The sequence below is a fragment of the Streptomyces specialis genome (assembly GCF_001493375.1).
Classification (GTDB): domain Bacteria; phylum Actinomycetota; class Actinomycetes; order Streptomycetales; family Streptomycetaceae; genus Streptomyces; species Streptomyces specialis.
In genome coordinates, this window is sequence record NZ_LN929760.1 from 1 (window position 1) to 51,255 (window position 51,255).

Sequence of the window (51,255 nt, forward strand, 5' to 3'; positions counted from 1 at the left end):
TGGTGTCTGTCTTGGCGAGTCACTCATGAGGGCGTCTTGTTACGTCAGTGTAGGCAGTCTGGCTCATGGCCTCACTATCCTCTGCGTCGTCGGCGTCATAGTTGTATAAGAGGCAGTGGTCCAGTCGGTCAACCAGGCGCGGGTGCTGGGCGAGGCCGCGACGGACCGCAGCAGCGCCAACACGGTCTTCATCGGCGCCACGTTCCTCGGCGGCTCCTTCGGCGCGGCCGTCGGCCAGGCCGCCTACGACCACGCGGACTGGGCGGGCTTCGTGACGTTCGGCATGGTGATGATCTGCCTGGCGATCCTCCGCTTCGCGGCGGCGGCCCGGCGTCGACCCCGGCGGTCCCGGCGCGCGGCGGACGGCGGGACGGACCGCGCGGCGGTGAACGCGCGGCCGTCGCTCTAGGCTGGGACGCACGCGGACGGACCCGCACCGACCCGGCAGGGAGGGCCCCATGCCCGGCACATCCGCTCATGACCCCGGTCATGGCTCCGGTCAGGACGGCGAGCTGCTCGACCGTTTCACCGCGCTCGCCGGGCCAGGCTCCCGGGGCGTCGGGGAGGAGTTGCTCGCGCGGTGGGGCGAGCCGCACCGGCGGTACCACACGGTGGCGCACCTGCGAGCGGTGCTCGCGCGGCTCGACGAGCTGGCGGGCTGCGCCGCCGACGAGACGGCGGTCGGGCTGGCGGCCTGGTTCCACGACGCGGTCTACGACCCGTCCGCCCCGGACAACGAGGAGCGGTCCGCCCGCCTCGCCGAACGGCTGCTGCCACCGGGCCCGCGCCGCGACGAGGTGGCGCGGCTGGTCCGGCTGACCACCACGCACGACCCGGCCGACGACGACGCCAACGGCGCGGCCCTGTGCGACGCCGACCTCGCCGTCCTGGCCGCCCCGCCCGCCCGGTACGCGGCCTACGCGGCCGAGATCCGGCAGGAGTACGGCTTCGTGTCCGACGAGGACTTCCGCACCGGACGCGCCGCCGTGCTGCGCCGCCTCCTGGCCCTGCCCCACCTGTTCCGCACCCCGCACGGCCGCGCGCACTGGGAGGCCACCGCCCGTTTCAACCTGAACGGCGAACTGCTGCTCCTGACCGCCGGACCGCCCTACGCGCGAGGGTTCCCGGCGCCCGTGAGCGCCCTGGTCCGCAGGGCCAGCATCGCTTCCATGCGGAACTGCGGGTCGGTCAGGCGAGGACCGAAGATCTCCTCCAGTTGCCGGATCCGGTAGCGGGCGGTCTGGGGGTGGATGCGCAGGGTCTCGGCCACCTCGGGCGCGGTGCGGCGCCAGGACATCAGCAGGGCGTCGAGGGTGTCCGCCAGGCGGGCCGCCTTGCCGGGCGTCAGGTGCCGCAGCGCCTGGAGCGCCCGCTCCGCGAGCAGGTCGCCGACGGGCGCGCCGCTGAGCAGGTGGATGGCGGCCAGGTGCTCGGCCGCGTCGATCACGCCCCGGGGCCCGCCGCGCGGGGTGCCCGGCAGCAGCCGCAGCGCCAGCCGGGCGCAGCGCAGCGAGACCATGGCGTCCTCGGGCGCCACGGCGGGCCCGATGGCGGCCGTGCCGGCGCGGACCGCCCGCCGCAGCCGCTCACCCGGGCCGTCACCGCCCGGGGCGGGCACCACGAGGCACAGGGTGGTGCCGCGCCACAGGCTCAGGGTCTGTTCGTCCAGGTCGTCCGGGAGGCTCGCGGCGGCCGGGGCGACGACGCAGACGACGCGGCGGGGCCAGGGCCAGCGGGCGCGGGTGGCGAGGAGTTCGAGGGACTCCTCGGCGGCCGGTCCCGGCGCGGGGGGAACCGGGTCCAGCAGCCGCTTGGCCAGCACCAGGCGGGCGCGCGCCACGTCGCTGTCGCTGTCGCCCATCGCCGCCGCGCAGCCGCGGACCGCGTCGTTCGACAGGGCGCTGATGTGGACGAGCACGGCGTCGTTGAGGGTGAACGTGACATCCGCGGGGAAGCCGCCGGAGCGGGCCACCGACGTGTACCAGCGGGCGGCCACCCGGGCGCCCGCGCGGTAGGCGGCCTGGAGGCTGTCGGCGCCGCGCCCGTTGCGGTACTCGATCCGGCCCAGGCGCTGGAAGTACGCCGCGTACTCCTCCTGCGGGCGGTCGGGGTCCTCGACCAGCTCCGCGAACTGCTCCAGCGACCGGCGCCCGGCCAGCTCGACGTCGCGGCCGACCGCCGAGTCCGGCGGCTGCCGGTAGGCGGGCACCTCGCGCCGGACCGAGGCGGTCAGCTCGGCGTTGATCTCGGCGAGCCGCGGGCGCAGCCGCCCGACCAGGGCGGGCGGCAGGTCCCGCCACGGGGCACGCGAGAACATCGCGTCGGTCGTCGGCATCGTCGCCCTCTCCCTCCGGCTGCTCGGGGTGGGGCCACGGTAAGCGCTGACCAGGCACCTGGGAAGGGCCGGGGCGCGCTCCACCGCGATCGCCCGGTTCGTGGACGACTCGTGATGATCACTTGTCCGTCGTGCGCCCATCGGCGCGAACGGCTACGCTCGGAGCGATCCCACCCCGTAGCGCGTCGCACGAGACGTTTATCAGGAGTTGACCGGGTGTGTACCCGGAGGGAGTTGGCTGAGGGCATGGCCGAACGCACCTTCCGCAGTGACGATCTGCCCCGCGATGCCCGTTTCGACTACTGCCACGGCCGTTACAAGGGTCTCTTCGAGCTGACCAGTGAGGACCCCGACCAGTTCCTCGCCTGTGAACGCTTCCTGGCCCTGGGCGCCGTGCAGTTGAGCACCAAGACCTACTCCCCGATGGACCTCGCCCGGGTGCCCGGCTCCGAACCGGCGTTCGGCCCCGACACCTACGAACTGGCCTTCCCGCTCCAGGGACTGGTGCACACCGCCTTCGGCCACGGCGACTTCTCCTCGCGCCCCGGCGGGTTGTACGTGCACGACGTCTCCCGTGTGCGGGCGGTGTCGTTCCGCACGGCGGACGAGACGCGGCCGTACCAGGAGGTCGGGCTGAGCGTCCCGAAGTCGCTGCTGACGCTGCCGGCCGGACAGGTGGACCGGCTGCTGGGCCAACGGCTGCCCGTCGAGGGCGGCTTCGGCGCGATGCTCACCATGTTCATGCGACAACTGGCCACCGACAGCGCCTCGTTCAGACCGGACGACGGTCCCAGGCTCGGCACGGTCGTGGTCGATCTGGTGGCCGCGCTCTTCGGGAACCTGCTGGCGGCCGAGTCCGGGCTGCCGCCCGAGACCAGATCGCGGGCGCTGGCCCTGCGCATCCAGACTTTTGTGCGACGGCACCTGGGCCGCCCGGACCTGACGCCCCAGGCCATCGCGGAGGCGCATCACATCTCGGTGAGCTACCTGCACAAGCTGTTCCGGGCCGAGGGCACCACGGTCTCGGCGTTCATCCGCCGCGAGCGCCTGGAACGGGCGCGCCGCGCGCTGTCCGACGCGGCGTTGTGCGGGATGCCCATCCACGCCATCGCCGCGCGCTGGGGGTTCGCCAACTCGGCTGACTTCAGCCGCGCGTTCAGGGCCGCGTACGGGGTCCCGCCGCGCGACTACCGACGTCGCGCGCTGGAGTGCGATGGGTGAGAACACCCCGGTGGCGGGCCGCCCGGTACCGGGTCGCATGTACGGCCGACGCATCGCCCCCGTTGTCCGCGACGCGTCGGCCCGTCCATGCGCATCGCCCGGCCCACGAGGAGAGGCCGGCCCCGGGAACTCCGTACGGGGCCGAAGTGCTGCCAACACGCCACTCTCTCGCCGGGTTTCACGCTGCTCCGCGGTGGTCGCGGCGGAGCTGGTGCCACCTCCCGGCGGCACGTCCCCAGCATGGCCGGGCGGCGCGGCGGAGTCATTGGCAGCGCGTCGACTGTTTCTTGACCAGGAGTGCACTGGCGGCGCGGCCGGAAGCCCCGCACACCGCCGGGGTGTTGCCTTCGTGTGCGGCCGGCCCGTGCCGGGCGCGCGTCCAGCCGAGAGGGGTGCGCACCAGAGATGATCGAGACCGCGTTCCGCAGCGACGAGCTACCTCGTGAGGAGCGCTTCGAGCGCTTCCGGGGCATGGTGCGGGAGTTCTACGACGCGCGAAGCGAACACGCCGACGACTACTGGGCGCACGAGCGGTATCTCCAGTTGGGCTCCGTGCAGGTGGCCCACAAACGGTTCCTGCCGATGGAGGTGCACCGGGCGCCGACCACGCCGTTCGCCAGCGGCTCGGACATCTACCAGATCTCCCTCGTCCAGAACGGCATCGTCCGCACCGAGTGGACCGAGCGGAACAGCGTCTCCGCGCTGGCCCCGGCCGGCGGCCTGTACGTGCACGACCCGGCGCGCGTCGAGAAGTCCGCGTTCCACGCGCCGGGCGGCTCGGGCCCGTACCAGTCGTTGTGCGTCGTGCTGCCCAAGTCGGCGCTGGCGCTGCCACCCGCGCGGGTCGAGCGCCTCTTCGGGCAACGCGTCGCCGTGGACGAGGGATTCGGCGCGCTGCTGGAACGGTTCCTGACCGGGCTGACGGCGGACACCGCGTCGTTCGGGCCGGCCGACGGGCCCCGGCTGGGCACCGTGACGGTGGATCTGGTGGCCGCCCTGTTCGGGAACCTGCTGGCCGCCGAGGCGGCGGTGACGCCGGAGAGCCGGGCCAGGACGCTGATCCTGCGCGCCCGGGCCTTCATCCAGGAGCACCTGGCCGATCCCGCCCTCTCGCCCCGGACCGTCGCGGACGCACACCACATCTCGGTGAGCTATCTGCACAAGCTGTTCCAGCCGGAGGGCACCACGGTCGCGGCGCTGATCCGGCGCCAGCGGCTGGAGCACATCCGCCGCGCGCTGTCGGACGCCACGCTGCGCGGCACGCCCATCCACGCCATCGCCGCCCGCTGGGGCTTCCCCAACGCGGCCGACTTCAGCCGCGCGTTCCGCTCGGCGTACGGGATGACGCCCCGGGACTTCCGGCAGCAGGCGCTGGGCGACGCGCGGCGCCGCTGAGCGCGGGCGGGAAGCCGTCGGGACAGGCGGAGAGAGCGGAAGCGGCCGTGTCCGCCGCTTCCGCTCCCTTCCCCCTACAGGGCCGGCGCGTCGCCCCCGTGCGTTCGACGCGCCGGCCAGTCGGCCGAGCCGCGGCCGCCGGGGATGGTCAGTCCCCGGTGGCCCGGGACGGTGGGCCCGGACGGCGCCTCGGCGCCGCTTCGCCCGTCCGTCCTGTGGTCGGCGGCTCATCTCCGATCATGCCGCGACGGCGGGGCCGCGTCGTTAGCTGAGGGGCGACACTTTCTTGTGCGGGAGTGCACCGCCGTGTGCGGGAGCGCACCCGCGAAGGAACGGCGGGCCGCGCGGGGGGACGGGAAAACGCGCTCGCACCCCGTCGTGTCGCCGTGCGAAGCTCGCCCCCATGCGGATCACCATCGAGACCGGCACCCCGGACGAGGCCCTGGAGTCGTCTCCGGACGGTGACTGGGAGAGGGTCGCCGCGCTGCACGCGGCAAGCTGGCGGACGGCGTACGCGGGCATCCTGCCGGACAGCTTCCTGGCCGGGCCGCTGGAGGCCGAGCGGCGGGCGGAATGGCACCGGCGGCTGACCCGGCCGCCCGCCGGATCGGCCCTGATCCTGGCGACCGGCGAGCAGGTGGCCGACGGGCTGTACGGCTTCGCGTACCTGATGCCGGGCGAGGGCGGCCGGATACTGCTGGACAACCTGCACGTCCGGCCCGGCCACCTCGGCTCGGGGATCGGCGGCGTGCTGCTGCGGGAGGCGCTGTCCTGGGCGGCCCGGGCGCATCCGGGCCGGGACGTCTACCTGGAGGTGCTGCGGGACAACACCCGCGCCATCGCCTTCTACGAGCGGCAGGGCGGGGTCCGCACCGGCGAGGACGTGGCCCGTTTCGGCGCGGGGATCGAGGTCCCGCAGTACCTCTACACCTGGCCCTGGCCCCGGCCCTCCAAGCCCGCGCCCGCGTCGGCCGGGGATGCCGCGGAGCCGGAGTCGGAGCCGGGGCCGGGGTCGAGGAGGGACGGCAGCTCGTCCATCCAGGCCAGCACCGCCCGCTCGTAACGGATGCCGAAGGCGAGAGTGGCCCGCAGATGACGGTCCAGCCCGCCGGCCTCCACCTTCGACAGGTAGTCGGCGAGCCGCCGTTCGTGCGCGACGCGATGCCCCGCGACGAACTCCCGTATCCGGCCCGGCCGCAGGGCCGCGCCGAAGGATACGGTCAGCAGCAGCGGGTAGCGGATCTGCTCGGGTTCCGGGGCACGGTCGAGCCAGCGCGTGAACGCGGCGCGGCCCGCGTCGGTGATCGTGTACGGCCGGCGGGCCCTGCGCCCGGCCGGTCCGGCGGTGACCAGCCCCCGACCGGCGAGGGCGGACAGCTCGCGGTAGACCTGACTGCGGGTCAGCGACCAGAAGTCCCCGATGGACTGCTGGGCGATGCCGACGAGTTCGTAGCCGCTGGCTTCCCCGGCCTGGAGGAAGCCGAGCAACGAGGCGGCGGTCGCGTTGAGTTCCGGCTCGGGGACCGGGCCTGGCACCGGCGCGGGATCTGGCATGGAGAGTCCTTGACGTTCCACAGTGGACGGTGTTTCGCTGGCGGAGAAGCCTTGACCGTCCACTGTGTCATGTGAGGTCTCATGCCGAAGTCAGAGGGGCTCACCTCCGGGTTACCCGGCCCGGCCGGCGAGACGGCCGCCGAAAGCCTGCCCGTGACGGGCGATCTGCCGCGGTGGCTGCACGGCAGCCTGCTCCGCAACGGACCGGCCGGATTCGCGACCGGCGAGGGCGCGTTACGGCACTGGTTCGACGGGCCGGCGATCCGGCACCGCTTCACCATCGGCGAGGACACGGTGGCCTATGCCCAACGCCCCCTGCCCGCGCCCTCGGCGCACGCGGTCCGCGACGAACACCGCATCGGTTTCCCCGAGTTCGCCACCGACCCGTGCCGCTCACTCTTCGCCCGCCTCCTCACCGTCTTCTGCGGCGACGGCCCGGCCGCCGGCAGCGGCGGCGTCACCGTCACCTGCTTCGGGGAGCGTTACGTCCCGCTGGGCGAGACACCACTGCCCGTGGAGTTCGCGCCCGGGACGCTGCGGACGGCCGGCGTGGTGGCGTACGAGGACCAGCTCGCCGGCCAGGTCACCACCGCCCACCCTCATCTCGCCCCCGGCACCGGCGACTTGATCAACCACGTGACGCAGTTCGCGCGCCGCAGCGCCTACCGGCTCTACCGGCGGCGGCCGGGCGGCGCCGAACGGGAGCTGATCGGCGGCCACCGGGTGGCCAGGCCCGGGTACACGCACAGCTTCGGCATCACGGACCGGTACGCGGTGCTGGCCGAATTCCCGCTGGTGGTCAACCCGTTCGCGCCGCTGCTCAGCGGCCGGCCGTTCATCGAGAACTTCCGCTGGGAACCGGCGCGCGGCACCCGTTTCATCGTCTTCGACCTGCGCGAGGGCGGGGTGCGCGGCGTGTACGAGACGGCCGCGTACTTCTCGTTCCACCACATCAACGCCTGGGAGGACCGCGCCGGCGAGCTGATCCTCGACCTGTGCGCGTACGACGACCCGGCGATCGTCCGGGTGATGTCCCTCGACCGCCTCCGGCCCGGCCACCGCCTGCCCGGCGCGGTCCCCACCCGGTTCCGGATCGGCCTGGCCGACGGCCGGGTGACGGCGGAGCGCCTGACCGACGAAACCCTCGAACTGCCGCGCGTCCACTACGTCCGCCACAACGGCCGTCCCTACCGCTTCGTCTACGGCATCGGCGCCGCCCGCACCGGCACCGGCTTCGCCGACCGGCTCGTGAAGCTGGACGTGACGACGGGCGCCACGCGCGAGTGGCGCGAGGACGGCTGCCACCCCGGCGAGCCGGTCTTCGTCCCCGCCCCGCGCGGGGCGGCCGAGGACGCGGGCGTCGTGCTGTCGGTGGTCCTCGACACGACCGACCCGGCGGCCCCCGGCTCCTTCCTGCTGGCGCTGGACGCCGGGACGTTCACCGAACGGGCCCGCGCCCGGGCGCCCCGCACGATCCCGTCCGCCGGCCACGGCCTGTTCACCACCACGCGCGGCTGACCAACCGTCCCGGAACGGTGGTACGCGCCACCGGCTCGCGGTCAGGTGTTCCGGCCCCGAACGCGTCTTCTGTGGCGTGAACGAATTTCACGCCCCATGAGCCCGAGCAGCGGACACAGACCACGGATCGTCGCCCCACCGGAACGGGAGACCCTTTGATGACTGACGACGCCCACGGACCCGAAGCCCCGGCCGAGCCCGGCACGGTCCGCCCCGGAGGCCGTACCGCCCGCGTGCGCGCGGCCGTTCTCGGAGCGGCCCGGGACGCCCTGACCGAGCGCGGTTTCGCCCACCTCGACCTCGCGGACGTCGCGCGCCGCGCCGGGGTGGGCAAAACGACGGTCTACCGCCGGTGGGGCACGGTGACCGGGCTCGTCGCGGACCTGCTCCTCGACATGGCCGAGCAGGCGCCGCCCCGCGTCACGACCGGCTCGCTGGCGGACGACCTGCGGGCCAACGCCCACCGCGTGCGGCGGGGGCTGGCCGACCCGCGCCCGGGCGCGCTGTTCCGGGGCATCATCGCCGCCGCCGCCTGCGACGAGCGCACCGCCGAGGCGCTGCGCCACTTCTACGCCGTGCGCGTCGACGAGTGGGCGCCCTGCGTCGAGGAGGCCGTGGAGCGCGGCGAGCTGCCGAAGGGCACGGACGCCCGCGAGGTGATCAGAGCCGTGGCGGCGCCGCTGCACCACCGGTTACTCACCGGCGACGGCCCCCTGGACGAGGACTGCGCCGACCGCGCCGCCGAGGCCGCGACCGAGGCCGCCCGCGCGGGGGTCTATGTCCGCTGACCGCCGTGCTTCCTGCGCCGCAGCCCGGCCGCCCGCAGCCGGGCGACCACCTCGCGGCTGTCCACCTCGACGGCGCCGAGGGCGACCGCCTGGGCGTACCGCTCGGCGGGCAGGTCGTAGTGGTCGCGGTCGAAGGCACGCCGGGGGGCGCCGAGCCGGGCGGCGAAGTCGTGCAACTCGGCGAACGACACGTCGCTGACCAGGTGCGACCAGAGCCGGCCGTGCCCGGGCCAGATGGGGGGATCGATGTACACGGTCACGGCTCAGCGTCCCGCCCCCGCCAGCGCGCCCACGGGGGCCACCACCCGGCCGGTCGCCTCGCACACCCAGTGCGGGTCCTCGCCCAGCTCCGGCTCGACCTGAAGCGCGTGCGGCTCGTCGCGCGGACCGCCCCCGGCGCACAGCGGGCACAGCGGCCAGCGCCCCCGCCGGGCGAGCAGCGCGTCCTGCACGTCCTGCGCGAGGAGCCCGGTCACGAACGCCGCCCCGGCGGGCCACTGCTCGCACCACCAGCGCCGGTGGGACACCGCCTCCTCCAGCAGGGAGACCTCCTCGGGACCGGCCACCTCCCCACCGGCCGCCAGATCCGCCAGCACCAGGGCCCTGCCGCGGTGCAGGGCGTCTTCCGGGGTCGGCTGTTCCATACCGACCATTGCACCAGAACTCCGGCGCACCCCCCCGCCGAGGGCCTTGACGGCCCCCAGGGGCGAAAATAAGTTTCGGGCACAAGGAGGCTTCCCTGCCGGAGGCGGCGGTGACCCCACGGCCCTGGGGGCGCGAGCCGTCGCCCGCCGGGCTCGCCTACCTGCCACGGCTTCTCCCCCCGCCACCGCAAGTCGCTCCGTCTGCTCGCCTCCTGCCCCTCGCGTCGTCAGCGTCAGATGTTTATAAGGCACACCGGGCCCGGACTTCGAATCGCTGACGACCGAGGCGTACCGTCCCGAGCTGGCCGACATCGACCGCCGTCCGACGCTCGACATCGCCCGCGCCATGAACGCCGAGGACGCCCTCGTCCCCGGCGCCGTCGCCGCCCAGTTGCCGCGCATCGCCGCCGCCATCGACGCGGCGGCGGAACGGATGGCGCGCGGCGGGCGGCTGTTCTACCTGGGCGCCGGCACGGCGGGACGCCTCGGCGTGCTGGACGCCAGCGAGTGCCCGCCGACGTTCGACACCACGCCGGACCAGGTCATCGGCATCGTCGCGGGCGGCCCGAGCGCCGTGGTGTCGGCCGTGGAGGGCGCCGAGGACAACGGCGCCCTGGCCGCGTCCGACCTGGACGCGCACCGCGTCGCGCCGGACGACGTGGTGGTCGGCGTCTCCGCCTCGGGACGCACCCCGTACGCGGTCGGCGCGGTGGAGCACGCCCGGGCGCGCGGCGCGCTGACGATCGGCCTGTCGTGCAACCCGGGCTCCCCGCTGGCCGCCGCCGCCGAGCACGGCATCGAGGTCGTCGTCGGCCCCGAGCTGCTCACCGGCTCGACGCGCCTGAAAGCGGGCACCGCGCAGAAGCTCGTGCTCAACATGATCTCGACCATCAGCATGATCCGGCTCGGCAAGACCTACGGGAACCTGATGGTGGACGTGCGCGCCTCGAACGAGAAGCTCCGCGCCCGCTCGCGCCGCATCGTCCACCTCGCGACGGGCGCGCCGGACGAGGAGATCGACTCCGCCCTGTCCGCGACGGGCGGCGAGGTGAAGCACGCCATCCTGACCATCCTCGGCGGTGTGGACGCCCCGACCGCGGGCCGCCTGCTCACCGAATCCCGCGGCCACCTCCGCGCGGCCCTCTCCGCCGCGACCCGGAACTGAGCACCGCCTTTGCGCCACATGGCTGATACGTCAGCATCATTAGACCCGTATCCCTCGAATGGGTGGTTTGCGGCTGCGACTATGGCTCATTTCATCCGCTGGTAACACGAACGGACAATCGTTCCAGGTGTCTCTTCCAACCCCCACAGTGAAAGGGAGACACCTTGCGTACCATGCGTCACTTCGGAGTCAAGGCCGCCGCCACCGTCGGAATTCTGACCGGAATCGCCCTCCTGGGTTCCGCGGGTTCGGCCTCGGCGGTCGAGGTGGACCTCGGCGTCGAGCCGACCGTGAAGGCTCTCGTCCACCTCCTGGCGAGCCTGGGCATCTACCTCTGATCTCCGGCCCCCACACGACGACGAGGGCGGCACCCCCCTTCCGGGGGGTGCCGCCCTCCTCACCTGTCCGGCGGTGCCGGCGAGGCGTGGCGCGGACTCAGAAGTCCATGCCGCCGCCCATGCCGCCGGCCGCGTCGCCCGCACCGGCAGCGGCCTTCTCGGGCTTGTCGGCGATGACGGCCTCGGTCGTCAGGAACAGGGCCGCGATGGAGGCGGCGTTCTGGAGCGCGGAGCGCGTGACCTTGGCCGGGTCGATGATGCCCGAGGCCAGCATGTCCACGTACTCACCGGTCGCGGCGTTCAGGCCGTGGCCCGGGGTCAGGTTGCGCACCTTCTCCACCACGACGCCGCCCTCAAGGCCGGCGTTGACGGCGATCTGCTTCAGCGGGGCCTCGAGCGCCAGCTTGACGGCGGCGGCACCCGTGGCCTCGTCGCCCTCCAGCTCCAGCTTCTCGAAGACGCTGGACGCCTGGAGCAGAGCCACGCCACCACCGGCGACGATGCCCTCCTCGACGGCGGCCTTGGCGTTGCGCACCGCGTCCTCGATGCGGTGCTTGCGCTCCTTCAGCTCCACCTCGGTGGCGGCACCGGCCTTGATGACGGCCACGCCGCCGGCCAGCTTCGCCAGGCGCTCCTGGAGCTTCTCGCGGTCGTAGTCCGAGTCGGAGGACTCGATCTCGGCGCGGATCTGGTTGACCCGCCCCTGCACGGCCTCGCTGTCGCCGGCGCCGTCCACGATCGTGGTCTCGTCCTTGGTGATGACGACCTTGCGCGCGCGGCCCAGCAGGTCGAGCGTCGCGTTCTCCAGCTTGAGGCCGACCTCCTCGGAGATCACCTGACCGCCGGTGAGGATCGCGATGTCGCCCAGCATGGCCTTGCGACGGTCACCGAAGCCCGGAGCCTTGACGGCGACGGACTTGAAGGTGCCGCGGATCTTGTTGACCACCAGGGTGGACAGGGCCTCGCCCTCGACGTCCTCGGCGATGATCAGCAGCGGCTTGCCGGACTGCATGACCTTCTCCAGCAGCGGAAGGAGGTCCTTCACGTTGCTGACCTTGGAGTTGACGATGAGGATGTACGGGTCCTCGAGCTCGGCCTCCATGCGCTCCATGTCGGTCGCGAAGTAGGCGGAGATGTAGCCCTTGTCGAAGCGCATGCCCTCGGTGAGCTCCAGCTCGAGACCGAAGGTCTGCGACTCCTCGACGGTGATGACGCCTTCCTTGCCGACCTTGTCCATGGCCTCGGCGATCAGCTCGCCGATCTGGGTGTCGCCGGCGGAGATGGAGGCGGTCGAGGCGATCTGCTCCTTGGTCTCGACCTCCTTGGCCTGGTTCAGCAGGGCCTCGGAGACCTTCTCGACCGCGGCCTCGATGCCACGCTTGAGCGCCATCGGGTTCGCACCGGCGGCCACGTTCCGCAGACCCTCACGGACCAGCGCCTGCGCCAGGACGGTGGCGGTGGTCGTACCGTCACCGGCCACGTCGTCCGTCTTCTTGGCTACTTCCTTGACGAGCTCGGCGCCGATCTTCTCGTAGGGGTCCTCGAGCTCGATCTCCTTGGCGATGGACACACCGTCGTTGGTGATCGTGGGGGCGCCCCACTTCTTCTCCAGCACGACGTTCCGGCCCTTGGGGCCGAGCGTGACCTTGACGGCGTCGGCGAGCTGGTTCATCCCGCGCTCAAGGCCGCGCCGCGCCTCCTCGTTGAACGCGATGATCTTGGCCATGTGAAGTGGTCCTCCCAAACCGGCGTGGGGTTGCTCTCCGGACCGCGCTGGCGCCCGCGACGGACGGCCCCCGGCCTGGCGGTTCCCTGCCCCGCCGAGCCTGTGGACCTCACCGAACCGGTCCTTGCTCTGTCACTCTCACCTGCAGAGTGCTAATGCTCATGATTAGCACTCGGCCCCCCAGAGTGCAAGCAGGCCGAAGGCCTTCCCTGGGGGGTGGTGGTCGGTGGGGGCACCCCCGGACGGGGTGCCCCCAGCGACCACCACCCCCCGAGCCCGCCGCGCTGGCCGCGAAGGTCCGCACCATGGCGCCCTCCCTGACCCGTTCCATGCAGCGCGTCGCCGAGACGGTCGCGGGCGACCCGGCCGGCTGCGCCGCGCTCACCGTCACCGGCCTCGCCGAGCGCACCGGCACCAGCGAGGCCACCGTCGTGCGCACCGCCCGCCTCCTGGGCTACCCCGGGTACCGGGACCTGCGCCTCGCGCTGGCCGGGCTCGCCGCCCAGCAGGCGTCGGGCGCCGCCCCGGCCGTCACCGCCGACATCTCGGTGGACGACCCGCTCGGCGACGTCGTCGCCAAGCTCGCCCAGGACGAGCGCCAGACCCTCACCGACACCGCCGGGGCGCTCGACATAGCTCAGCTCGACGCGTCCGTCACCGCCCTGGCCGCCGCCCGGCGGATCGACGTCTACGGCATCGGCGCCTCCTCGCTCGTGGCCCAGGACCTGGCGCAGAAGCTCCTGCGCATCGGCCTGATCGCCCACGCGCACCCCGACCCGCACCTGGCCGTCACCAACGCGGTCCAGTTGCGCGCCGGGGACGTCGCCGTGGCCATCACCCACTCCGGCCGCACGGTGGACGTCATCGAGCCGCTCCGGGCCGCCTTCGACCGCGGCGCCACCACCGTCGCCGTCACCGGCCGCCCCGACGGCGAGATCACCCACTACGCCGACCACGTCCTCACCACCTCCACCGCCCGCGAGAGCGAGCTGCGCCCGGCCGCCATGTCCAGCCGCACCAGCCAGCTCCTCGTCGTGGACTGCCTGTTCATCGGTGTCGCCCAGCGCACCTACGACGCCGCCGCGCCCGCGCTGCGCGCCAGCTACGAGGCGCTCGCCCACCGTCACTCCCCTGTCTCTCATCCACCTCTGACGCCGCCGACGCAGAGGATAGCGGAGAATCCGGTTGTTCCAGTACGGACAAAAACTACACCACAGCGACGATGTCTAACATCTTAAGAGACTTCTAATTATATCACACTCTCTCACACGACTGCTCTGTTGCGTAGTGCCCAACGGCCGACGGGGCCGGGCGCCCCGCCGTCCCCGCCGCGCGGGCCGCGGCTTGCCCCAGGCCCCCGACCCTGCCGGGGGGTGCGGGGCCTGGCCCGCCCGCCCCTCCGCGCCACCTGGCGTGCTTGCGCCCCCCCTCCCCCGGACGGAGTCCGGGGGAGGGTGGGCGCAAGCACGCGAGGTGGCGCGGAGGGGCGGACGCGCCAGGGCCCGCACCCTCGGTGAGGGTGCGGGCCCTGGGGCAAGCCGCAGTACGGTCGGCGGTTCAGGCGGTCACTCGGACCATGTCGGCCTGTGGCCCCTTCTGTCCCTGCGAGATCTCGAACTCGACCCGCTGCCCCTCTTCCAGGGTGCGGTACCCGTCCATCTGAATCGCGCTGTAGTGGACGAACACGTCCGCACCACCGTCTACCGCGATGAAGCCGTAGCCCTTCTCCGCGTTGAACCACTTGACGGCGCCCTGAGCCATTCCTAACTCCCCATTTTGCCGGCCCTTTCACGGGACCGCACTTCGCGGGCCCGGGTCAGACCTCTCAGACCCCACCCCCATGGCGGTTGGGGGGTGTGCGCCGGAACGCGTCGACCGCCGCTGAATGTATCTGTACGGACGCCCAGTGCAACAGGCCATTCGGGAGAGAATTCTTGACGGCCCAGAACGGGCAAAGAACGCAAATTAGCTGAAAGTTGAATCTTTCTTGCCCGCCCAAAAGTGCCAACCCGACAATTGGTACACGATTTTCATCGCCTTCTCAGCAAGAACCGGCGAGAATTCATATGCGGGTGGCACACGTACGGGATGAGACCAGGGCCACTCTAGCGCCCCCGTCGCGGACGACCGCCCCGCGCGACGGGGTCGCGCGGGGCGGTCGTGGAGCCGCTGTGAAGGCGGGCGGTCAGCCGCCCGCGACAGCCGGGATGATCGAGACGCCCGCGCCGTCCGGGGTCGGGGTCTTCAGGCCGTCCGTGAAGCGCACGTCGTCGTCGTTCACATAAACGTTGACGAATCGCCGCAGCTTGCCGTCCTCGTCCAGCACCCGGGCGGCGATCCCCTGGTGGTTCCGGTCGAGGTCGGCGAGCACGTCGCTCAGCGTCTGCCCCTCGGCGGTGACCTCCGCCTTGCCGCCGGTGTACGTACGAAGGATGGTCGGGATTCGGACGGTAACGCTCATGATGCGAGGCCAGCCTCTCGGAACGCGTCAAGATTCGGACGGATGATGGCGGAGGGACGAGCGGTGGAGTCCACCGCGTCCAGAGTCTTCAGGCCGTCACCGGTGTTGAGGACGACGGTGGTCAGCGAGGGGTCGAGGGCGCCGGACTCGATGAGCTTCCTGGTCACCCCGACCGTCACCCCGCCCGCGGTCTCCGCGAAGACGCCCTCGGTGCGCGCCAGCAGGTGGATCGCGTCCACGATCTCCTCGTCCGTGACGTCCTCGACCGCGCCACCCGTCCGCCGGGCGATGTCCAGCACGTACGGGCCGTCCGCCGGGTTGCCGATCGCCAGCGACTTGGCGATGGTGTCCGGCCTGACCGGCCGCACCACGTCGTGGCCGGCCTTGTACGCCTGCGAGACCGGGGAGCAGCCGGCCGCCTGGGCGCCGAAAATCTTGTAGGGCTTGTCCTCGACCAGCCCGACGGCGATCAGCTCCTTCAGCCCCTTGTCGATCTTGGTGAGCTGGGAGCCGGAGGCGATGGGCACGACCAGTTGGTCGGGCAGTCGCCAGCCGAGCTGCTCGCAGATCTCGTAGGCCAGGGTCTTGGAGCCCTCCGCGTAGTACGGCCGGAGGTTGACGTTCACAAAGCCCCAGCCCTCGCCGGCCGGGTCGCCGATCAGCTCGCTGCAGAAGCGGTTCACGTCGTCGTACGTGCCCTCGATGCCGACCACGTCGCCGCCGTACACCGCCGCCATGACGACCTTGCCCTGCTCCAGGTCGTGCGGGATGAAGACGCAGGAGCGCAGCCCCGCGCGGGCCGCGGCGGCGCCGACGGCGCCGGCCAGGTTGCCCGTGGAGGAGCAGGAGAGGGTGGTGAAGCCGAAGGCGCGGGCGGCCTCGACCGCGTTGGCCACCACCCGGTCCTTGAACGAGTGCGTCGGGTTGCCGGAGTCGTCCTTGACGTACAGCCCGCCGGTGACGCCCAGCGCGGCGGCGAGGCGGTCGGCCTTGACGAGCTTGGTCCAGCCCGGGTTCAGGTTCGGCTTGTCCGCGACGTCGGCGGGCACGGGGAGCAGCGGCGCGTAACGCCAGATGCTGGCCGGTCCCGCCTCGATCCGGCGTCGCAGCTCTTCGGGGTCGCCGCTGGGAAGCTCGTATGCGATCTCCAGCGGCCCGAAACAGGACGCACAGGCGAAGATCGGGGCGAGTCCGAACCGCTCGCCGCACTCCCGGCAGGACAGCGCCACGGCGGGGCCGAGGTCGATGGAGGGGGTGGCGGCGCGCCCGGCGCCGGCTTGAGTGAGCACAGACATGTGCGAGGCCCTTCTCCTCATCTTCCCCACGACGACTTTCGCCGCAGGACGGATTTGGCACCTTCCCCACCGGGAGCCTCGCGTCTTCACGAGACCGGCGGAAGGGTTGCCGGGGCTTCAACGGGCCGTTCCCTCTGCCCCTCTGGATGAGCGGTATGTGGTTGTCCGCGCGGCTACCCGATATGCGGAGGACACCTGCGCTGTTCGAGACTGTAACGGACGGCCCGCACAATGGCCCGGGCCGTCCGATCCGCGAGACACGGGAACCGTCCCCGAGATCACGAAAGAAACCTGGTCCCGGTGGGTTCGGACTCAGCCAGGAAGGGGCAGATACGCCCATACGGAGTAAATGTGGCCGAACGCGACAGGAGCGACATTCGTGCTGGAAGAGGCAGAGGAGTGGCTGAGCCGCCGGTCCTGGGACGCCGCTGACCGCTCTATGCCGCAGATGTTGAACGCGAAGCGGGCAGCAGGCGCGGCAGGCAGCATCAGCGTGGTCCTCCCCGCGCTGAACGAGGAGGCGACCGTCGGTGCCATCGTGGAAGCGCTCCGGCGCGACCTCATGGAGGACGTGCCACTGATCGACGAACTGATGGTGGTGGACTCCGGCTCCACCGACCGCACCTCGGAGGTGGCCGCCGCGGCGGGTGCCAAGGTCGTGCACCGCGACGAGATCCTGCCGCGGATGCCGACCGTTCCCGGCAAGGGCGAGGTGCTCTGGCGCTCGCTCATGGCCACCAGCGGCGAGATCGTGTGTTTCGTCGACGCCGACCTGAGGGATTTCGACTCCCGATTCGTCTCCGGCATCCTCGGCCCCCTGCTCACCGAGCCGAGCGTGCATCTGGTCAAGGCGATGTACGACCGGCCGCTGGGCGAGCAGCCCTCGCAGGCCCGGCAGGGGGGCAGAGTCACCGAGCTGGTCGCCCGCCCCCTGCTGAACCTGCACTGGCCGCAGTTGGCCGGGGTGGTCCAGCCGCTGGGCGGGGAGTACGCGGCCCGCCGCTCGCTGCTGGAGCGGCTCCCGTTCCCCGTCGGGTACGGGGTGGAGCTCGGCCTGCTGATCGACACGCTCCACCTGGCGGGGCTCGACGCCCTCGCCCAGGTCGACGTGGGCGTGCGCAAGCACCGGCACCAGGACGGCCAGGCCCTGGGCCGGATGGCCGCCGCGATCATGCGCACCGCGCAGAGCCGGCTGCCCGGCTCGGTGATGCCCATCAGGCTCGGGCTCACCCAGTTCGAACGTACGGACGACGGCGGTTTCGCGCCGCTGACGTACGCGATCAACGCGGAGGAGCGGCCCCCGATGGCCACCATCCCCGAGTACGCCGCCCGCCAGGCGGCGTGACGCGGCTCTCCCGCCCGTCTCCCCAGCGGCCCCCGGTCCCCCTCCGCAGGGGTGAAACCGGGGGCCGCTGTGACAGGTGACACGTTTCGTGAGGGGTGGGACTGGCTAGCCTCCGCCCGAGACGCGCATCCCTCGTGGGACGGAGAGACCGACGAATGAGCGCCGAGGCGACGGGCCACGCGGATCAGGTGCTGGTGGCCTCCAATCGCGGCCCGGTGAGCTACGCGGTCGCCGGCGACGGCTCCCTCACCGCGAAACGCGGCGGTGGCGGCCTGGTCTCCGGTCTGAGCGCCCTGGGCGCCGGGGCGGGCACCTGGGTCTGCGCCGCGCTGGGTGACGGCGACCGCGAGGCCGCGCGGCGGGCCGGAGCCCGCCTGGACCCGGCCGACACGGGCGGACAGGCCGTGCGGATGCTGGACATCCCGGCCGTCACGTTCGACGCGGCGTACAACGGCATCGCCAACTCCGTGCTGTGGTTCGTCCACCACCTGCTGTACCAGACGCCGCTTGAGCCCGTCTTCGACACCCGCTTCGAGGAGCAGTGGGCCGCCTACGAGGCGTACAACGCGGCCTTCGCCGACGCCCTGGCCGAGGAGGCCGCGCCCGGCGCGGCCGTGCTCGTGCAGGACTACCACCTCTCGCTGGTCCCCGGGCTGCTGCGCGAGCGCCGCCCCGACCTGCGGGTCGGGCACTTCTCGCACACCCCCTGGGCGCCGCCCGAGCTGTACCGCCTCCTGCCGGACCCGGTGGCGCGGCAGGTGCTGCTGGGCATCCTGGGCGCGGACCGCGCCGCGTTCCTCACCGAGCGGTGGGCGCGGGCGTTCGCGGACTGCTGCGCGGCGGTGCTGGGCGCGGAGGTGGACGGGCTGACCGTCACCCACGAGGGCCGCACGACGCGCCTGGGCGTGCACGGCCTCGGGGCCGACGCGGACTTCCTGCGGGAGCGGGCGTCCCGGCCGGACGTGGACGAGCGCCTGGCGGCGCTGCGCGCGCAGGTCGGGGACCGGAAGACGATCGTCCGCGTGGACCGCACCGAGCTGTCGAAGAACATCGTCCGCGGCCTGCACGCCTACCGGCGCCTGCTGACCGACCGCCCCCAGTGGCGCGGCAAGGTGACGCATGTCGCGTTCGCCTACCCGTCGCGGCAGGACCTGGCCGTCTACCGCGACTACACCGCCGAGGTCTCACGGGTGGCGGACGAGATCAACGCCGCGTTCGCCGCGGACGGCTGGACGCCGGTCGTGCTGCACGTGAAGGACGACTTCGCCCGTTCCCTGGCGGCCTACCGGATGGCCGACGTGGCGCTGGTGAACCCCATCCGGGACGGCATGAACCTGGTCGCCAAGGAGGTCCCGGTGGTCTCCGAGCAGGGCTGCGCGCTGGTCCTGTCCCGGGAGGCGGGCGCGGCGGCGGAGATGGGCGAGGACGCCCTGCTGGTGAACCCGTACGACATCGCCGCCACCGCCGAGGCCCTGCACCGCGCCCTGTCGATGCCCGCGGACGAACGCGCCCGCCGCACGAAGCGCCTGACGGCCGCCGCGACGGCCCTCCCCCCGCAGACCTGGTTCCTCGACCAGCTCACCGCCCTGCGCGCCATGTGACCCCCTGGGCACCGGTGCCCCCGGCGGGCGGCCGGTCAGGGGAGGTGGTCGGCCAGGGTGGCCAGGAGGGCGGCGACGCCTTCGGGGCCGGGGACCGTCAGGTCGGTGGCCGCCGTCAGTTCCCGCACCTCGGCGCTGCCGCTGCACACCCGCAGGCCCGGCACGCCGGACGCGCCGAGTTCGGCGACCGCCTCGAAGGCGGGCAGGTCGCCGAGGTCGTCGCCCGCGTACAGGACCGAGCCCGCCCCGGTGGCGCGGGCCAGGGCGGTGAGGGCGGCGCCCTTGTCCATGCCGGGCGGGCGCAGCTCCAGGACCAGGCGGCCCGGTTCCAGCGTGAGGCGGTGGCGGGCGGCCAGCTCCGCCATCGGCGCGCGCAGGGCCGCGAAGGCGCCCGCCGGGTCGGTGGCGCGGCGGGTGTGGACGGCCAGCGCGTTGCCCTTGTCCTCGACGAACGCGCCGCTCTCCGCGACCAGCGCCGGCAGCGCCTCGCGGGCCGCGGCGACGCCCGGGTGCGGCGGCGGGGTGCGCAGCTCGCCCGTGGCGGCGTCCCAGCGCTCCGCGCCGTACGCGCCGAGCACCACCAGACCGGCGAGACCGGGGTGGCCGGCGAAGCCGCCGAGCCGTACCGCGACGGCGGCCGGGCGGCCGGTGACAATGGCGACGGCGGCCACCCGCCCCGCCAGCCGGGCCAGCGCGGGCACCGCGTCGGGGTGGGGTGCGGCCTGTTCGGGGTCGGCCACGATGGGCGCCAGGGTGCCGTCGAAGTCGAGGGCGATCAGCGCCCGCCGGGGCTGGTCGAGGAGTGCCGCGAGGCCGGCGCGGCCGGCGTCCGTCGTGGGTACGGGAAGGCTGCCCATGTACATGACCTTACCGACGGGCTCAGCCGAGGTCGCGGCGGGAGTCCCGGAGGCGGCGCAGGCGGTTGACGGTCACCGGATCGTGGGCGAGGGCGCGCGGATCGTCCAGCAGCGCGTTGAGGAGCTGGTAGTAGCGGGTGGGCGAGATCCCCAGGCGCTCCCGGATGGCCCGTTCCTTCGCCCCGGCGCCCGGCCACGCGGCGCGCGCCACGGCGAGGACGGCACGGTCCCTTTCGGACAGCCGGTCCCCGGCGCCCGGGCCGTCGCCGCCCTCGTCCTCGTCGTGGTGCTCGGTGGTCATCCGAGCAGTTTATGTGGTCGTTTCCGGCCGATTTCTACGCGTCCCGGTCGGCCGCCTCCGCGTCGCCCTGGAGCCGGGCCAGGATCGCCTCGACGTCGCCGTCGGGCCGCACGGTGTCCCCGATGGCCGCCGAGAGCAGCCCGGAGACCGCGGTCCACGACGCCTTGCCCGCCGGGAGGAACGTCGCGCCGGGCAGCTCCTCCAGGAACGGCTGGAGGCGCTCGTTCTCCGGCGTGTCGCTGTCGCTCATGGTCTGCGCGGCGGGCGTGGAGACGGGCAGCAGACGGTAGCGCTCGGCGAAGTCGCTGATGTACCGGTGCTCGGTGAACAGGTGGTTCAGGAACGTCGCGATGTGCTCCTGGTTCCCCCGCTGCTTGAACCCCAGCAGCCCCGAGGCGTCCCCCATCCCCGACAGGCTCTCCCCGCCCCGGCCCGGCATGGCGGCCACGCCGTAGGACACGCCGCTCTGGTCCGCGTGGCCCATGAGGAACGGGTCCCCGGTGAGCATCCCGACCTCCCCGGCGGCGAACGCCCCGTAAAGCCCCTCGCGCGTGATCTCGCCGGGCGGCGTCGTCCCGGTCAGGCCCGGGACGACGAGCTGGTCGCGCAGCCAGGTGAACGTCCAGATGTTGGCGGGCGACTCGATGACGTAGCTGCCGGAAGGGTCGGTGAGGCCGCCGCCCCCGGCGAGCATCCACATCAGCGCCTCGCCGTTGGCGTCGTCGTGGCCGAGGGCCAGCCCGTACGGGTACGGGACACCCGCCGCGCGCAGCCTGTCGGCCGCGTCCCGCAGCTCGTCCCAGGTCCGCGGCGGCTGCTCCGGGTCGAGTCCGGCCCGCTCGAAGAGGGTCTTGTTCCAGAAGAACGTCTGGAGATACGCGACGAACGGCATCCCGTACTGCACCCGCCGCACCTCGCCGGCGGCGGCGATGGAGGACGGGAAGTCCGACAGCACCGGGATGGTGAGCAGGTCGTTGGCGTCGTACAGCGCGCCGTCCCGCGCGAAGTCCGCGAACATGTAGAGCTGCGCGATGTCCGGCGCGTTCCCGTCGCGGATCATGCGGACCACCTCGTCGTAGGTGGACCGGTAGGGGATGGCGGAGACGTCGATCCGGATGTCCGGGTTCAGCTCGCGGAAGTCGGTCGCCACGGAGTTCCAGAACTGCTCCACACCGGCGCCGCCGACCAGATCCGCGAACTCGGTCACCACCAGCTTCAGCACCACTTCCCCGCTCCCGGAGTCGCCGCCGCAGCCCGTCGTCGTTCCCGTGAGGCCGAGGGCACCGGTCAGTCCAGCGGTCATGCCCATGAATCGCCGGCGTCGCACGTTCACTTCCCCTTCGCGTCCTGGCCGAGGGAGTCCCGCGAGGCGCGTGCGCCCCCGTCGGCGCCCAACCCCCTGAGTCTGCCCGCCACTCATCCGCCACAGTGGGTCACTGGCGTATCGGTTTCGCAACACCCCGCTCACGCCGGGGCCTTGACCCGCCCCAACGGAAGCCGGCGGCCGGATCGGACCCGCATCCGACCCGTAATGGACTAGACCTCTTGGCCTCCGACGGGCGAGACTGGCGCGTGTGACTTCCCAGGACAACGAGCAGGACTACGTGATCGCCCTCGACGTGGGCGGCACCGTGCTGAAGGCCGCGCTGACCGGCCCGCCGGACGAGGGGCCGCTCCACCAGGCGCGCAGGCCCACCGCCGGGGCCGGTGACCCGGACGCCGTGGTGGCCGGGATCCTGGACTTCGCCCGCGAGCTGTACGACACGGGCACGGCCCGCTTCGGCCGCCCGCCCGCCGCCGCCGGAGTCGTCGTGCCGGGCCTGGTGGACGAACGGACCGGCACCGCCGTCCACAGCGCCAACCTGGGCTGGCGCGACGTGCCGCTGGCCCGGCTGGTCGCCGAGCGGCTCGGCGGCCTGCCGGTGGCCCTCGGCCACGACGTCCGGGCCGGCGGGCTCGCCGAGGGCCGCCTCGGCGCGGGCGCGGGCCGTGACCGGTTCCTCTTCGTCGCCCTGGGCACCGGCATCGCGGGCGCCCTCGGCATCGACGGCCGCGCCGAACCCGGGGCGCACGGCGCGGCCGGTGAGATCGGCCACGTCGTGGTCAGGCCCGGCGGTGTCCGCTGCGGCTGCGGACAGCGCGGCTGCCTGGAGACGGTGGCCTCCGCCGCCGCGGTCGGCCGCGCCTGGGCCGCCGCCTCCGGCACGCCGGGCGCGACGGCGGCCGACGCCGCGGCGGCCGTGGCGGCGGGCGACGCGCGGGCCCTGTCGCTGTGGCGGGAGGCCGTGGACGGCCTCGCGGACGGGCTGCTCACCGCCGTCAGCCTGCTGGACCCGGGCACCGTGATCGTCGGCGGCGGACTGGCCGAGGCGGGCGACACGCTGCTGGTCCCGCTGCGCACGGCGCTGGCGGCCAAGGCCACGTTCCACCGGCTCCCCACCGTCGTCCCGGCCGCGCTCGGCGACACGGCCGGCTGCCTGGGCGCCGGCCTCCTGGCCCACGACCTCGCCTCCCACCCCCGGCGGACGCCGGAGGTGGCGCGATGAGCCGTGTGGTGCTGACCGGTGCCCGGGTCGTGCGGGCCGATGGGGTCGAGGCGCGGGCGAAGTCCAGGATCCGCCCGGCGGGGGGCGGGGGGGGGGGAGGGGGCGGGGGGGGGGGGGGCGGGGCGGGGGCGGGGGGGGCGGGGGGGTGGGGGGGGGGGGGCGGGTCGTGGTCGAGCGCGGGCGGATCGTCGCGGACGACCGGCCCGGGGCGGCTTCCGCCGTGGGTCTGACCGGCCACTGGCTGGTGCCCGGCTTTGTCGACCTCCACGTGCACGGCGGCGGCGGCGCGTCGTTCTCGGCGGGCACGGCCGAGGAGGCGCTGCGCGTCATCGCCACGCACCGCGCCCACGGCACCACCACCCTGGTCGCGTCCACCGTCACCGGCCGCCTCGACGACCTGGCCGCGCAGGCGGGCGCGCTGTCGGAGCTGGTCGAGCAGGGCGACCTGGCGGGCGTCCACTTCGAGGGCCCGTTCATCGCGGCGGGCCGCTGCGGCGCCCACGAACCGGCGCTGCTGCGCGACCCGGACCCCGAGGCGGTGCGGAAGCTGATCGACGCGGCGCGCGGCGCGGCGCGGATGCTGACGCTCGCGCCGGAGCTGCCCGGCGGCCTCGACGCGGTGCGGCTGCTGCGCGACCGAGGGGTGATCGCGGCGGTCGGCCACACCGACGCGACCTACGAGACGACCCGGCGGGCGATCGACGCGGGCGCCACCGTGGCGACGCACCTGTTCAACACCATGCCGCCGCTCACCCACCGCGCGCCGGGCCCGATCGCCGCGCTGCTGGAGGACGAGCGGGTCACGGTCGAGCTGATCAACGACGGCACGCACCTGCACCCGTCCGTGCTGCGGCTCGCGTTCCGCGCGGCGGGCGCGGAACGGGTGGCGTTCATCACCGACGCCATGGGCGCGGCCGGGATGGGCGACGGCGTCTATCCGCTGGGCCCGCTGCGGGTGGAGGTCTCGGGCGGCGTGGCCCGGCTCGCCGAGGGCGGCGCCATCGCGGGCTCGACGCTCACGCTGGACCGGGCGCTGCGCCGGGCGGTGACCGTGGACGGCCTGCCGGTCGCCGAGGCGGTCCGGGCGCTGTCGGCGACCCCGGCGCGGCTGCTGGGCGTGGCCGACCGGGTCGGGACGATCGAGGAGGGGAAGGACGCCGATCTGGTGGTGCTCGACGCGGACTGGGAGGTCGCCGGGGTCATGCGCCGCGGTGCCTGGCTGAGCGGCCCGCCGGAGCCCCGGCCACCGCTGGAGCCCCTGGAGCCGCTGCCCGGGGCCGTGCTCAGCCCTCTTCGTGGTCGCTGATCCAGAGCTGGTCGATGGCGACGTCACAGGGGCGGTCGCAGGTGAGCGTGATCGTGTTGGTGCCCTCGACCAGGTCCACCAGGTTGTACGTGCGGACCCAACTGTCGTCGAAGGCATCGCTCGCGGTGGCGTAGTCCTGCATGTCCACCGGGTCGGTGCGGGGCGTGCCGTTGACCGAGAAGCCCATGGCCTGCCCGTCGGTGACGGTCGAGTACCCGACGTAGAAGTAGTACTGACCGGGGTCGCCCTGGAGGTCGAACGTCCAGGAGATCGTCGCGTTCGGGCGGCCCTGGACGGCGATGTACGAGCCGCTCTCGGAGCGCGCGTTGGCGAACGTGGACTCGATGGCCGCGCTGTTGGCGAGCTGGAGCTGGGTGATGTCGGCCACGGGCAGCTCCGCGGGCTCCTCGCCGCCGTCGGTCGGCGGGTCGGTCGGCTCGTCGCCGCCCGGCTCCCCGCCGACGTTGCCGGTGGGCGCGGTCGAGGGGTCGCCGTCGTCGGCCTGGGCCCCTTCGTCGTCGCTGAACAGGATCGCCGCGCCGACACCGAGTACCACGGCCAGGACGACGGCGATCGCGCCTATCAGCAGCCCGTTCCGGCGCTGGTCGGGCTCCGGGGGGCGGCGCCGGTCGTGCGGCCCGCCGTACGGGGGCACGCCGCCCGGCTGCGTCTCGGGCGCGGCGTACCGGGCGTCCGGGTGCGGCGGGGCCTGGCGCGGCGGCTGGTGCGGCTGGCGGTAGCCCTGCTGGCCGCCGAAGGTGCGCTCCCCCACCGGGCGCACGTGGTTGTACGACGACTGCCGCAGGGTCTGCTGCGGCTGCGTCTGAGGCTGGTCGCCCTCGGGGCGGTACAGGTAGCCGAACGGGTCGTCCGACTCGTCGGGCGTACCGCCGCCGCTGTTCCCCGCGCTCATCGCCTACCGCTCCTTGTCACCGCTTCCCCCACCGCAAGTACGACTGGCGAGCCTACCCCGTTCGGGCGAACGCCGGAGACCGATCCGGCCGCCCCCCGGGCTCAGCCCGCCCGCCGCCTGCCCTGGGACCGGGAGCGCTTCTCGATGTACATGCGCTGGTCGGCGGACTCCAGCACCTCTTCGGTGGTCATGCCGCAGGCCGCCCAGCCGATGCCGAAACTCGCGCCCACCCGCACCGAGCGGCCCTCGACGCGGATCGGCGGGATGATGCCGTTGCGCAGCCGGACCGCGAGGTCCGACGCCTCCGCCGGGCCGAGGCCCTCGGCCAGCACCACGAACTCGTCGCCGCCGAGCCGGGCGACCGTGTCGTTGTCGCGGACGCCCTGCTCCAGGCGGCGGGCGACCTCGACCAGGACGGCGTCGCCGCAGACGTGGCCGAAGCGGTCGTTGATCGACTTGAATCCGTCGAGGTCGCAGAAGAGCACCGCGAGGCCCTTGCCGTCGCCGCCCGGGGCATCGGGCGCGAAAACGTGCTCATGGTGGTCGTAGGCGCGCGGCGGCGGCGTGCCGAGGCCCTCGAAGGCGTCCGTGACGCGGTCGGCGGCCGGGGCCGCGGTCCTGCCGAACCGGTCGGGCGCCGTGTCGCATATCCGCCCGCCGAGGCGGGCGCGGAGCTCCGCGCTGTTCGGCAGGCCGGTGAGGGAGTCGTGGCTGGCGCGATGGGCGAGGGCCAGCTCGTGGCGCTTGCGCTCCTCGATGTCCTCGACGTGGGTGAGCTGGACCTGCGGGCCGTCCGCGGCGTCGGCGACGACCGAGTTCCGCAGGCTGACCCAGACGTAGGAGCCGTCGCGGCGGGCGAGCCGCAGCTCGGCCCGGCCGCCCTCGGCCGAGGTGCGGAGCAGCACGCCGGTGTCCTCGGGGTGGACGAGGTCGGCGAAGCTGTAGCGGCGCAGCACGGAGCCGGGGCGACCCAGCAGCCGGCACAGGGCGTCGTTGACGCGGATCAGGCGGCCGTGGCTCTCGCCGCCCACCTCGGCGATGGCCATGCCGCTGGGCGCGTACTCGAACGCCTGCCGGAAGCTCTCCTCGCTGGCCCGCAGCGCCTGCTGCTCCCGCTCAAGACGGATGAGCGCCCGCTGCATGTTTCCGCGCAGACGGGCGTTGCTGATGGCGATGGCGGCCTGGGAGGCGTAGAGCTGGAGCGCCTCGCACCCCCAGGGCCCGGGGCGGCGGCCGTTGCGCGGTCTGTCGACTTCCAGGACGGCGAGCAGTTCGCCGTCGGAGGCGTACATGGGGGCGAAGAGCCGGTCCATCGGGTGCCACTCGTCGGGGTAACGGGGCGCGGGCCCGGTGGTGTGCCACTGCGGGACGTCGTCGTGGTCGAGGACCCAGCCCTCGGTGTACGGGATGAAACGGAGCTCTCCCCAGCGCTCGCCCATGGACAGGCGGCGTTCCCAGGACTCGCGGGAGCCGGTGCGCCCGGCCATGGCGGCCTCGGCCTTGTCGCTCCCGGCCACGGCGGCGACCAGCAGGTCACCGTCGGGTCTGACCAGGTTCACCGCCGCCAGCTCGAAGCCGAGGGCGGCGACGGCCCCGTCGGCGATGGTCTGGAGGGTGTCGGCCATACTGCGGGCGGTGTTGAGCTGAGCGACAACCTGGTGCAACTCCCGCAGCGAGGCGAGGCGCACATATGGCTCCGTCTCCGTTTCCATCACTCCCCCGGGCGCGAAATGCACGTGCAGATATACAGGCCACTGAATCACAGCGAGCTGCCCGCTAGGTACACAGGGTCAGCAATTAGTTGCCTACTGTGATTCATGTCACAGTACGAAAGTGCTCGGTCGCGCGATGTAGGACGCTTGGGGGGCCGTTCTGGTTCCCTGGCCCGATGCGGGGGCCGGAACGCGCCGGTTACCGTTGCGTACCGTGGCTCTCCCAGCGCGTCAGACCCAGTTCCAGCCCGTCCCCCATGCTGAAGGGGTGAGCGAGGAGCAGTTCCGCGGTGCCCTGGCCCGGCTCGCCGCCGGGGTGGTCCTGGTGACCGCCCACGACGAGGAGGACGAGCCGCGCGGCGCCCCGGCCGGGATGACGGCGACGGCGTTCCTGTCCGTGTCGCTCGACCCGCCGCTGGTGCTGGTCAGCGTCCGCACCGGATCCCGGATGGACGAGATCCTGGAGCGGCAGCCGCTGTGGGCCGCGTCCCTGCTCGCGGAGGGCCAGCGGTCCATAGCCGGGCGGTTCGCGATGAAGGGGCGGCTCAGCGACCGGCTCCTGTTCCAGGAAGTGCCCCACGTGCTGGGCGAACACACCGGGGCACCGCTCGTCAAAGGCGCGCTGGCCACCGTCGAGTGCCGCACCGAGCAGCGGGTCCAGGCCGGTGACCACACGCTGGTGATCGGCCGCGTGCTCGCCGCCGGGCTGCCGTCCGTCGAGGGCGGTCCCCTTCTGTACTACCGCGCCGGCTACCGGCACCTGGGCTGACCGGGCACCGGTCCGGCCGGGCGGTCAGTCCCACCCCTGACCGCGGCCGCGCCCCCGCTTCACGTCGGCCCGCCGCTTCTTGTCCCGCAGCCGCCGCTCCACCACCCCGCGCGGCACCCGCGTCGCCCGGCGCGGACCCGGCGGCGGCGCGGTCGCCTCGGCCAGCAGCGCGGCCAGCCGCCGCGCGGCCGTCTCACGGTTCCGCCACTGGGAGCGGTGCTCGCTCGCCCTGACCGTCAGCACGCCGTCCGCGAGCCGACCGGAGAGCCTGTCCAGGGCGCGCTCCTTCCACACCTCCGGCAGCGCCGAGGTCGCGGCCAGGTCGAAGAGAACCTCCACCTGCGTGTCCGTGGTGTTGACATGCTGCCCGCCGGGCCCCGAGGACCGCGAGAAACGCCAACGGAGCTCGGACTCCGGGAGGGAGACCGAGCCGCGGATGGGATACGGACCGGACACGCGTTCCATGATCCCCCGCCCGGCCCAGCGCCGCACGCCTGTTTTCCCCCGGAATCCCCGAAACCCGCGTGGAACCGGGCAACCCCCTGACATCGTTGGGATCAGTGAGAGTAACGTCATCGCAAAGACGACCCTGAGCGATATCGAATAAGGGGATCCACATGGGTGTGAGCCTGTCCAAGGGCGGCAACGTCTCGCTGAGCAAGGAGGCTCCGGGCCTGACGGCCGTCACGGTCGGTCTCGGCTGGGACGTCCGCACCACGACCGGTGCCGACTTCGACCTGGACGCGAGCGCCCTCGGGGTGAACGCGAGCGGCAAGATCGTCTCGGACCAGCACTTCGTCTTCTACAACAACCTGAAGACCCCCGACGGCACCATCGAGCACACCGGGGACAACCTGACCGGTGCCGGCGAGGGCGACGACGAGCAGATCAAGATCAACCTGGCGGGCCTGCCGCCGGAGGTCGACAAGATCGTCTTCCCGGTCTCGATCCACGACGCCGACAACCGCGGGCAGAACTTCGGCCAGGTGCGGAACGCGTTCATCCGCGTGATGAACCAGGCGGGCGGCACCGAGATCGCGCGCTACGACCTGACCGAGGACGCCTCCACCGAGACCGCGATGATCTTCGGCGAGCTGTACCGGAGCGGCGCGGAGTGGAAGTTCCGCGCGGTCGGCCAGGGCTACGCCTCCGGCCTCGCGGGCATCGCCCAGGACTTCGGTGTGAACGTCTGACAGCGTGCGAGTGACCTGCTAGAAGGCCGGATGGGCGGACGCTGGTCAGCACTGAGTCAGCACGGTCCCGCCACCTCAGCACCGGAGCCCCCCAGATTCGCGCTGGGGGGCTCCGGCCTGTCCAGCGTCAGGCCGCCTGGGTGAGCGTTCCCCTCTCCTCTTCGGGCACGTCCTTGACGACGGTGAACCGTGGCCGCATGGCTTCCTGCATCGCCTTCCGGCCGCGCTGCCAGGAGTCGGGCACCAGATGCCCGTACGTGTCAGCCGTGACCCTGATCGAGCGGTGTCCGAGCCACCGGCTCACCTCCAGCAGCGACACGCCAGCGGCGAGCATGGTGGAGGCGAAGAAGTGCCGCAGATCGTGCGGCTTGTAGGCCAGCCCGAGGGCCTTCATCGCCCTGCGCCAGTGGTAGTAGAAGCTCTCATGGGTGAGCAGCGCTCCGGCGATGGTGGAGAACAGCAGGCCGGATGCTCCGACCAAGGCGTGAGTGCCGTGCTGCTCCCGGTGCCGGTCGATCTCCTGACCGAGCCAGTCAGCCAACGGGATCTCGCGGTAGTCACCTGCGGCCCGGTGCTTCAGCGGCACGAGCGCCTTGCGGTTCCCTTGCCCGTCGCCCTTCTCTGTCGTCTGGCGGTAGACCCGGTACACGTCTCCCCGGTGGCAGTCCTCGGAGGCGCCGAAGGACTCGGAGGGGCGCAGTCCGGCCCCCGCGATCAGCCACACGTTCAACCGGTACTCGTCCGGTAGCGCCTGGGCGATGCTGACGACCTGGGTCAGTGTGGGGATGCGGTCGGGGTCTACGGCCTGGGATGCGGAGCGGGGCAGCTTCATGCCCCGGCAGGGGTCCTTGGCTATCCGGTCGTTGTCCACGGCGGCCTTGAACACGGCCTTCAAGGGGATCACGCGGGTTGCGATGGTCGAGGCCATGAGCCCGGCTTCGTCCATCACGGCTACGACGCGCTGTATGTCGTTGGGGGTGACGGCGGCGATCGTCTTCCGGCCGAGCGTCGGCAGGAGGTAGTTGTTGGCGAAGCCGGTGTAGTCGCGCAGCGTGTTGGGCTTGATCACCTGGGCGCCGAGCCATTCCGACCACCAAGCGGCGACGGTGATCTTGCCACGGTCGGGGTCGAGGTAGACGCCGGAGAGCTTGTCGGCCTCCATCTTGTTGCCGTGGGCCTCGGCCTGCCGCTTGGTGGGGAACGACTTCTCCCGCTGGCGGCCGGATCGCCCTCCCGGCTCGCGGTAGCGGACGGTCCAGGGGTGTCCGCAGCGCGCCTTGTCGCACGGGTCGGCCTGTCTGGTCTTGCATTTCTGGAACGTGGTAGCCATGACTTCTAGCGGCCTTCCTCGTCGTTCTTCCACTCAGTGATGAGCTGCCATGCCTTGTCTGTGGGCCGCTTTCCATCCCACAGGCCAAGGTCTTTGGCCCGTTTGATTCGTTCGGACATGGTTGCTTTGCCGATGCCGAGGCGTGCGGCCAAGTCGCCCTGTGGTGCGGTGGTTTTGGTTGCTCTCATGCGGTCCAGCTCGGCGACGAGCAAGGCGTAATCCGTCTCCGAGCGGCAACGCTCCGGGACTGGCCACGGCCGGTTCATCGCCCGGTCCTGCTGCCGCACCAGCGCGGCGCGGGCCTGCGCCTTGATCTCCGCCAGGGGAATCTGCCGAAGCAGGCTGGCGGGGATCCCGTCCGATTTCAACGCCTGGCTCATGAGGCGATCGATCTCCTCCCCAGAACCGCCGATGGCGAGTCTCACGGAGAGTTCCGAGGGACCGTTGAACGGCGCGTGTACCGGGCACCGGGCCGTGATGAGCCATGGCCCATGTACCCGTCGCCACACCAGTGCGTCGCCTTCCCGATGCCAGTCTTCCGGGGAGCCGCTGTCTGTCGTTTCTGCGCTCACGAGGAAGACAGTAACGCAGCCATCGAACCTGCTGCAACTGGTTCGGAGCATGATGCTCAACACTAGAGCCGAACCTAGCGCAACAGGTTCGGTTGAGTCATCCTGGAAACGGGGATGGAGGTTGTCAGATCACATTTCGCGGTCACCTTCCCCGTACCGGATCACCCGGGAATGCTTTCTTTGTTGGCACGTTGGACTACACGCTTCGGGGATCATGGAGAAGAGTAAGCGGACTATTCCGCCCACGAGTCGAAAGGCCCAGAAAAGGCTGAAGAATCAGGCAACCAAGCTGCTCAAGGCTGCCGAGGAAGAAGAGTCCGACACCTGGCCTTCACTCTGGCCCGAGGAAGAATATGAAGATGACTTCGCCAGGATGTCAGCCGCTCATTCAGGGCTCGTCCCGCTGGCCCTGTCGCCGTTGGCGGCGTCATGCCCGGAGTATGACCCGGGGTGGGGATTTCAACGGCTTGATTCGTTGATGAGTGCACCGCCCTTCGCCGCAGTGGACGACGGCCGGCATGCCTCGACGCCGGAACTCTTCGAGTCGGGGGGCTTCAACTGGGCCGAAGAACAGTCACCCACCGGCATCAACGAGTCCTGTCATTGGCCCGGCTGCGCGGAGCCTGTAGGCGACCCGGCGAAGAGGCGCGGGCGGGGCAGGCCGGAGAAGTGGTGCCGGGAACACAAGCGCCCCGCCAAGAACCGTACGGAGCGCTTGCGCAGGAAAGGAATCCAAGTCGGGAAGCACCGGAACCTTGTTTACGACTTCCCGGGCCTGGCCGAGCAAGACCTTCAGGGCTACCGGAACCTGTGGATCAGATTGAACCGCACGGCGCGGACCACGTGGCATTAAATCCACAGCTTGTGGAGGGCAGTGCTTCTCACCCGTTGGCGCCCTCTGGAGTCAAGCTCACTGGGCGGTGGGCCGCTGACGCGGAGGTGAGCCGGGGCCGTTACCCATGTCCAGAGTGCCGTTGGCGCTCGAACGGGTCTCTGCGGATACCTCCCTGTGAGAACGGGCAGTGCGGAGAGAACGCGGATCCTCTTCCCCCAGATCGAAAGATCATCCTCGGGGGTAAGGGGGCCGTGTCTCTCTTGCGTTGTCCTCTTGTGAGTATCCATGGGCCGCCCGCGAAGGCGGCCCGATAACTGAATCCCCTTCTTTCTTAGATCAGGAGGTGCCGCTTTGAGCGACACGCCATCAGTTTCCGAATCCGGTGAGGCCGTGCTGGCCGACCCCGGAGACGCTATCCGGGCGGAGATCCGTGCGGAATACGCGGGGAAGCTCGCCCTGGCGGAACTGAAGGCCGCCGCAGCCCGCTCCGGCATTGAACTGCCGAGCGCCTTTACTGCCTGTCTGAATACATCCGCCTTGCTGGCGGAGGATGGATCACCGTCCGCCGAGGCGATCGAAGGCGCGCTGTCAGCCTTCGTCCCCAAGCCCGAGGTCCCGGAACTGCTCGGCGCGGGACACCATCCGCCCGGAGGCTTTCCCCGTCCCGTTCGTCGTTCTCTTGATGCTCGTTACCGATAAGGAGTTTTCTGTATGACCTTTGCCTACCAACACCAGGCGACGCACACGTTCGTTCCCGAGATCTGGGACGACGTTCTTCTTGAACAGTTCGACCCGCTGCTTGTCTGGTGCTCGCGGGTGGTCGCGAACCGCAAATACGAAGGGAATATCCGCAAGCGCGGCGACGTGGTACACATTAACTCCCTCGTCCGTCCCACGGTCGGGGATTACCGGCTGCCCGAGGGAATGACGGCCCAGCGGCCTCAGACCGTAGACCAGAAACTCGCCATCTCAGAAGCGAAGTATCTTCAGATCCTCGTGGAAAACGCGGAGCAGATACAGGTTGAGGGGACGCTCAAGGCGCCCATCAACCGGCAGATGATCCGGGCGCTCGCGCGGGAGGCGGACACCTTCATGGGCCGGGTGATCGCCCAGAGCGCGACCGAGCTGCCCGCGCTGGCGGTAACGGCCGGGAACATCCCCCAGGCGCTCTACAGTGCCGTGCTGGACATGATGCTTGCCCTGGACGACCACGACGTTCCGGAGGGGCGTTACGTGGCCGTCTCGCCCAGGGTGAAGCGGTACTTGGTCGAGCATCCCGCCGTTGCGAACGCCGGGGCATACGGCGAAGCAGGGGTAACCGCGAACGGCGTCATCGCCCGGCTTGCGGGCTTCACCGTGGTGAGCACGACGGCCATGCCGGATGGCGTGGACATCGTTGCGGGCCACTCGGAGTTCGCCACGTTCGCGTCGCAGTTCACGGGATTCCGTGAGGGGCAGTCGGAGAAGTACCGGGCGGATTACATAGACACCCTGCACCTCTACGGCGGGAAGGTGGTCCGCTACCCCGAGCTGGACACCCGGAACCCGGACCATTCCTTTGATGAGACGAAGCCGACCCCCGGCATCGTGAAGGCCACCGTCCAGTGGCCCACCGCGGCCTGACCCCTGACAGGCCCGTGCCCCATACGGGGCGCGGGCCTGTTATTTGGTCACGGACCGGAGTGCCGGCCATCACACTCCGCTCAGCTCATCACTGAAACTGACTCGGCCTGAAAAATTAGAAACCCGTACACGACGAAAGGAAGGCACCCCCGGTGGGTCCTTTCATCGCTGGTCAAAGCATTACCCCACCGTTTTCCTCGCACACACATATGCACCCTGACCTGCGGATATAGATATCTGCTGATGATGAGCAAGGTCACAAGAATCCCCGCTTGAATTCTTTCGCTGGCGGGGCAGGATGAAGTCAGTTCCGCACCGCAAGGCGCGGCGGGCCGTCAGAGCAACGCTCCGGCCACTCACTCAGACTTCAGCCGCCCGACCGAATCAAAGGAAGCTCAGCCATGCGCAAGACGGTTCCTATGCCCGTGGAAAAGGTTCTGTGCGACGCCCATATAGCCCGTGACGGGAGCGAAGAAGAGGCGGTGGAGACGCTGACTCTCGGGCAGCACTCGTGGGACCTCTGCCGGGAACACGGCGTGGTGTTCGGCCGGTACCTCCTTGATGCTCTGGGCGTGCCGGAGAACGGTCCGGCCCCGGAAGGCACGACCGACGTTCCCGAGCCGCGCACGGCGGGTGTGGTGCCCACGGAGGGCGCCCAGGACGAAGCGGCCGGGGAGTCGGTGGAACCGTCCGACACAGGCACGGTGGAGGTGGCACAGGCGACGCCGGAGGGCGGGTCACGCCCGGGGCCGGTCGCCTCGGTCATGGTCTGTGGTGAGGTCCCGGGGTACTCGTGGGAGGAGCCCGGCAAGCTGTGCGGGACCTCGGCTATGAAGTGGTCGGTCGGGCCGATGAGTCCACCGTGCTGATCGTCTGCGGTACTGGGGCGGAGCGGAACGCGTCCAAGTTGCGGGATGCGCGGGAACGGGACCTGCCGTCCCTGGACGTCACCCGACCGGGGGCGTTCGCCGCCGCCGTGCGATCCGGGACGTTGAGCGGTGGGGACCCGCTTCCCGAGCCCGTCACACGGGACCGTGAGGGCATCAGCGAACGGGAGCGGAACCGGGCCGTTCGCCGCTGGGCACGGGAACAGGGATACACCGTGCCCGACCGGGGCCGCGTCCCCATGCATGTGCGGCACGCCTACGAGTTGTCGCACCGTGACGACTCGGTGGGAAAAGCACGGGCGGCTTGAGTGCCGCGCCCACGGTGACGGTCGCGCCCAGCGGCCGTCACCCCCGGCCCACCGACCTTGCGGCATGGAAGAACGCCAAGGGCTACAGAGCCGGGAGCAAGCCCAGCAAGCGCGACTACGCCCCCGGTAGTTGGGTGGTCTGGACGACGCCTCGCGGCCAACGCCGGACGGGTGTGGTGACCCGTGATGACCTCACCGTGTACGCGGCCAAGCGCGCGGCACAGGTGGGGGCCGCGAAGGACAGCCGCACGCGGGCCGCCGTGGTCCCCGCCGATGGTGGGGAAGCCCTCCCGCTGGCCCTGCCCAACTCGAACAACTCCGGAGCACTGGTCAAGGACGACGGCCGTTGGCGGCCGGTCTCTCCGGCGCACCACCTGTCAGCCAACCAATCAACTCGCCAGGAAGTGAGCGCAGCATGAGCGTCGCCCCCGTCTTCTACGGTCCCATCGGCCGTGCGGTCCGCAAGGTCGCGCCGTATGTGGAAACCGATCCGCTGGGCATCTACGTCGCCGCCCTCACCCTGTGGTCGGCCGCCATCGGCGGAACGGTGCGGGTCTCCTCCCGGGGGAACGCCCGCCCCGCGCTGTTGTGGACCTGCCTCGCGGCCGGTACGGGCCGGGGCAAGGGAACGGCGCTGCGGGCCGCACAACACGTCATGCGCCCGGCCGTGGGCCGGTTCCTGGACACGCACACCACCTCCGGGATCACCTCCGGTGCGTCTCTGGTCAACCACCTTGCCGAACAGGCCGAAGCAACCGCCGAAATGGAAGCAGGGCGGGACGTGCGGACCCTGGTCATCGAAGAGGAATGGTCGGAAGTTCTGCGGCGGGTGCGACGCGACGCTTCGTTCACGGCCAAGCTGCGGGCCGCGTGGGACGGGGCGCCGATCCGCAACACGACCAAGGAAGAGGCGCAGTCCGTCGAGGATCCGGCCATGGTGCTGCACACCCACATCACGCCATCGGACTGGACCCGCTACATAGGAGCGGTAGAAGCGGCCGGAGGTTCCTACAACCGGATCATGCCGTTCGCGCTCGGCGCGGTTCCCATGCTGGACGACGACGCGGTGACACTGCCCAGCATCGACGGCGCCGAAGTGTCGGACGCCTACGGGTGGGCCACCATCCGGCCCCGGACGCTGACTCTTTCCGATGGCGCCCGGCCGCTGTGGCGAGTCGTGCGGCGCTACACCCGGATCATTGCGGAATCGCTGCCCGAATCGCAGGCCGTGTTCATCGAGCGCACGGCGGAACAGACACTGCGGGTGGCCGCCTGTCTGGCCGCTTCCGAATGCTCCGAGGTCATCACTCACGAGATGCTGTCGGCCGCGTTCTCACTGGTGCGCCGCAGTGTCCGCAGTGCCGTAACCCTCACCGGAACCACTCCGGAGGGCAGCAAGGCAACGCGCCCGGTTGTCTCCCTGGCCGACAAGGTGCGTGCCCGGATCGAGATGCACGGCGGCCGGGCCACCTCCTCTCAGGTGCTGCCCTACGTCAACGCCACGGCCGCTCAGGTCAAGGCACTGCCCGAAATCGTCGTCACCGAGGAACGGAAGGGCATCGGCCGCCCGGCAGTCGTGTTCACCCTCCGTGAGAACGCTCCCGTTCACCGAGAGTCGAACCGGACTGCTCCCAAGCCTCAGCCGGCCAGCGCGGAGCGTGAGGAAAACCGTGCCAGCGTGGTACGGATCGATTCGTATCGCCCGACCCCCCACCAGGAACCGGAACCCCGGCCGGAAATCCCGGCCCGCGTGACCATCCGCCAGCGCCACCAGGCGCCCAGGCCGACCGCAACGCTTCCCAGCGACAACCCTTTCCGCGCTCTGCTGTGACGACGCGGACAGCGACACGCCCCCGCTTCCTCGGCGGGGGCGTTCCTTTGTTCGGAGGGAAGAGTGCTACGCGCTGCCCAGGTATTCCGCCCAGGACCGGACGGCTGCGGTGAGGGCAGCCCGGTGCGGAAGCGGGCGGGTCCGCTCCCACGTTTCCCAGGCGCTGCGGACCGTACGAGCGAAGGTGGCCACGGCTTCCGGCGAGGCAGCGCCGAAGGCTGGCACCTGCCGGGCCATGGTCTCGGCTTCAGCGGGGGCATGACCTGCTGAGATCAGCCGAGGAACAGTGAGCGCGGCATCGGCCCACGCCGGTCCAGGGCACGCAAGTGCCCAGTCGAGCAGCACCAGTTCCCCATTCGGGGCGACGAGCATGTTGAGTGGTGACATGTCCGTGTGGGCCAGCCCACGCCCCAGTAGTGCGGGAGGCACCTCAGCGGGCAGGAAGTCGGCGTAACGATCGCTCAATGGTCGCTTTCGCAGCTCCTCGGGCCAAGGAGTCGCAGACACTGCGGTGAGCGTCCGCATCAGTGGACCGAGATCCGGCGACCCCGGAGACAGGTTCGGGTGCCGACCCTCCACGTACTCATATCCCGTGAGCAGCCAGCCGTCCGCCTCGACTTCCCAGAGCACGCCCGGTGCGCATGGCGCGATCCGGGTGACGGCGGCTTCATGGCGGTATACCCACGACTGCGGGTCGGCAACGAGACCACCCTTGACGAACACGCGGCCCTGTTCGGAATGGACCGTGCACGCGAGTCGGGACATGACTCCGTGCGGCGCTGCCTCGGCCTTCACGACGTGGCCGGTTTGCTGCTCGACGGCGGCCCGCGCTCCCAACGGCAGGTCGTGCCACTCCGTGCGATCCACCCGCGCTCTCCCTGGTTGTTCCGGTGCGGCGGGCCGGTCCCCGCTCTGCGCACAGCCTGGCACAGAGCGGGGACCGACCGGGAACTGTCAGGCGGCCGTGCCGGGGTGGCTCGGGCTGTCGTGGCAGTTCTGGTGGCACTGTGAGCAATTCGCCAGATCCAGCTCCGGCCAGAACTCGGCGTCGATCTCATACCCGGCGTAGGTGATCGCGTCGAGGGTCCGGGTACGGATGGCCTTACCGCCGCCGTGTTCCTCCTTGTCGAGGAAACCGGGCTGGTGGTGGATGAACTTGCCGAAGGCCCGATCGCAGAAATCGGCGTACGCCTTCGTGTGGAGCAAGAAGGCATGCCAATAGTCATCCACGATCGGGGACGGGCTGAGGGGCTTGTCGCTCGCCGCACAGGCCGCGACGAAGGCAAGCATCTGTCCGACGCCCCGGTCCGCCTTCTCCTCGGTCAGGCCGGAGAACTTGTCGAGCATGTTGCTCGCGAGGGTGGCCCTGAGTTCGTCACTGATCAGCGTGCGGGCATCGGTCGGCCCGCGCCTGTGGGTGGTTGTCACGTCGTGCCTCCTTGTGAGTGTTCCGGACGTGGCACGCCCGGTGATGCCGCCCGTGGGGCGAGCTGGGCGGCGAACCCATCGCGGGGTGACCACGATGGGAGCGTGTGTGCGACCCTGACCCGATGCGGTCGCCATGGGTGATGCGAGAGCCGCTCCCCGCCCCGGTTGCCAGGGAGAGGTGCGATCGGGGACGGGAGCCGTTCAGACCGCCGCGTACTGCGGTTCTACTAATCTCCAGTCGGTCGGGAAATCAAGCGAGATCGGCCGGCATGAAAGTGAGTAGTAGACATCCGCATCGCATTGGCCACACACGTGGTCGGTGCCTCCGGCGGTGATGCTGATATGCCGACCGGCCACCAGCGCGGCCAGTTGCATTTCTTGGTATCGGAAATCCTTCATCCACTCGCGGAAGATCCGGCCCGGATTCGGGCTGTTCGACCCGACGCGGACCAGGCTCCTCACGGGGAACGGGGCACGCCCGGGAAGCGGGTCGAGAGCGTCGGACAGGCGGCGCGCTTGCTCCCTCAACCACCGCAGCGCCAGACGCGGAGTACCGGCCCGGTAGCCACCGAGCACCCATTCCCCACATGCCTCGGGGCTCCGGGCCACGACTTCACACCAAAACCCGTCATGAACTGTCGTCATCGTCCTGGCTCCTGTCCGAGGAGACCCGGCTAGCCGATGCGTAGACCTCACACGCATCACTGCTCCTCAGAGACTGGAAGTGTTGGTCGATGCGTGCGCTCAGAGCCTTGTGTCGCTCGCTCAGCTCCCTCAACGTCGGCAACGTTCCGCTACCCGCATCGGGTGGCTCTCGCTCGCCGTCGTTGGCTGCCGCGCGTGCTGTCGTCTCCTGATCGGCGGTCATGCGTGCTCCGGTCTCTGGGTATGCGGCGTGCCCGCTGGGCACTGCCTGTACCGATTCCGTCACCAGGACAAGGCAACACACCCTGGATTGGCGAGACTTCAGGGCGGATACTGAAGTCTCCGGGCGCAGCGGTGCGCAGAGTTCGAGCCCGTTCCAGGAGGTCAGGGCCTTGGACCGATCCCCCACTTCCGATGACTTCAGTCAGCCACCCAACCCCCTTCAGCGCTTCGGCGCCGATGTCAAGCGCGTCCGCCTGGGACGCAAGCTCACGCAGAAGCGGCTGGGGGAAACCACGGGCTACTCGGAGTCCTACGTGAGTCAGGTGGAGTCGGGGACGCTGCGGGCGAGCGAGAAGTTCGCCAAGGGATGCGACAGAACCTTCGGGACGAACGGCCTGTTCGAAGGGCTTCTGAAGCGGATCGATGAAGGCGACCATCCGTCGTGGTTCATGCCCTACCTGAACTTGGAACGCCGGGCTTCCCGGATACTCGACTACTCCGCCAATCTCGTCATGGGCATCCTCCAGACGGAGCGCTACGCACGGGCGGTCTTCCAAGCTGCCCACCCACGGGAAGACGCTGACGTGATCGAAGGCCGGGTTGCCGCGCGGCTCCGGCGACGCGCGATCTTCGAGCGGCAGAACCCGCCGGAGCTATGGGTGATCTTGCATGAGGGATGCCTGCGGACCATGGTCGGGGGCGCGGATGTGATGGCCGAACAGCTCGACCACTTGGCGATGGCGGCGATGTCCCCCCAAGTCGATCTCCAGGTGATGCCGTTCTCGGCCGGGGCGACAGCGGAGCACTTGATGCCTTACACGCTGCTCACCTTCGATGACGCGGACACGGTTCTCTACTCCGATGGGCCGCGCGGAGGCCGGGTGTACGACTCGGCGCGGACGGTGGCGTGGGGACTGGATAACTATGATCGGCTCAGGGCCAACGCCCTGTCCCTGGGTAGGTCGCTTGCCCTGATCAAGTCACTGTCGAAGGAGCTTCGAGCATGACCACTGACCTGAACCTCACCGACGCTGAGTGGATCAAGTCGTCGTACAGCCAGGGTGACGGGGGGCAGTGCGTCGAGTTCTCCACGACCTTCGTCACATCTGGTGTGGTCCCCGTGCGCGACAGCAAGTCCCCCCACGGCCCGGCCGTGGTCTTCCCTGCCGAGGGCTGGGCGCAGTTCCTTTCCGCCGTGCGGGACGGCGGCCCCCGCGCCGTCTGAGCACCCTACGCACCGTTCGTGCGTCCGCCGCTCCGCACTGCTCGGCACCGCTGAGAGCCAGCACCGAGTCAGCACGGTACCCACAAACGGCCGGGCAACAGGCACAAACAGCCGGATGCCCACCCCACCCACATGGGCTCTGAACTGGCCGTTTGCACTCCTCCGACCAGGCGTGCTAAGGAGCGGCCGTTTCGCTACTGCTGACTTCGGTGTGAACGTCTGACCGGACGTCCCACCCGGCCGGACGCCCGGCGTCCGCGCGTGACGGCGGAGGACCGGCGGCACCCCGACGGGGGAGCCGCCGGTCCTCGCCCGTCTCAGCCCCGTTCCCCGTCACCCGCACGCCGAGGGCCGCCGCGAACGACGGCGCCAAATCCAGAAGCTGCCCCGGGGTGATCACCGCCCCCGCCAGGTCCGCCGCCCCCGGGCGATCTCCAGCCGCCGCGCGCCCCGCAGGTCCACGTCCCGCAGCACCGCGCCGCCGACGTCCGCGCCGCTCGCACCCCTCGAAGGACACCCGTTCGCACCGCGCGCCCGCCAGGTCCGGCTCCACCGGCACGCGGTCCACGAACGCCACGTCCGTCAGGCACCCCTGACGCGGGTTCGGGAAATCCAGCTTTCCGCCGCGCACCAGCACCCTGGTCAGCGTCGCCCCGCCAGGTGCAGCCCGCCCGGCCGGGCGGCCCGCACGTCGACATCGCGCGGCCCGGCCCCGCCGAGGTCCGTTCCGACGCCGCGCAGGTCGTGTGGGCGGCCCTGGCGATGCCGAAGTCGATCACCTTGGGGCCGTCCGACGCCAGCAGGACGTTCCCCGGCTTCAGGTCGCGGTGGATCATCCCGGCCGCGTGGATCGACTGGAGCGCCCGCCGCCAGACAGTCGACGAAGCCGGCCCGCCCCAGCCGCGTGGCGTCCAGCAGGCAGTCGCGCAGCGCGCAGTCCAGGAAGTGCGCCCCCCGCGCGTCGGCCTCCGTCAGATCCAGGCCGGTGAACCCGACCCCGTCGTACTCCGCCTCCACCGCGAGCCGCCGCCCGCCGCCCTCGAAGGGCCGCGGCCCCGGCGACAGGGTGAGGACCGGCGGCCTGGGCACGTTGACCTCCGCCGCTCCCCGCATGAGCGGCGTCCTCGCGGAAAGTTGACCTCAAGTGCCCTTGAAGTCGCAGGGTGGTCCCCGTAGGACACGACGCGAGGAGAACCACCATGCACGCCATCCGCCTGCACGCCTTCGGACCGCCGGAGAACCTGCGCCACGAGGAGGTTCCCGATCCGCACGCCGGCCCCGGGCAGGTCCGGATCGCCGTGACCGCGGCCGGTGTCCACCTCGTGGACACCGCCCTGCGCGCCGGGCCGGTCGGTGGCCGTTTCCCGACGCCCGAGCTGCCCACCATTCCCGGCCGCGAGGTCGCCGGCACCGTGGACGAGGTCGGCGAGGGCACCGACCCGTCGTGGCTGGGCCGCCGCGTCGTCGCGCACCTCGGCATGGTTCCCGGCGGCTACGCCGAACTGGCCGTCACCACCCCCGACCACCTCCACCCGCTGCCCGACGGCCTCGGCGAGGACCACGCCATCGCCATGGTCAGCACCGGCCGCATGACCATGGGCATCATCCGCTTCGCCGACGTCACCGAGGCGGACACCGTTCTCGTCCTGGCCGCCGCCGGCGGCATCGGCGCGCTCCTCGTGCAGTACGCCAAGCTGAAGGGTGCCGTGGTGATCGGCGCCGCGGGCGGCCCGGCCAAGGCCGACGCCGTACGGGACCTCGGCGCGGACCTCGCCGTCGACTACGACCGGCCGGGCTGGGCCGACCACATCCGGGCCAAGTACGGCGACCGGCCCGCCACCCTCGCCTTCGAGGGCGTCGGCGGCGACCTCGGCCGCACTGCCATGCGCCTGCTCGCGCCCGGCGGCACCCACCTCACGTACGGCTACGCCTCCGCCGGCCCCGGCTCGGGCGAGGCGGCCACGCTGCCGGAGACGGAGCTGGTCGCGCGCGAGATCACCAGCCGCTCGGTGCTGGGCCCGGCCCTGTTCGACAAGATCGGCGGCCCGGAGAACCTGCGGGTGCTGGAGGAGGAGGCCCTGGCCCACGCCGCCGCCGGCACCCTGGTCCCGCTGGTCCACCACTTCCCGCTCGCCGACGCCGCCGCGGCCCACCGCGCCCTGGAGAGCCGGGCCACCATCGGCAAGGTCGTCCTCATCCCCCGGCGCGCGTGACCCCGGGTGCGCCCCCGGCCCGTACGGCCTCCAGCAGCACCAGCCGCTCCGGGAACTGAAGGGGCGCCCGTACCCCCACCCCGGACAGCACCCGGCCCGGCAGCCGGACGCCTTCGCCCCACCAGGGCGGCAGGTCACCGGCCGGGCCGGCCGGCCGGTCGCCCGGCGCCAGCGGCGCCACCCGGTACTCGGCGGCCGGGTCGAGCCCGGGCAGCCGCACCATGCCGGGCGGCGCGGTCAGGCCCGTCTCCATCTGCACCAGCGCGTACACGGCGCGGGAACGGTCCCGGGCCACCACCCCGTGCACCCACAGCGCCGGGTCGGGATGGTCGCCGCGCACCACCGTGCCGTCGTGCAGCAGCGGGCGCAGCCGCTTGTACAGCGCGATCCACTCGCCCAGCGCGGCCCGCTCCGCCGGGGTCGCCCGGGTGAGGTCCCACTCGATGCCGAAATGGCCGAACAGCGCCGTCCCGGCCCGGAAGCCGAGCGTGTGCGTCCGGCCGGTCGTGTGCGCCTCCGGCGCTCCGACGTGCGCGCCCATCAGCTCGGGCGGCACGAGCACGCCCGTCCAGCGCTGGATCCGCTGCCGCTCCAGCGCGTCGATGCAGTCGCTGGTCCACACCCGGTCGGCGCGCTCCAGGATGCCGAGGTCCACCCGGCCGCCGCCGGAGGAGCACGACTCGATCTCCAGCCCGGGGTGGCGGGCCCGCAGCTCGTCCAGCAGCCGGTAGACGGCGCGCGTCTGGGCGTGCACCCCGGCCTGCCCGGTGGGGCTGTGCCCGGCGTCCACCAGATCGCGGTTGTGGTCCCACTTCAGGTACGTCAGGGCGTACTCGCCGATCAGCGCGTCGAGCCGTTCCAGGACGTACGCGTACGCGTCCCGGTGGCCGAGGTCCAGCACCTGCTGGTGGCGCGACTCCGGCGGCATCCGGTCGCCGGTCGCCATGATCCACTCGGGGTGCTCGCGCGCCAGGTCCGAGTTGGGGTTGACCATCTCCGGCTCCACCCACAGCCCGAACTCCAGGCCACGACCGCGCACATGCTCCGTCAGCGGGTGCAACCCGTCCGGCCACACCGTCTCGTCCACATACCAGTCGCCCAGGCCCGCGTGGTCGTCACGCCGCCCCCGGAACCAGCCGTCGTCCAGCACGAACCGCTCCGCGCCCACCTCGGCGGCGGCGTCCGCCAGCGCGGTGAGCCGGTCCAGGTCGTGGTCGAAGTAGACGGCCTCCCACACGTTGAGGGTGACCGGCCGCGGGGTGCGCGGGTGGCGGGCGCGCCCGCGCAGATAGCCGTGGAACCGCCCGGCCAGCTCGTCCAGCCCGTGCCGCCCGTAGGCGCCGCAGACCCACGGCGTGGTGTACGACGCGCCGGAGCCGAGGGCGATCTCGCCGGGCAGCAGCAGCTCCCCGCCGGCGAGCAGCGAGACCCCGGTGTGGGTGCGCTCGGCGAGCGAGCGCTGGTTCCCGCTCCAGGCCACGTGCAGGCCCCACACCTCGCCCGACCCGAACCCGAAGCCGCGCTCCCCGGCCGCGTGCACGGTGACGGCGTCGGTGCCCGTGCGGCCCTTCCGGTTCTCCCGCAGATGGGTCCCTATGGTGAACGCGTGCCGCTGCGGGGTCCGTTCGCGCAGGTGACGGCCGGTCATGTCGAGCAGTTCGACGGCCCGCTCGGGCACCGGCAGGGCCAGCAGCACGCCGGACAGGTCGAACGGCGGCGCGTCCGCCTCCGCCTGGCTGGTGACGGTGGCGCGCTGGCGGACCAGACCGGAGGCGGTCAGCTCGATGTCGAGCCGCAGCTCCAGCTCGGCCCGCACGTCCTCGGCGGTGACGGTCAGCGCGCGCTCGCCGGTCTCCAGGGCGGTCACGGCGAACGCGGTGGAGAAGTCCGCCCCGGCACGGTGCCCGGTCAGGCCCGGCGTGCCGAGCCAGCCGGACGCGTGCTCGGGCAGCGGCGCCAGCGGGACGACGACATCGACGTTGTTCGACGCGACCTGCGGGACGGCGGCGCGGGCGAGCGCGGCCAGCGCGGCGTCGGACAGCTCCCCGAGGTCCTCCCCCCAGTGCGCCACCCGGGGCAGACCGTCACCCGTGCAGTCCAGCACGAGACCGGTACCGGCGGCACGGAAGTGCAGGAAGGTGCCGCCGCGCATGCGTGATCCTCTGATCGAACCTGTGGGAACGTGCGCGCTCTTTGTATGTTCGGACCCCGGCGCAGTCAACACCGGAACGACCGGGGGCCACCCGGGCGGACACGCGGACACGCGGCCCCGGTGAGGCCCGGAAACAGGAGAGCCACCTGTCGGACTCGAACCGACGACCTGCTGTTTACAAGACAGCTGCTCTGGCCAACTGAGCTAAGGTGGCGGGTCGTCCACAGCCTACACGGGGCCGCTCGGCCGGTCGGCCGGATAACGGCCAGGGCCGTCCCACTCGTCCCGTGATCATGCGATGAGCACTTTTTGCTCACGGGGTGCTGACTTTCCCGTCTCCTCCGCGTTAGGTTCGCGGTACGTCCCTTCACCGGGACGTCACACCTTCCTACTCGGATCGTCCGGCACGTTCCTGCCGGTAGAAGGAGACAACACGACATGGCTACGGTCACCTACGACAAGGCCACCCGGGTCTACCCGGGAGCCGAAGTCCCCGCCGTCGACCAGCTCGACATCCAGATCGCGGACGGCGAGTTCCTCGTCCTGGTCGGCCCCTCCGGCTGCGGCAAGTCCACGTCGCTGCGGATGCTCGCCGGCCTGGAGGACGTGAACGGCGGGTCCATCCACATCGGTGACCGCGACGTCACCCACCTGCCGCCCAAGGACCGGGACATCGCCATGGTGTTCCAGAACTACGCGCTCTACCCGCACATGACCGTCGCCCAGAACATGGGCTTCGCGCTCAAGATCGCCGGGGTCAACAAGGCGGACATCCGCAAGAAGGTCGAGGAGGCCGCGAAGATCCTCGACCTCACCGAGTACCTCGACCGCAAGCCCAAGGCGCTCTCCGGCGGCCAGCGGCAGCGCGTCGCCATGGGCCGGGCGATCGTCCGCGAGCCGCAGGTCTTCCTCATGGACGAGCCGCTGTCGAACCTCGACGCCAAGCTCCGCGTCCAGACCCGCACCCAGATCGCCGGACTCCAGCGCCGGCTGGGCGTCACCACCGTCTACGTCACCCACGACCAGGTCGAGGCCATGACCATGGGCGACCGGGTGGCGGTCCTCAAGGACGGCATCCTCCAGCAGATCGACACCCCGCGGAACATGTACGACAAGCCCGCCAACCTCTTCGTCGCGGGCTTCATCGGCTCCCCCGCGATGAACCTGGTGGAGGTTCCCATCACCGACGGCGGCGTGAAGTTCGGCAACAGCGTCGTCCCCGTCGAGCGGACCGCCCTCACCGGCGCGCAGAACAAGGGCGACGCCACCGTGGTGGTCGGCTGCCGCCCCGAGCACTTCGCCATCGTCGACGGCGACAGCACCGCCGACGGCGCCACGCTGGAGAAGGCGGACGAGAAGCAGGCCCACGGCCTCGCCGTCACGGTCAACGTGGTCGAGGAGACCGGCGCCGACGCGTACGTCTACGGCACCGCCGAGTTCGGTGGCACGGTGAAGGACCTCGTCATCCGCGTCGACAGCCGCCACGTCCCGGCCAAGGGCGCCACGCTCAACGTGGTCCCCCGCCCCGGCGAGACCCACGTCTTCGCGACCGGCTCCGGCGAGCGGCTCAGCGACTGAGCTGAGCGGCCGGGCCACCGACCGGGTCGTGCTCCCGCCCGCGCGGCGGGGGCACGACCCCCCGGACGTCAACCCCCGAATCGAATTTCCCGGCTTCCGTCACCCGTGAGGGTGGCGAAATGTCACCAAATCACTACCCCTCGCTACGATCGGGCACGCCCGTCATCGTTCGTGCGAGGAAGGCTCCAGTGAATCAGGCACTCCGTCACATCGGCAGAAGTCTCGCCATCGCCCTCCCGGTCGTCCTGGTCCTGTCCGGGACGCTGGCCGTCACCCGCGTCCAGTGGGTCGCGGCCCCGTCCGAGGTCCAGATGCTCACCGCGGCAGCGGAGCAGGAGCAGCAGGAGCCACAGGATGTGCTCCGGGACCGGCTGGTCACCACGCTCCGCCAGGAGGACCCGAGCGTCGCGCTGACCGAGCTCCAGGAAGCCGTCGACCGCGAGCCGTCCCTGGCGCCGCACTGCGCCGAGATCGCCCACGCCCTCGGGGTGGCCGCCGTCGAGAAGTACGGCAGCGCCCAGCGCGCCCAGGAGCACTCCCGGCCGGTCTGTGACACCTCGTTCGCCGCCGGCGTCGCGGAGGTCGCGGAGGCCCGCTGACGCCGCATAGGCTGCGGCCATGACCGACGCCCCGCTGCCCACACAGGCCGTCGTCCTGGCCGGAGGCCAGGGCTCGCGGCTGCGGCCGTACACCGACGACCGGCCGAAGCCCATGGTGGAGATTCCCGGCACCGGAATCCCGATCATCGGCCACCAGTTGACCTGGCTCGCCGCCGAGGGCGTCACCGATGCCGTCATCTCGTGCGGGCACCTCGCCGAGGTGCTCCAGGAGTGGCTGGACGGGGCGGAGCTGCCGCTGCGGGTCACCACCGTGGTGGAGAGCGAGCCCCTCGGCCGCGGCGGCGGCCTCAAGTACGCCGCCGCCGCGCTGCCACGTCCCGACGAGCCGTGGTTCGCCACCAACGGCGATGTCTGGACCCGTTTCTCACTGCGCGAGATGGCCGCGTTCCACGCCGAGCGCGACGCCCTGGCGACGCTCGCCCTGGCCCGGCCGCGCATCCCGTGGGGCGCGGTGGAGACCGACGAGTTCGGCCACGTCCTCGACTTCATCGAGGCACCGCCGTCGCCGTACCTCATCAACGCGGGCGTCTACGTCTTCGCCGCCGAGTTCACCAAGCTGCTTCCTGACCTCGGCGACCACGAGCGGACCACGTTCCCCCGGCTCGCCAGGGAACGGCGGCTGGCCGGCTTCCCGTTGCCGCAGGGCGCGTACTGGCGGGCGATCGACACGGCGAAGGACCTCCGCGAAGCGGCCCGCGAACTGCTGCGCTGACAGCCACCGCCCGCCCGCCGCGACGACGACGCACCGCCCGGCACTTCGCCGGCCGGTGCGTCAGGTACGTCAGGCGGCGCCACCGCCCGCCGCCGCTCCTCCCCCACCACCGCACGCGTCAGGACGGCCGTCCGACCGACGACGGTCCCGGGCTCCGGCGCGTTCACCGTGCGGCCCCCCGCTCCGGGGACGAAGCGCCCCGGAGCACGACGCCCCAACGGAAACGACCGGCGCCACGGGAGACCCGTGGCGCCGGTCACGTTCAGGTGCCGAGGACGGCGCCTAACCGAGCAGCCCGCCGATGGGGTCGAGGCTGCTCCCGTCACCCCCCTCCTCGGTGGGCGACTCCTCGACGGGCTCGCCCGCGTCACCGGCCCCGGTCGGGGGCGCCGCGGGCTCCTCCTCGGGAACCGACTCCTCGGGCGCCGACGGCTGCTCCGGCACCGGCACCGTCTGCTCGGTCGGCGGGGCCTGCTGCTGCGGCCCGTCGGTCGCCGCGCCCGAGGAGGCGCCCTGACCGGTGTCCGGCTCGGTCTCGCCGACCGTCTCCTCGGTCTCCTCCGGCTCCTCGGCGGTGGACTCCTCCTCGTCCCGCTCGTCGGTGTCCGCATCGTCCGCCGCCTCGTCCTCGGGCAGCGGCTGGCCCGGCCGGTGGTTGCGCGGCGGCTCGCCGGGCTCGGGAACGGTGACGAACTGCGAGGACCGCACCGCGCTGCCCAGCAGCGAGCCGACCAGCAGCGCGCAGCCGAGCAGCAGCGTCGCGACCACCGCACCCCGGCGCAGCACGCGGCGGCGCAGCTCGGGCAGCGGAGCGCGCGGCCCGAGCCGGCGCCACGCCTCGCCCGCGAGCCGCGCGTCCAGCGAGTAGACGGGGGCACCCGCGATGAGCAGCGGCGACCAGGCGGCGGCGAGGATGACGTCGGGGGTGTCGTACGCCGGGCCGTTGCCCCAGCTCACGGTGGTCAGCAGGGCCAGGGACAGCAGCGCGCCGAGCCCGGCGGCCAGGCGCTGCCACAGGCCGAAGATGGTCAGCACGCCGACGATGATCTGGGTGAAGGCCACGGTGAGCCCGGCGCCGACCGGGTGCGACAGCGCCCAGTCGTGGAGCGGGGCCGCGACGCTCCACGGCTGGAGGGAGTCGAGCCAGGAGTAGAGCGAGCCGCGCTCGCCGCCGTCGAAGTAGACGGGATCGGTCAGCTTGCCCATGCCGGCGTAGATCGCGACGAAGCCGAGCAGGACGCGCAGCGGCAGCAGCACCAGGCCCAGGCTCAGGTGCCGGCCCGGGTGGTACGCCTGGCGGCCGTCGGCGGCCCGGGGCCGCTCCTCCGGCCGCTCGTCCGCCGGCTCCTCGTCCCGCGGCGCGGGCGCGACCGCGGGCAGCATCCGGGTGGTCTCGGAGGCCCCCGGCGAGCGCGGCGCGACGACCGGGAGCGGGCCGGTCCCCGCGCCGACGCGCGGGAGGACCTGCGTGGCGAGCGCGTCGGCGGCCGGTGCGCCGTGCCCGGCCCCGCGCACCGCGTCCAGCAGCATGGTCGCGCCCGGGTCGCCCGGCGCGCTCCGCCCGCTCCAGACGAGCGGGCGGCGGCGCGCGGCGGCGGGGACCCGGGTCAGGGTGGCGGTGTCGCTGACCGCGATGCTCACCGGCGGCGGGGTGGCGAGCTGCACCCGGAAACTCGCGTGGTTCACGATGACCTGGGCGGGATCACACGGCACCTTGACCGTGCTCAACACCGGCTCGTCGATCGAGAGGCCGCGGGGTGTCTTGGTGTCCACACTCATCTAACCGAGTGACGCAGGTTTAAGACACTGCCTTGACCCCAAAGACTGTCCGCGACCCGTCAAGCACGCCCTCCGCCGCCCGGCGACGGGCCGGTTCAGGAACGGCGGCGCGCCGCCTCGTACAGCACGATCCCGGCGGCCACACCCGCGTTGAGCGACTCGGCGCCGCCCGGCATCGGGATGCGGACCCGCAGGTCGCACGTCTCGCCCACGAGCCGCGACAGGCCCTTGCCCTCGCTGCCGATGACGATGACCACCGGCCCGGCCAGCGCGTCCAGGTCGGCCAGGTCCATGTCGCCGTCGGCGTCGAGGCCCACGACCATCAGACCGGCCTTCTGGTAGCTCTGAAGGGCGCGCGTCAGGTTGGTCGCGCGGGCCACGGGGGTGTGCGCCGCCGTCCCGGCCGACGTCTTCCACGCGCCCGCCGTCATCCCGGCCGCCCGGCGCTCCGGCACGACCACGCCGTGCCCGCCGAAGGCGGCGGCCGACCGGACGACGGCGCCGAGGTTACGGGGGTCGGTGACGCCGTCGAGCGCGACGATCAGCGGGTCCTGCCCGGCCTCGGCCGCGTCGGCGGCCAGGTCGTCGGGGTGCGCGTACTCGTAGGGCGGGACTTGGAGCGCCAGACCCTGGTGGTTGAGGCCGTTGGTGATCCGGTCCAGCTCGCCCCGGGGCGCCTCGACCAGGTGCACGTCGCCCCGGTCCACCGCCAGCTTGACGGCCTCGGTGACGCGCTCGTCGGTGTCGAGGAACTGCTGCACGTACAGCGTCCGCGCCGGGACGCCCGCGCGCAGGGCCTCGTACACCGGGTTGCGGCCGACGACCAGCTCGGACGGCGCCTTCCCGCCCCGGCCCTGGCCTCCGGACCGGCCGCGACCGGCCTGCTCCTTGCGCGCCTTGGCCTGGGCCGCGCGCTGCTTGGGGTGGCCCTTGCGCATCTCGGCGGGCGGGGTGGGGCCCTTGCCCTTCAGGGCACGGCGGCTCTGGCCACCGCTGCCGATCTGGGGGCCCTTCTTCTGGGACGTGCGACGGTTGGGACGCGCGCTGTTGCCTGGCATGGGGTTCCTTGGTTCCTTCTCGCCGCTAGCCGATTTCCCAGCGCGGACCGTTGGGGGTGTCCTCGATCACCAGGCCGGCGGACTGGAGGTCGTCGCGGATGGCGTCCGCGGTCGCGTAGTCCTTGCGCTCCCGGGCGGCCTGGCGCTGCGTCAGCACGAGCCGGACCAGGGTGTCCACGACACCGGTCAGCTCGTCACCGCGCCCGCCCGCGGCGGCCCAGGAGGCGTCGAGCGGGTCGAGGCCGAGCACGCCGAGCATCGCCCGGACCTGGGCGGCCAGCGCCGCGACCGACTCCTTGTCGCCCTCGGCGAGCGCCGCGTTGCCCTGCCGGACCGTGGTGTGCACGGCGGCCAGCGCCTGCGGCACGCCCAGGTCCTCGTCCATGGCGGCGGCGAAGTCGTCCGGCACGCCCGGCGCGGGCACGATCTCGCCGAGCTGCTCGGTGGCGCGCTGGAGGAAGCCCTCGACACGGCCGAAGCCGGCCTCGGCCTCGGCCAGCGCCTCCTCGCTGTACTCGATGGTGGAGCGGTAGTGCGGGGTGCCCAGGTAGTACCGCAGCACGATGGGGCGCCAGCGGGTGACCATCTCGGAGACCAGCACCGAGTTCCCCAGCGACTTGCTCATCTTCTCGCCGCTCATGGTCACCCAGGCGTTGTGCACCCAGAAACGGGCGAACTCGTCGCCCGCCGCCCGGGACTGGGCGATCTCGTTCTCGTGGTGCGGGAAGATCAGGTCGATGCCGCCGCCGTGGATGTCGAACGCCGGGCCGAGGTACTTGTGCGCCATGGCCGAGCACTCCAGGTGCCAGCCGGGCCGGCCGTGGCCCCAGGGCGTCTCCCAGCTCGGCTCGCCCGGCTTGGCCGCCTTCCACAGGGCGAAGTCGCGCGGGTCGCGCTTGCCGGTCTCGCCCTCGCCCTCGGGCTGGAGGAGGTGGTCGAGGTCCTGGTTGGACAGGCGCAGATAGCCGGGGAAGCTGCGCACGTCGAAGTACACGTTCCCGTCGGACGGGTAGGCGTGGCCCCGGCCGATGAGGGTGCGCATCAGCTCGATCATCTCGGGCACGTGCCCGGTGGCGCGCGGCTCGTAGTCGGGCGGCAGGCAGCCCAGCACCGTGTAGGCGGCGTCGAACGCGCGCTCGTTCTCGTAGCCGATGGACCACCAGGGGCGGTGCTGCTCGGCGCTCTTGACGATGATCTTGTCGTCGATGTCCGTGACGTTCCTGATGAACGTCACCTCGAACCCGCGGTAGGCGA

At 71.8% G+C, this 51,255-nt stretch carries 51 protein-coding genes, 1 tRNA gene, 3 pseudogenes and 1 riboswitch; of the genes and pseudogenes, 29 read left to right on the forward strand and 26 right to left on the reverse strand.

What is annotated here, in order from left to right; translation table 11 throughout:
* Window positions 1-115 precede the first annotated feature (115 nt).
* Complete coding sequence (locus BN2279_RS03055) at window positions 116-409, forward strand: hypothetical protein (RefSeq protein WP_059006158.1); 294 nt, start codon at window positions 116-118, stop codon at window positions 407-409.
* 49 nt (window positions 410-458) lie between these two features.
* The gene (locus BN2279_RS03060) at window positions 459-1,232 is read left to right on the forward strand and encodes an HD domain-containing protein (protein WP_234347360.1); all 774 of its coding nucleotides are present in this window, start codon (window positions 459-461) and stop codon (window positions 1,230-1,232) included.
* On the opposite strand, the pseudogene BN2279_RS31135 reads toward BN2279_RS03060, so the two are convergent.
* Window positions 1,208-2,476: pseudogene (locus tag BN2279_RS31135) on the reverse strand (hypothetical protein); the annotation flags it as partial. The gene BN2279_RS03060 and the pseudogene BN2279_RS31135 sit on opposite strands and share 25 nt — an antisense overlap.
* A gap of 105 nt (window positions 2,477-2,581) precedes the next feature.
* On the opposite strand from BN2279_RS31135, the gene BN2279_RS03070 reads away from it, so the two are divergent.
* The 3 genes and pseudogenes from BN2279_RS03070 to BN2279_RS03080 all read left to right on the forward strand — a co-directional run.
* Complete coding sequence (locus BN2279_RS03070; protein WP_059006162.1) at window positions 2,582-3,556, forward strand: helix-turn-helix domain-containing protein; 975 nt, start codon at window positions 2,582-2,584, stop codon at window positions 3,554-3,556.
* A gap of 405 nt (window positions 3,557-3,961) precedes the next feature.
* Complete coding sequence (locus tag BN2279_RS03075; protein WP_059006163.1) at window positions 3,962-4,951, forward strand: helix-turn-helix domain-containing protein; 990 nt, start codon at window positions 3,962-3,964, stop codon at window positions 4,949-4,951.
* Window positions 4,952-5,354: 403 nt separating this feature from the next.
* Window positions 5,355-5,801: pseudogene (locus BN2279_RS03080) on the forward strand (GNAT family N-acetyltransferase); the annotation flags it as partial.
* A 74-nt stretch (window positions 5,802-5,875) separates the two neighbouring features.
* Here the strand turns inward: BN2279_RS03080 and BN2279_RS27025 are convergent.
* Window positions 5,876-6,505 (reverse strand): PadR family transcriptional regulator, encoded by a 630-nt coding sequence (locus BN2279_RS27025; RefSeq protein ID WP_079031785.1) that lies wholly within the window; start codon window positions 6,503-6,505, stop codon window positions 5,876-5,878.
* Window positions 6,506-6,586: 81 nt separating this feature from the next.
* Between BN2279_RS27025 and BN2279_RS03090 the strand changes: the two genes are divergently transcribed.
* Complete coding sequence (locus BN2279_RS03090; protein WP_079031786.1) at window positions 6,587-8,023, forward strand: carotenoid oxygenase family protein; 1,437 nt, start codon at window positions 6,587-6,589, stop codon at window positions 8,021-8,023.
* A gap of 158 nt (window positions 8,024-8,181) precedes the next feature.
* On the forward strand, window positions 8,182-8,811 hold the full coding sequence (locus BN2279_RS03095; RefSeq protein WP_059006165.1) for a TetR/AcrR family transcriptional regulator: 630 nt from the start codon (window positions 8,182-8,184) through the stop codon (window positions 8,809-8,811).
* Here BN2279_RS03095 and BN2279_RS03100 read toward each other — a convergent pair.
* On the reverse strand, window positions 8,799-9,071 hold the full coding sequence (locus BN2279_RS03100; RefSeq protein ID WP_059006166.1) for a DUF4031 domain-containing protein: 273 nt from the start codon (window positions 9,069-9,071) through the stop codon (window positions 8,799-8,801). The genes BN2279_RS03095 and BN2279_RS03100 overlap by 13 nt on opposite strands.
* A 3-nt stretch (window positions 9,072-9,074) precedes the next feature.
* Entirely contained in the window at window positions 9,075-9,455 is a 381-nt protein-coding gene (locus tag BN2279_RS03105; RefSeq protein ID WP_104530921.1) for a hypothetical protein, read from the reverse strand.
* A gap of 274 nt (window positions 9,456-9,729) precedes the next feature.
* On the opposite strand from BN2279_RS03105, the gene murQ reads away from it, so the two are divergent.
* Both murQ and BN2279_RS29015 read left to right on the forward strand, forming a co-directional pair.
* Entirely contained in the window at window positions 9,730-10,620 is an 891-nt protein-coding gene (gene murQ, locus BN2279_RS03110) for an N-acetylmuramic acid 6-phosphate etherase (RefSeq protein WP_059006171.1), read from the forward strand.
* A 173-nt stretch (window positions 10,621-10,793) separates the two neighbouring features.
* On the forward strand, window positions 10,794-10,958 hold the full coding sequence (locus BN2279_RS29015) for a hypothetical protein (RefSeq protein WP_159037024.1): 165 nt from the start codon (window positions 10,794-10,796) through the stop codon (window positions 10,956-10,958).
* Window positions 10,959-11,055: 97 nt separating this feature from the next.
* On the opposite strand, the gene groL is transcribed toward BN2279_RS29015, so the two are convergent.
* Complete coding sequence (gene groL, locus BN2279_RS03115; RefSeq protein WP_059006173.1) at window positions 11,056-12,684, reverse strand: chaperonin GroEL; 1,629 nt, start codon at window positions 12,682-12,684, stop codon at window positions 11,056-11,058.
* Between the two features lie 161 nt (window positions 12,685-12,845).
* Here groL and BN2279_RS03120 point away from each other — a divergent pair, with 161 nt between their 5' ends.
* Window positions 12,846-13,922, forward strand: coding sequence for a MurR/RpiR family transcriptional regulator (locus tag BN2279_RS03120; RefSeq protein ID WP_407702183.1), 1,077 nt, complete (start codon window positions 12,846-12,848; stop codon window positions 13,920-13,922).
* 319 nt (window positions 13,923-14,241) lie between these two features.
* Here the strand turns inward: BN2279_RS03120 and BN2279_RS03125 are convergent, their stop codons facing one another.
* The 3 genes from BN2279_RS03125 to thrC all read right to left on the reverse strand — a co-directional run bounded on the left by BN2279_RS03125 (window position 14,242) and on the right by thrC (window position 16,440).
* Window positions 14,242-14,445, reverse strand: coding sequence for a cold-shock protein (locus BN2279_RS03125; protein WP_020557826.1), 204 nt, complete (start codon window positions 14,443-14,445; stop codon window positions 14,242-14,244).
* Window positions 14,446-14,869: 424 nt separating this feature from the next.
* Window positions 14,870-15,145 (reverse strand): MoaD/ThiS family protein, encoded by a 276-nt coding sequence (locus tag BN2279_RS03130; protein ID WP_059006175.1) that lies wholly within the window; start codon window positions 15,143-15,145, stop codon window positions 14,870-14,872.
* Window positions 15,142-16,440 carry a threonine synthase gene (gene thrC, locus BN2279_RS03135; RefSeq protein WP_199827611.1) on the reverse strand — a complete coding sequence of 433 codons (1,299 nt, stop codon included), beginning with the start codon at window positions 16,438-16,440 and terminating at the stop codon, window positions 15,142-15,144. Before thrC ends, BN2279_RS03130 begins: the two co-directional genes overlap by 4 nt.
* A 14-nt stretch (window positions 16,441-16,454) precedes the next feature.
* Window positions 16,455-16,593, reverse strand: a riboswitch (SAM riboswitch).
* A gap of 226 nt (window positions 16,594-16,819) precedes the next feature.
* Between thrC and BN2279_RS03140 the strand changes: the two genes are divergently transcribed.
* Window positions 16,820-17,785: a glucosyl-3-phosphoglycerate synthase gene (locus tag BN2279_RS03140; RefSeq protein WP_059006179.1), complete on the forward strand. Its 966-nt coding sequence runs from the start codon at window positions 16,820-16,822 to the stop codon at window positions 17,783-17,785.
* A 155-nt stretch (window positions 17,786-17,940) separates the two neighbouring features.
* Window positions 17,941-19,386, forward strand: a complete 1,446-nt coding sequence (locus tag BN2279_RS03145; protein WP_059006181.1) for an alpha,alpha-trehalose-phosphate synthase (UDP-forming) — start codon at window positions 17,941-17,943, stop codon at window positions 19,384-19,386.
* Window positions 19,387-19,421: 35 nt separating this feature from the next.
* Here the strand turns inward: BN2279_RS03145 and otsB are convergent, their stop codons facing one another.
* From otsB to BN2279_RS03160, 3 genes are read right to left on the reverse strand one after another with little or no spacing between them, the layout of a single operon-like run.
* The gene (otsB, locus tag BN2279_RS03150; protein WP_059006183.1) at window positions 19,422-20,249 is read right to left on the reverse strand and encodes a trehalose-phosphatase; all 828 of its coding nucleotides are present in this window, start codon (window positions 20,247-20,249) and stop codon (window positions 19,422-19,424) included.
* A gap of 16 nt (window positions 20,250-20,265) precedes the next feature.
* Complete coding sequence (locus BN2279_RS03155; protein WP_059006185.1) at window positions 20,266-20,544, reverse strand: DUF3263 domain-containing protein; 279 nt, start codon at window positions 20,542-20,544, stop codon at window positions 20,266-20,268.
* A 34-nt stretch (window positions 20,545-20,578) separates the two neighbouring features.
* Window positions 20,579-21,847 carry an extracellular solute-binding protein gene (locus BN2279_RS03160; RefSeq protein WP_159037025.1) on the reverse strand — a complete coding sequence of 423 codons (1,269 nt, stop codon included), beginning with the start codon at window positions 21,845-21,847 and terminating at the stop codon, window positions 20,579-20,581.
* A gap of 271 nt (window positions 21,848-22,118) precedes the next feature.
* Here BN2279_RS03160 and BN2279_RS03165 point away from each other — a divergent pair, with 271 nt between their 5' ends.
* Both BN2279_RS03165 and nagA read left to right on the forward strand, forming a co-directional pair.
* Complete coding sequence (locus BN2279_RS03165) at window positions 22,119-23,090, forward strand: ROK family protein (protein WP_059006187.1); 972 nt, start codon at window positions 22,119-22,121, stop codon at window positions 23,088-23,090.
* A gap of 166 nt (window positions 23,091-23,256) precedes the next feature.
* Complete coding sequence (gene nagA / locus BN2279_RS03170) at window positions 23,257-24,396, forward strand: N-acetylglucosamine-6-phosphate deacetylase (protein ID WP_234347366.1); 1,140 nt, start codon at window positions 23,257-23,259, stop codon at window positions 24,394-24,396.
* Here the strand turns inward: nagA and BN2279_RS03175 are convergent.
* Both BN2279_RS03175 and cdgB read right to left on the reverse strand, forming a co-directional pair.
* Window positions 24,374-25,309: a hypothetical protein gene (locus BN2279_RS03175; protein WP_059006189.1), complete on the reverse strand. Its 936-nt coding sequence runs from the start codon at window positions 25,307-25,309 to the stop codon at window positions 24,374-24,376. The genes nagA and BN2279_RS03175 overlap by 23 nt on opposite strands.
* A 101-nt stretch (window positions 25,310-25,410) precedes the next feature.
* Window positions 25,411-27,021: a diguanylate cyclase CdgB gene (cdgB, locus tag BN2279_RS03180; protein ID WP_059006191.1), complete on the reverse strand. Its 1,611-nt coding sequence runs from the start codon at window positions 27,019-27,021 to the stop codon at window positions 25,411-25,413.
* 205 nt (window positions 27,022-27,226) lie between these two features.
* Here cdgB and BN2279_RS03185 point away from each other — a divergent pair, with 205 nt between their 5' ends.
* Window positions 27,227-27,790, forward strand: coding sequence for a flavin reductase family protein (locus BN2279_RS03185; RefSeq protein WP_079031790.1), 564 nt, complete (start codon window positions 27,227-27,229; stop codon window positions 27,788-27,790).
* Between the two features lie 24 nt (window positions 27,791-27,814).
* Here BN2279_RS03185 and arfB read toward each other — a convergent pair whose 3' ends face one another.
* Window positions 27,815-28,255 carry an alternative ribosome rescue aminoacyl-tRNA hydrolase ArfB gene (gene arfB / locus BN2279_RS03190; RefSeq protein WP_059006238.1) on the reverse strand — a complete coding sequence of 147 codons (441 nt, stop codon included), beginning with the start codon at window positions 28,253-28,255 and terminating at the stop codon, window positions 27,815-27,817.
* Window positions 28,256-28,407: 152 nt separating this feature from the next.
* On the opposite strand from arfB, the gene BN2279_RS03195 reads away from it, so the two are divergent.
* Window positions 28,408-28,983 (forward strand): TerD family protein, encoded by a 576-nt coding sequence (locus BN2279_RS03195; RefSeq protein WP_059006195.1) that lies wholly within the window; start codon window positions 28,408-28,410, stop codon window positions 28,981-28,983.
* Window positions 28,984-29,110: 127 nt separating this feature from the next.
* On the opposite strand, the gene BN2279_RS03200 is transcribed toward BN2279_RS03195, so the two are convergent.
* Together BN2279_RS03200 and BN2279_RS03205 are read right to left on the reverse strand one after the other, a co-directional pair.
* Window positions 29,111-30,313, reverse strand: coding sequence for a tyrosine-type recombinase/integrase (locus BN2279_RS03200; protein ID WP_059006197.1), 1,203 nt, complete (start codon window positions 30,311-30,313; stop codon window positions 29,111-29,113).
* 5 nt (window positions 30,314-30,318) lie between these two features.
* Window positions 30,319-30,885, reverse strand: a complete 567-nt coding sequence (locus tag BN2279_RS03205) for a hypothetical protein (protein WP_159037026.1) — start codon at window positions 30,883-30,885, stop codon at window positions 30,319-30,321.
* A 214-nt stretch (window positions 30,886-31,099) separates the two neighbouring features.
* Between BN2279_RS03205 and BN2279_RS29020 the strand changes: the two genes are divergently transcribed.
* The 7 genes from BN2279_RS29020 to BN2279_RS03220 all read left to right on the forward strand — a co-directional run bounded on the left by BN2279_RS29020 (window position 31,100) and on the right by BN2279_RS03220 (window position 36,369).
* The gene (locus BN2279_RS29020) at window positions 31,100-31,738 is read left to right on the forward strand and encodes a hypothetical protein (protein ID WP_159037027.1); all 639 of its coding nucleotides are present in this window, start codon (window positions 31,100-31,102) and stop codon (window positions 31,736-31,738) included.
* Between the two features lie 333 nt (window positions 31,739-32,071).
* Window positions 32,072-32,419, forward strand: a complete 348-nt coding sequence (locus BN2279_RS29025; protein ID WP_159037028.1) for a hypothetical protein — start codon at window positions 32,072-32,074, stop codon at window positions 32,417-32,419.
* 12 nt (window positions 32,420-32,431) lie between these two features.
* Window positions 32,432-33,343, forward strand: coding sequence for a phage major capsid protein (locus BN2279_RS03210; RefSeq protein ID WP_059006201.1), 912 nt, complete (start codon window positions 32,432-32,434; stop codon window positions 33,341-33,343).
* Between the two features lie 482 nt (window positions 33,344-33,825).
* Window positions 33,826-34,212: a hypothetical protein gene (locus tag BN2279_RS29715; RefSeq protein ID WP_199827613.1), complete on the forward strand. Its 387-nt coding sequence runs from the start codon at window positions 33,826-33,828 to the stop codon at window positions 34,210-34,212.
* A 107-nt stretch (window positions 34,213-34,319) separates the two neighbouring features.
* Window positions 34,320-34,538 carry an Lsr2 family DNA-binding protein gene (locus tag BN2279_RS30130; protein ID WP_234347370.1) on the forward strand — a complete coding sequence of 73 codons (219 nt, stop codon included), beginning with the start codon at window positions 34,320-34,322 and terminating at the stop codon, window positions 34,536-34,538.
* Window positions 34,535-34,957: a hypothetical protein gene (locus tag BN2279_RS27030; RefSeq protein WP_234347368.1), complete on the forward strand. Its 423-nt coding sequence runs from the start codon at window positions 34,535-34,537 to the stop codon at window positions 34,955-34,957. The genes BN2279_RS30130 and BN2279_RS27030 overlap by 4 nt, the downstream gene beginning before the upstream one ends.
* Window positions 34,954-36,369, forward strand: a complete 1,416-nt coding sequence (locus BN2279_RS03220; protein WP_059006204.1) for a DUF3987 domain-containing protein — start codon at window positions 34,954-34,956, stop codon at window positions 36,367-36,369. The genes BN2279_RS27030 and BN2279_RS03220 overlap by 4 nt, the downstream gene beginning before the upstream one ends.
* Before the next feature lie 66 nt (window positions 36,370-36,435).
* Here BN2279_RS03220 and BN2279_RS03225 read toward each other — a convergent pair whose 3' ends face one another.
* The 4 genes from BN2279_RS03225 to BN2279_RS29030 all read right to left on the reverse strand — a co-directional run bounded on the left by BN2279_RS03225 (window position 36,436) and on the right by BN2279_RS29030 (window position 38,665).
* A complete protein-coding gene (locus BN2279_RS03225; RefSeq protein ID WP_059006206.1) occupies window positions 36,436-37,236 on the reverse strand; it encodes a phosphotransferase in 801 nt (266 codons plus the stop codon).
* A gap of 87 nt (window positions 37,237-37,323) precedes the next feature.
* Window positions 37,324-37,797: a glycine-rich domain-containing protein gene (locus BN2279_RS03230; RefSeq protein ID WP_059006208.1), complete on the reverse strand. Its 474-nt coding sequence runs from the start codon at window positions 37,795-37,797 to the stop codon at window positions 37,324-37,326.
* Between the two features lie 201 nt (window positions 37,798-37,998).
* Complete coding sequence (locus BN2279_RS03235) at window positions 37,999-38,442, reverse strand: hypothetical protein (RefSeq protein WP_159037029.1); 444 nt, start codon at window positions 38,440-38,442, stop codon at window positions 37,999-38,001.
* Entirely contained in the window at window positions 38,426-38,665 is a 240-nt protein-coding gene (locus BN2279_RS29030) for a hypothetical protein (RefSeq protein ID WP_159037030.1), read from the reverse strand. Before BN2279_RS29030 ends, BN2279_RS03235 begins: the two co-directional genes overlap by 17 nt.
* 169 nt (window positions 38,666-38,834) lie before the next feature.
* Here BN2279_RS29030 and BN2279_RS03240 point away from each other — a divergent pair, with 169 nt between their 5' ends.
* Both BN2279_RS03240 and BN2279_RS03245 read left to right on the forward strand, forming a co-directional pair.
* A complete protein-coding gene (locus BN2279_RS03240) occupies window positions 38,835-39,671 on the forward strand; it encodes a helix-turn-helix domain-containing protein (protein WP_059006212.1) in 837 nt (278 codons plus the stop codon).
* Window positions 39,668-39,889 carry a DUF397 domain-containing protein gene (locus BN2279_RS03245; protein ID WP_059006214.1) on the forward strand — a complete coding sequence of 74 codons (222 nt, stop codon included), beginning with the start codon at window positions 39,668-39,670 and terminating at the stop codon, window positions 39,887-39,889. The genes BN2279_RS03240 and BN2279_RS03245 overlap by 4 nt, the downstream gene beginning before the upstream one ends.
* 704 nt (window positions 39,890-40,593) lie before the next feature.
* Here BN2279_RS03245 and BN2279_RS27035 read toward each other — a convergent pair.
* Window positions 40,594-40,752 (reverse strand): annotated as a pseudogene (locus BN2279_RS27035) (protein kinase domain-containing protein); the annotation flags it as partial.
* Window positions 40,753-41,088: 336 nt separating this feature from the next.
* Here BN2279_RS27035 and BN2279_RS03255 point away from each other — a divergent pair.
* Window positions 41,089-42,102 (forward strand): zinc-binding dehydrogenase, encoded by a 1,014-nt coding sequence (locus BN2279_RS03255; protein WP_059006218.1) that lies wholly within the window; start codon window positions 41,089-41,091, stop codon window positions 42,100-42,102.
* On the opposite strand, the gene BN2279_RS03260 is transcribed toward BN2279_RS03255, so the two are convergent.
* On the reverse strand, window positions 42,083-44,254 hold the full coding sequence (locus BN2279_RS03260) for an alpha-galactosidase (RefSeq protein WP_059006220.1): 2,172 nt from the start codon (window positions 44,252-44,254) through the stop codon (window positions 42,083-42,085). The genes BN2279_RS03255 and BN2279_RS03260 overlap by 20 nt on opposite strands.
* Window positions 44,255-44,394: 140 nt before the next feature.
* A tRNA-Thr gene (locus BN2279_RS03265) sits at window positions 44,395-44,468 on the reverse strand.
* Between the two features lie 224 nt (window positions 44,469-44,692).
* On the opposite strand from BN2279_RS03265, the gene BN2279_RS03270 reads away from it, so the two are divergent.
* The 3 genes from BN2279_RS03270 to BN2279_RS03280 all read left to right on the forward strand — a co-directional run bounded on the left by BN2279_RS03270 (window position 44,693) and on the right by BN2279_RS03280 (window position 47,164).
* The gene (locus tag BN2279_RS03270) at window positions 44,693-45,832 is read left to right on the forward strand and encodes an ABC transporter ATP-binding protein (RefSeq protein WP_059006222.1); all 1,140 of its coding nucleotides are present in this window, start codon (window positions 44,693-44,695) and stop codon (window positions 45,830-45,832) included.
* 188 nt (window positions 45,833-46,020) lie between these two features.
* Window positions 46,021-46,431 carry a hypothetical protein gene (locus tag BN2279_RS03275; RefSeq protein WP_059006224.1) on the forward strand — a complete coding sequence of 137 codons (411 nt, stop codon included), beginning with the start codon at window positions 46,021-46,023 and terminating at the stop codon, window positions 46,429-46,431.
* A 19-nt stretch (window positions 46,432-46,450) separates the two neighbouring features.
* Window positions 46,451-47,164, forward strand: a complete 714-nt coding sequence (locus BN2279_RS03280) for a nucleotidyltransferase family protein (protein ID WP_059006226.1) — start codon at window positions 46,451-46,453, stop codon at window positions 47,162-47,164.
* A gap of 282 nt (window positions 47,165-47,446) precedes the next feature.
* On the opposite strand, the gene BN2279_RS03285 is transcribed toward BN2279_RS03280, so the two are convergent.
* The 3 genes from BN2279_RS03285 to cysS form a co-directional block, all read right to left on the reverse strand.
* Window positions 47,447-48,943: a DoxX family membrane protein gene (locus tag BN2279_RS03285; protein ID WP_059006228.1), complete on the reverse strand. Its 1,497-nt coding sequence runs from the start codon at window positions 48,941-48,943 to the stop codon at window positions 47,447-47,449.
* Window positions 48,944-49,038: 95 nt separating this feature from the next.
* A complete protein-coding gene (gene rlmB, locus BN2279_RS03290) occupies window positions 49,039-50,001 on the reverse strand; it encodes a 23S rRNA (guanosine(2251)-2'-O)-methyltransferase RlmB (RefSeq protein WP_059006230.1) in 963 nt (320 codons plus the stop codon).
* 25 nt (window positions 50,002-50,026) lie between these two features.
* Window positions 50,027-51,255 (reverse strand): cysteine--tRNA ligase (cysS, locus tag BN2279_RS03295; protein WP_059006232.1); only part of this gene is annotated, 1,229 nt, incomplete at its 5' end.

Coding starts and splice junctions, on each gene's coding strand:
- BN2279_RS03175 (WP_059006189.1), bottom strand. CDS start 25,309: ATGAGCGCGGGGAACAGCGGCGGCGGTACGCCCGACGAGTCGGACGAC.
- BN2279_RS29015 (WP_159037024.1), top strand. CDS start 10,794: ATGCGTCACTTCGGAGTCAAGGCCGCCGCCACCGTCGGAATTCTGACC.
- BN2279_RS29020 (WP_159037027.1), top strand. CDS start 31,100: ATGGAGAAGAGTAAGCGGACTATTCCGCCCACGAGTCGAAAGGCCCAG.
- BN2279_RS03245 (WP_059006214.1), top strand. CDS start 39,668: ATGACCACTGACCTGAACCTCACCGACGCTGAGTGGATCAAGTCGTCG.
- BN2279_RS03090 (WP_079031786.1), top strand. CDS start 6,587: ATGCCGAAGTCAGAGGGGCTCACCTCCGGGTTACCCGGCCCGGCCGGC.
- BN2279_RS03220 (WP_059006204.1), top strand. CDS start 34,954: ATGAGCGTCGCCCCCGTCTTCTACGGTCCCATCGGCCGTGCGGTCCGC.
- BN2279_RS03255 (WP_059006218.1), top strand. CDS start 41,089: ATGCACGCCATCCGCCTGCACGCCTTCGGACCGCCGGAGAACCTGCGC.
- BN2279_RS29030 (WP_159037030.1), bottom strand. CDS start 38,665: ATGACCGCCGATCAGGAGACGACAGCACGCGCGGCAGCCAACGACGGC.
- BN2279_RS03130 (WP_059006175.1), bottom strand. CDS start 15,145: ATGAGCGTTACCGTCCGAATCCCGACCATCCTTCGTACGTACACCGGC.
- BN2279_RS03060 (WP_234347360.1), top strand. CDS start 459: ATGCCCGGCACATCCGCTCATGACCCCGGTCATGGCTCCGGTCAGGAC.
- BN2279_RS03200 (WP_059006197.1), bottom strand. CDS start 30,313: ATGGCTACCACGTTCCAGAAATGCAAGACCAGACAGGCCGACCCGTGC.
- BN2279_RS03145 (WP_059006181.1), top strand. CDS start 17,941: ATGAGCGCCGAGGCGACGGGCCACGCGGATCAGGTGCTGGTGGCCTCC.
- BN2279_RS03125 (WP_020557826.1), bottom strand. CDS start 14,445: ATGGCTCAGGGCGCCGTCAAGTGGTTCAACGCGGAGAAGGGCTACGGC.
- thrC (WP_199827611.1), bottom strand. CDS start 16,440: ATGTCTGTGCTCACTCAAGCCGGCGCCGGGCGCGCCGCCACCCCCTCC.
- BN2279_RS03195 (WP_059006195.1), top strand. CDS start 28,408: ATGGGTGTGAGCCTGTCCAAGGGCGGCAACGTCTCGCTGAGCAAGGAG.
- BN2279_RS03120 (WP_407702183.1), top strand. CDS start 12,846: ATGATTAGCACTCGGCCCCCCAGAGTGCAAGCAGGCCGAAGGCCTTCC.
- cdgB (WP_059006191.1), bottom strand. CDS start 27,021: ATGGAAACGGAGACGGAGCCATATGTGCGCCTCGCCTCGCTGCGGGAG.
- BN2279_RS03105 (WP_104530921.1), bottom strand. CDS start 9,455: ATGGAACAGCCGACCCCGGAAGACGCCCTGCACCGCGGCAGGGCCCTG.
- BN2279_RS03075 (WP_059006163.1), top strand. CDS start 3,962: ATGATCGAGACCGCGTTCCGCAGCGACGAGCTACCTCGTGAGGAGCGC.
- BN2279_RS03270 (WP_059006222.1), top strand. CDS start 44,693: ATGGCTACGGTCACCTACGACAAGGCCACCCGGGTCTACCCGGGAGCC.
- BN2279_RS03285 (WP_059006228.1), bottom strand. CDS start 48,943: ATGAGTGTGGACACCAAGACACCCCGCGGCCTCTCGATCGACGAGCCG.
- BN2279_RS03160 (WP_159037025.1), bottom strand. CDS start 21,847: ATGACCGCTGGACTGACCGGTGCCCTCGGCCTCACGGGAACGACGACG.
- BN2279_RS03070 (WP_059006162.1), top strand. CDS start 2,582: ATGGCCGAACGCACCTTCCGCAGTGACGATCTGCCCCGCGATGCCCGT.
- BN2279_RS03155 (WP_059006185.1), bottom strand. CDS start 20,544: ATGACCACCGAGCACCACGACGAGGACGAGGGCGGCGACGGCCCGGGC.
- BN2279_RS27025 (WP_079031785.1), bottom strand. CDS start 6,505: ATGCCAGATCCCGCGCCGGTGCCAGGCCCGGTCCCCGAGCCGGAACTC.
- BN2279_RS03210 (WP_059006201.1), top strand. CDS start 32,432: ATGACCTTTGCCTACCAACACCAGGCGACGCACACGTTCGTTCCCGAG.
- BN2279_RS03280 (WP_059006226.1), top strand. CDS start 46,451: ATGACCGACGCCCCGCTGCCCACACAGGCCGTCGTCCTGGCCGGAGGC.
- rlmB (WP_059006230.1), bottom strand. CDS start 50,001: ATGCCAGGCAACAGCGCGCGTCCCAACCGTCGCACGTCCCAGAAGAAG.
- otsB (WP_059006183.1), bottom strand. CDS start 20,249: ATGTACATGGGCAGCCTTCCCGTACCCACGACGGACGCCGGCCGCGCC.
- BN2279_RS03235 (WP_159037029.1), bottom strand. CDS start 38,442: ATGACGACAGTTCATGACGGGTTTTGGTGTGAAGTCGTGGCCCGGAGC.
- BN2279_RS03260 (WP_059006220.1), bottom strand. CDS start 44,254: ATGCGCGGCGGCACCTTCCTGCACTTCCGTGCCGCCGGTACCGGTCTC.
- arfB (WP_059006238.1), bottom strand. CDS start 28,255: ATGGAACGCGTGTCCGGTCCGTATCCCATCCGCGGCTCGGTCTCCCTC.
- groL (WP_059006173.1), bottom strand. CDS start 12,684: ATGGCCAAGATCATCGCGTTCAACGAGGAGGCGCGGCGCGGCCTTGAG.
- BN2279_RS03095 (WP_059006165.1), top strand. CDS start 8,182: ATGACTGACGACGCCCACGGACCCGAAGCCCCGGCCGAGCCCGGCACG.